The organism is Streptomyces sp. NPDC041784, assembly GCF_055591025.1.
This window is the reverse complement of sequence record NZ_JBVJAB010000013.1, coordinates 56,807-114,477: the sequence shown is the minus strand read 5'-3', so window position 1 is coordinate 114,477 and position 57,671 is coordinate 56,807. Positions and strand designations below refer to the sequence as shown.

At 71.6% G+C, this 57,671-nt stretch carries 41 protein-coding genes, 1 tRNA gene and 2 pseudogenes (2 of these 44 running past the window's edge); 32 read left to right on the top strand and 12 right to left on the bottom strand.

Going from position 1 to position 57,671, the window contains the following annotated elements:
- Positions 1 to 1,223, top strand: the 3' portion of a protein-coding gene (locus ACZ6D7_RS26995) for a PP2C family protein-serine/threonine phosphatase (protein WP_469495776.1). Its footprint begins 34 nt before the window's first position; only the last 1,223 of its 1,257 coding nucleotides appear in the window; the start codon falls outside the window, past its left edge; the stop codon is at positions 1,221 to 1,223.
- Between the two features lie 67 nt (positions 1,224 to 1,290).
- On the opposite strand, the gene ACZ6D7_RS26990 is transcribed toward ACZ6D7_RS26995, so the two are convergent.
- Complete coding sequence (locus tag ACZ6D7_RS26990) at positions 1,291 to 2,031, bottom strand: hypothetical protein (protein ID WP_469495773.1); 741 nt, start codon at positions 2,029 to 2,031, stop codon at positions 1,291 to 1,293.
- 259 nt (positions 2,032 to 2,290) lie between these two features.
- Here ACZ6D7_RS26990 and ACZ6D7_RS26985 point away from each other — a divergent pair, with 259 nt between their 5' ends.
- From ACZ6D7_RS26985 to ACZ6D7_RS26955, 7 genes and pseudogenes are all read left to right on the top strand, one after another.
- On the top strand, positions 2,291 to 2,674 hold the full coding sequence (locus tag ACZ6D7_RS26985; RefSeq protein ID WP_469495770.1) for a CU044_2847 family protein: 384 nt from the start codon (positions 2,291 to 2,293) through the stop codon (positions 2,672 to 2,674).
- Complete coding sequence (locus tag ACZ6D7_RS26980) at positions 2,664 to 7,112, top strand: nSTAND1 domain-containing NTPase (protein ID WP_469495768.1); 4,449 nt, start codon at positions 2,664 to 2,666, stop codon at positions 7,110 to 7,112. Before ACZ6D7_RS26985 ends, ACZ6D7_RS26980 begins: the two co-directional genes overlap by 11 nt.
- 649 nt (positions 7,113 to 7,761) lie before the next feature.
- Positions 7,762 to 7,971 (top strand): hypothetical protein, encoded by a 210-nt coding sequence (locus ACZ6D7_RS26975; protein WP_469495765.1) that lies wholly within the window; start codon positions 7,762 to 7,764, stop codon positions 7,969 to 7,971.
- Positions 7,972 to 8,322: 351 nt separating this feature from the next.
- A pseudogene (locus ACZ6D7_RS26970) lies at positions 8,323 to 8,832 on the top strand (hypothetical protein); the annotation flags it as partial.
- Between the two features lie 116 nt (positions 8,833 to 8,948).
- The gene (locus ACZ6D7_RS26965; protein WP_469495762.1) at positions 8,949 to 9,647 is read left to right on the top strand and encodes a vitamin K epoxide reductase family protein; all 699 of its coding nucleotides are present in this window, start codon (positions 8,949 to 8,951) and stop codon (positions 9,645 to 9,647) included.
- A gap of 226 nt (positions 9,648 to 9,873) precedes the next feature.
- Entirely contained in the window at positions 9,874 to 11,583 is a 1,710-nt protein-coding gene (ctaD, locus tag ACZ6D7_RS26960) for an aa3-type cytochrome oxidase subunit I (protein ID WP_469495758.1), read from the top strand.
- A gap of 3 nt (positions 11,584 to 11,586) precedes the next feature.
- Positions 11,587 to 12,171, top strand: a complete 585-nt coding sequence (locus ACZ6D7_RS26955; RefSeq protein ID WP_469495755.1) for a hypothetical protein — start codon at positions 11,587 to 11,589, stop codon at positions 12,169 to 12,171.
- A gap of 19 nt (positions 12,172 to 12,190) precedes the next feature.
- Here the strand turns inward: ACZ6D7_RS26955 and ACZ6D7_RS26950 are convergent, their stop codons facing one another.
- The 6 genes from ACZ6D7_RS26950 to ACZ6D7_RS26925 all read right to left on the bottom strand — a co-directional run bounded on the left by ACZ6D7_RS26950 (position 12,191) and on the right by ACZ6D7_RS26925 (position 19,333).
- Positions 12,191 to 12,958, bottom strand: coding sequence for a GNAT family N-acetyltransferase (locus ACZ6D7_RS26950; protein ID WP_469496206.1), 768 nt, complete (start codon positions 12,956 to 12,958; stop codon positions 12,191 to 12,193).
- Positions 12,959 to 13,101: 143 nt separating this feature from the next.
- Entirely contained in the window at positions 13,102 to 14,913 is a 1,812-nt protein-coding gene (locus tag ACZ6D7_RS26945; RefSeq protein WP_469495752.1) for a serine/threonine-protein kinase, read from the bottom strand.
- A gap of 250 nt (positions 14,914 to 15,163) precedes the next feature.
- Positions 15,164 to 15,715 carry a hypothetical protein gene (locus ACZ6D7_RS26940; RefSeq protein ID WP_469495749.1) on the bottom strand — a complete coding sequence of 184 codons (552 nt, stop codon included), beginning with the start codon at positions 15,713 to 15,715 and terminating at the stop codon, positions 15,164 to 15,166.
- Between the two features lie 108 nt (positions 15,716 to 15,823).
- On the bottom strand, positions 15,824 to 17,050 hold the full coding sequence (locus ACZ6D7_RS26935) for a glycoside hydrolase family 88 protein (protein ID WP_469495746.1): 1,227 nt from the start codon (positions 17,048 to 17,050) through the stop codon (positions 15,824 to 15,826).
- A gap of 168 nt (positions 17,051 to 17,218) precedes the next feature.
- Positions 17,219 to 18,118 carry an aminoglycoside phosphotransferase family protein gene (locus ACZ6D7_RS26930; RefSeq protein ID WP_469495744.1) on the bottom strand — a complete coding sequence of 300 codons (900 nt, stop codon included), beginning with the start codon at positions 18,116 to 18,118 and terminating at the stop codon, positions 17,219 to 17,221.
- Between the two features lie 198 nt (positions 18,119 to 18,316).
- Entirely contained in the window at positions 18,317 to 19,333 is a 1,017-nt protein-coding gene (locus ACZ6D7_RS26925; protein ID WP_469495741.1) for an NADP-dependent oxidoreductase, read from the bottom strand.
- A gap of 119 nt (positions 19,334 to 19,452) precedes the next feature.
- Between ACZ6D7_RS26925 and ACZ6D7_RS26920 the strand changes: the two genes are divergently transcribed.
- The 3 genes from ACZ6D7_RS26920 (at position 19,453) to ACZ6D7_RS26910 (ending at position 22,567) form a co-directional block, all read left to right on the top strand.
- On the top strand, positions 19,453 to 20,391 hold the full coding sequence (locus ACZ6D7_RS26920; RefSeq protein WP_469495737.1) for a LysR family transcriptional regulator: 939 nt from the start codon (positions 19,453 to 19,455) through the stop codon (positions 20,389 to 20,391).
- 225 nt (positions 20,392 to 20,616) lie between these two features.
- Complete coding sequence (locus tag ACZ6D7_RS26915; RefSeq protein ID WP_469495734.1) at positions 20,617 to 21,318, top strand: TetR/AcrR family transcriptional regulator C-terminal domain-containing protein; 702 nt, start codon at positions 20,617 to 20,619, stop codon at positions 21,316 to 21,318.
- Between the two features lie 256 nt (positions 21,319 to 21,574).
- On the top strand, positions 21,575 to 22,567 hold the full coding sequence (locus ACZ6D7_RS26910; protein ID WP_469495731.1) for an NAD(P)-dependent alcohol dehydrogenase: 993 nt from the start codon (positions 21,575 to 21,577) through the stop codon (positions 22,565 to 22,567).
- 72 nt (positions 22,568 to 22,639) lie between these two features.
- Here ACZ6D7_RS26910 and ACZ6D7_RS26905 read toward each other — a convergent pair whose 3' ends face one another.
- From ACZ6D7_RS26905 to ACZ6D7_RS26895, 3 genes are all read right to left on the bottom strand, one after another.
- Positions 22,640 to 23,578, bottom strand: a complete 939-nt coding sequence (locus tag ACZ6D7_RS26905) for a squalene/phytoene synthase family protein (RefSeq protein ID WP_469495728.1) — start codon at positions 23,576 to 23,578, stop codon at positions 22,640 to 22,642.
- A gap of 143 nt (positions 23,579 to 23,721) precedes the next feature.
- On the bottom strand, positions 23,722 to 25,905 hold the full coding sequence (locus ACZ6D7_RS26900; protein ID WP_469495726.1) for an endonuclease: 2,184 nt from the start codon (positions 25,903 to 25,905) through the stop codon (positions 23,722 to 23,724).
- Positions 25,906 to 26,004: 99 nt separating this feature from the next.
- Positions 26,005 to 26,466, bottom strand: a complete 462-nt coding sequence (locus ACZ6D7_RS26895; RefSeq protein WP_469495722.1) for a carboxypeptidase regulatory-like domain-containing protein — start codon at positions 26,464 to 26,466, stop codon at positions 26,005 to 26,007.
- Positions 26,467 to 27,209: 743 nt separating this feature from the next.
- Here ACZ6D7_RS26895 and ACZ6D7_RS26890 point away from each other — a divergent pair.
- From ACZ6D7_RS26890 to ACZ6D7_RS26795, 20 genes and pseudogenes are all read left to right on the top strand, one after another.
- A complete protein-coding gene (locus ACZ6D7_RS26890; RefSeq protein WP_469495719.1) occupies positions 27,210 to 28,031 on the top strand; it encodes a hypothetical protein in 822 nt (273 codons plus the stop codon).
- An 84-nt stretch (positions 28,032 to 28,115) separates the two neighbouring features.
- Positions 28,116 to 29,426: a hypothetical protein gene (locus ACZ6D7_RS26885; RefSeq protein WP_469495716.1), complete on the top strand. Its 1,311-nt coding sequence runs from the start codon at positions 28,116 to 28,118 to the stop codon at positions 29,424 to 29,426.
- A 37-nt stretch (positions 29,427 to 29,463) separates the two neighbouring features.
- Positions 29,464 to 29,868, top strand: coding sequence for a hypothetical protein (locus tag ACZ6D7_RS26880; protein ID WP_469495714.1), 405 nt, complete (start codon positions 29,464 to 29,466; stop codon positions 29,866 to 29,868).
- Positions 29,869 to 29,892: 24 nt separating this feature from the next.
- A complete protein-coding gene (locus ACZ6D7_RS26875; RefSeq protein ID WP_469495711.1) occupies positions 29,893 to 30,132 on the top strand; it encodes a hypothetical protein in 240 nt (79 codons plus the stop codon).
- 58 nt (positions 30,133 to 30,190) lie between these two features.
- A complete protein-coding gene (locus ACZ6D7_RS26870) occupies positions 30,191 to 31,978 on the top strand; it encodes a hypothetical protein (protein ID WP_469495706.1) in 1,788 nt (595 codons plus the stop codon).
- A complete protein-coding gene (locus tag ACZ6D7_RS26865; protein WP_469495704.1) occupies positions 31,975 to 35,754 on the top strand; it encodes an AHH domain-containing protein in 3,780 nt (1,259 codons plus the stop codon). The genes ACZ6D7_RS26870 and ACZ6D7_RS26865 overlap by 4 nt, the downstream gene beginning before the upstream one ends.
- Positions 35,755 to 35,784: 30 nt before the next feature.
- On the top strand, positions 35,785 to 36,282 hold the full coding sequence (locus ACZ6D7_RS26860; RefSeq protein ID WP_469495702.1) for a hypothetical protein: 498 nt from the start codon (positions 35,785 to 35,787) through the stop codon (positions 36,280 to 36,282).
- Complete coding sequence (locus tag ACZ6D7_RS26855; protein WP_469495698.1) at positions 36,279 to 36,683, top strand: hypothetical protein; 405 nt, start codon at positions 36,279 to 36,281, stop codon at positions 36,681 to 36,683. The genes ACZ6D7_RS26860 and ACZ6D7_RS26855 overlap by 4 nt, the downstream gene beginning before the upstream one ends.
- Positions 36,674 to 38,512, top strand: a complete 1,839-nt coding sequence (locus ACZ6D7_RS26850; protein WP_469495695.1) for a hypothetical protein — start codon at positions 36,674 to 36,676, stop codon at positions 38,510 to 38,512. Before ACZ6D7_RS26855 ends, ACZ6D7_RS26850 begins: the two co-directional genes overlap by 10 nt.
- Positions 38,512 to 38,889 (top strand): hypothetical protein, encoded by a 378-nt coding sequence (locus ACZ6D7_RS26845; RefSeq protein WP_469495692.1) that lies wholly within the window; start codon positions 38,512 to 38,514, stop codon positions 38,887 to 38,889. The genes ACZ6D7_RS26850 and ACZ6D7_RS26845 overlap by 1 nt, the downstream gene beginning before the upstream one ends.
- Complete coding sequence (locus tag ACZ6D7_RS26840) at positions 38,889 to 39,440, top strand: hypothetical protein (RefSeq protein ID WP_469495689.1); 552 nt, start codon at positions 38,889 to 38,891, stop codon at positions 39,438 to 39,440. The genes ACZ6D7_RS26845 and ACZ6D7_RS26840 overlap by 1 nt, the downstream gene beginning before the upstream one ends.
- A complete protein-coding gene (locus ACZ6D7_RS26835) occupies positions 39,433 to 40,797 on the top strand; it encodes a baseplate J/gp47 family protein (protein WP_469495687.1) in 1,365 nt (454 codons plus the stop codon). Before ACZ6D7_RS26840 ends, ACZ6D7_RS26835 begins: the two co-directional genes overlap by 8 nt.
- Positions 40,794 to 44,912 carry a LamG-like jellyroll fold domain-containing protein gene (locus ACZ6D7_RS26830; protein WP_469495684.1) on the top strand — a complete coding sequence of 1,373 codons (4,119 nt, stop codon included), beginning with the start codon at positions 40,794 to 40,796 and terminating at the stop codon, positions 44,910 to 44,912. The genes ACZ6D7_RS26835 and ACZ6D7_RS26830 overlap by 4 nt, the downstream gene beginning before the upstream one ends.
- Entirely contained in the window at positions 44,909 to 45,508 is a 600-nt protein-coding gene (locus ACZ6D7_RS26825) for a hypothetical protein (protein WP_469495681.1), read from the top strand. Before ACZ6D7_RS26830 ends, ACZ6D7_RS26825 begins: the two co-directional genes overlap by 4 nt.
- 27 nt (positions 45,509 to 45,535) lie before the next feature.
- The gene (locus ACZ6D7_RS26820) at positions 45,536 to 47,434 is read left to right on the top strand and encodes an autotransporter outer membrane beta-barrel domain-containing protein (RefSeq protein WP_469495678.1); all 1,899 of its coding nucleotides are present in this window, start codon (positions 45,536 to 45,538) and stop codon (positions 47,432 to 47,434) included.
- Positions 47,435 to 48,173: 739 nt separating this feature from the next.
- The gene (locus tag ACZ6D7_RS26815) at positions 48,174 to 48,947 is read left to right on the top strand and encodes a hypothetical protein (protein WP_469495675.1); all 774 of its coding nucleotides are present in this window, start codon (positions 48,174 to 48,176) and stop codon (positions 48,945 to 48,947) included.
- A 53-nt stretch (positions 48,948 to 49,000) separates the two neighbouring features.
- Positions 49,001 to 49,564 (top strand): annotated as a pseudogene (locus ACZ6D7_RS26810) (thioesterase family protein); the annotation flags it as partial.
- Between the two features lie 408 nt (positions 49,565 to 49,972).
- Positions 49,973 to 50,046 (top strand) — tRNA-Met (locus tag ACZ6D7_RS26805).
- Positions 50,047 to 50,514: 468 nt separating this feature from the next.
- Entirely contained in the window at positions 50,515 to 50,718 is a 204-nt protein-coding gene (locus tag ACZ6D7_RS26800; RefSeq protein WP_469495674.1) for a cold-shock protein, read from the top strand.
- Positions 50,719 to 51,083: 365 nt separating this feature from the next.
- Positions 51,084 to 51,935, top strand: a complete 852-nt coding sequence (locus ACZ6D7_RS26795; RefSeq protein WP_469495671.1) for a phosphotransferase enzyme family protein — start codon at positions 51,084 to 51,086, stop codon at positions 51,933 to 51,935.
- Positions 51,936 to 52,456: 521 nt separating this feature from the next.
- On the opposite strand, the gene ACZ6D7_RS26790 is transcribed toward ACZ6D7_RS26795, so the two are convergent.
- Together ACZ6D7_RS26790 and ACZ6D7_RS26785 are read right to left on the bottom strand one after the other, a co-directional pair.
- Complete coding sequence (locus tag ACZ6D7_RS26790; RefSeq protein WP_469495668.1) at positions 52,457 to 56,497, bottom strand: CHAT domain-containing protein; 4,041 nt, start codon at positions 56,495 to 56,497, stop codon at positions 52,457 to 52,459.
- The gene (locus ACZ6D7_RS26785; RefSeq protein ID WP_469495665.1) at positions 56,494 to 56,946 is read right to left on the bottom strand and encodes a hypothetical protein; all 453 of its coding nucleotides are present in this window, start codon (positions 56,944 to 56,946) and stop codon (positions 56,494 to 56,496) included. The genes ACZ6D7_RS26790 and ACZ6D7_RS26785 overlap by 4 nt, the downstream gene beginning before the upstream one ends.
- Positions 56,947 to 57,310: 364 nt before the next feature.
- Between ACZ6D7_RS26785 and ACZ6D7_RS26780 the strand changes: the two genes are divergently transcribed.
- Positions 57,311 to 57,671, top strand: partial view of a DUF2332 domain-containing protein gene (locus tag ACZ6D7_RS26780; protein ID WP_469495663.1) — the 5' portion only. The gene runs 677 nt beyond the window's last position; only the first 361 of its 1,038 coding nucleotides appear in the window; it begins with the start codon at positions 57,311 to 57,313; its stop codon lies off the right edge, out of view.

Genomic DNA, 57,671 nt, shown 5'->3' with positions numbered 1-57,671 from the left:
CGACGGTCGAGCAGACCGGGTCCGGCGGCGTACCCGCACGGGGTGTCGGCGGGCCGTCCCCGCTGGCCGTGCTGCGCGCGGCTGCGGCCCGCGTCGGTACCACGCTGGACGAGGACACCACGTGCGCGGAGCTGACGCGGGAGGTCGCCGGGCAGGTGGGGGCCGCGGCGGCGGTCCTGCGCGGAAGGGGCGAGGCCGGCTCGACGTACGAGGCCGTCAGCGGGAACCCGGCGGTGCTTCCCGACGTCCGGTGGGCCGCGACAGCGGCGCGGGAGCCGGCGGACCCGAGGGAGAGCGGGGCCGTGCGCCCGGCTTCCGGCGATGCCCGGCCGGCGCTCCGCGTGCCGCTCGCCCTCAACGATCACCGCTACGGCGTGCTGGTGTGTGCCCGGGAAGGGGCACCGTTCACCCGCGAGGAGGCGGAACTCGTGACGTTCCTCGCCGAGCGTGCCTCCTCGAACATCCGGCACGCCCGGGAGCACGACGCGGTGAGCGGCATCGTCGGCAAGCTTCAGCGGGCCCTGCTCGCCGAACCGGGCCGGCCGCACCCGAACCTGGACGTCGCCATCCGCTACCTGCCCGTGGGCCAGCGCGCCCTGGTCGGCGGTGACTGGTGCGAGACGGTCAGGCTGCACTTCGGCCGTACGCTGCTCGTCGTCGGCGACGTCATGGGGCATGGTCTGGAGGCCGCCGTCGACATGGCGGCCTACCGCTCGTCCCTGCGGTACATAGCCTCGGCCGACCTGCCGCCGCACCGCGTGCTGCGCCAGCTCGACGACATCGCCTCCCGGGAGCCGGACCGCCGCCCGGCCACCTGCCTCATCGCGCGCGTGGACCCCGTCCGTGGGCTGGTCACCCTGGCCAGTGCCGGCCACCTGCCGCCGGCCGTGATCGATGGACAGGGCCGGGCCTCCCTGCTTCCGGTGCCGGTCGGTCCGCCGCTGGGCACGGGCTTCAGCGGCTATGAACCGGCGACCTGGCGGCTGGACCCCTCCCAGACGCTGATGCTGTTCACCGACGGGCTCGTCGAGCGCCGCGGTGAGGACATCGACCAGTCCCTGCACCGGCTGGCCAGTCTCGGCTTCTCGGCCTCAGCGGGTGTCGAGGACGTCCTCGACACGGTGCTCGCCCGCCTCGACGCCCGGCACGCCGAGGACGACGTCGCGGTGCTGGCCGCCCGGCTGCAGCACCGCTCCGCGCACGCGCAGGACGCTCAGCGCTGAACGGGGCCGGCCCTGTCCTCCCCGCGCACGGCGGCTGATCCCTCGGAGGTCCCGCACCTTCGCCGCCTCACGGGTGCGGCGGGTAGCCCGGCCAGGCGTAGCCGAGCTGGTCGGCGTACTCCTCCGAGCCGCCCCACACCTCGGCGGTGGCGCGGGGATCGCCCGAGGTCAGACGTGCCTCAAGGCGTTCGGCCTGATCGGCCGGGTCGTCGTCGGAGACCGGGAGGGTCATCCCGAACTGGAGCCAGGGCCGCCCCGCCTCGGTCCGGATACGGGGATGCATCAGGACGACGTGGATCCGATCGGGTTCCGTACGGGCAGCCCAGACGGCTTCCAGCTCGCATTCCCAGGTCGCCAGCCAGTCCGCGCGCCGCCGGAGCCTTTCCTCGAGCAGCCTCGCGACCGCTCCGGCCGGCCATTCCCAACCGCGGTCCTCCGTGGCCCGGCGAACCTCCGCCTCGTACGGGCCGACGTCGAACCGGAGCTCCGGCAGGTCGGCATCCGCAGCGGCCGGGTCGCGCCAGCCCGCCCAGACCACCTGGTCCCCGTCACGCCGGACGGTCACGTGGAGAGCACCGCAGCACTCCTCAACGCACGCGGTCACGGCGAGCTTCACCTCGCGGGGTGTGGCGGTGGCATGCAGCGGCCCCTCCGGGTCCAACAGATACCGCGGGCTCACTCCCAGGCCCTGCGGGAACACGTCGGCCAGAAGGTCCCGACCACTGACGATCGGGCGAACCTCCAGCGCGCCCTCGCCGGGCGGTGGGCAGACGATGCGGAGAAGGAGGAGGTCCGGCTCTGTGGTCACCGACCGATGATCGCGGAGCCGGTTCGCAGCTGTCACGTGGATTTGTCCGCTGCCGACCGCGGAGGGATCGGGATTCCGTGCCATCGGCTCCTGATCGCCGGCCCCGCGTACCCCGTGTGCGGGGACCGGACACGGGACGGGTCGATCGTGAGAAATCGGCTGCTGTCCCTTTCGGACACCGCCGACTCCTCGCCCTCGATGGCTCGTTGGCCCGGGTGACCAAGCAACTCCCCGGGACACGAGGCAGGCTCAGCGCTCCATGGCACCCATCACCACGATCGAACTCGAGGACGGCTCACTGCTGCGAGTGGAGACGGCCGCGGCGGCCGGGCCGTCGGCCGGACCTCGCCCGGCGGCCCCCGACGCCTACGAGCCCATCGGCCGGCCCCGGCCCGCGGAGACCGTGGGAGCCGCCGCGGACACGCTGCGCGACGCGGTCGACCGGGTGCGTCCGGCCGTACAGGACCTGGTCGACTCGCTGCGCGCGATGCCGCGCCGGCCCGACCGGATCTCCCTGGAGTTCGGGGTGAAGGTGACGGCCGAGGCCGGCGTGGTGCTCGCCAGGACCGCCGCCGAGGCGCACTTCAGCGTGGGCGTGGAGTGGGAGAGCACCGGCGGACGGGACGCGTCCGGTGCCTCGTGACGGTCTTCCCCCGCAGGCCCGGTACGAGCGGGGCGCCGCCCGGGTGTTCGGCCCGGACGGCGTGGTCGCGGGCGCGGGGTTCCTCATCGGCGAACAACTCGTGTGCACCTGCGCCCATGTTGTGCAGGGCCTCGACGGCGGCTGTCCCGAACAGCCGGTCGCGGTGGACTTCCCGCTGCTCGCCGGGGCTGACGCCGGCGCGCCCGTTGCGGCCCGGGTCGAGACATGGCGGCCGGAGGACGACATCGCTGTACTGCGCCTGGCGGCGCCGGTGAAGGGCACGGAGCCGCTGCCGTTCGTCGACGGTGCCGACGACGAGTGGGGCGGGGAGATTCGTGCCTTCGGCTTCCCCGTGGACGCGCCGCGCGGGGTGAACGCCACCGGCGTGCTGCGCGGCCGGCAGCGGTCCGACCGGCTCCAGCTCGACCTCGCCGCGCACGGAGTGGCGATCGCCCAGGGGTTCAGCGGGGCCGCCGTCTGGGACGTACGCCAGCACGCCGTGGTTGGGATGCTCGTCACGCGCGGACGGTACGGGCTCAGCGGAACCGCCTATCTGATCCCCGCGGACCGGCTGCTCGGGCCGGAGGCGCGGGTGGCGTGCCCGTTCCGCGGGCTCGGCCGGTTCGAGGAGGCGGACGCCCGCTACTTCCACGGCCGCGGGCCCGAGGTACGGGCGCTGGCGCAGGCCCTGGGATCGCGTCCGGTCACGGTGCTCGCCGGGCCGTCGGGCAGTGGGAAGTCGTCCCTGCTGAGAGCCGGCCTCCTGACCGAACTGCGCCGCCTGGGAACGCCGTCGGCGCTGCGTGTGCCCCAGCCCGCCACCGACCCGGCCGCCACTGACCCGGCTGGCACCGACCCGGCCGCCCACGACCCGGCCGCCCACGATCCGGCAACCGCCGAACCGCCCGCCACCGGTCCGGACCGCGCGAGTCCGGCCTTCGTCGCGCGTGACCACGCCGACGCCTGGGTCGCCGAAGCAGTCGCCGCCGCCTGGCACGCGGCCGCTCCCGACGACGGGGCCCGCCCGGACCGTGTGACGGCGGTGCGCGACGCGTGCGCCGGGCTCGAGAGCGAGCGCATCGCCCTGCGCGGACGGCTCTGCGACGAACTCGGGCCGCGCGGAGCCGTGCTCCTCCTCGACCAGTTCGAGGAGTACGCCGCCGCCGACCCGCAAGGAGCGCTGCGGGCCTTCCGGACGCTGTCGGCGCTCACGGCCACCCCCGACCCGGCACAGGGCGGCGGGCTGCGGGCTGTGCTGACCGCGCGGCCCGCCACCCTGGAGGCGCTCACCGCCGCCGACACCTCGGCGGCGCTGGGCCGCGCGGTCACGTTCCTCGCCCCGATGACGGCCGAGGCGCTCACCCTCGCCGTCGAAGAGCCCGTTCGGGCCGTCCCCGGGCTGCGCCTCCAGGACGGACTGAGCGCACGCCTCGTCCGCGACGCCGTCGACGAACCGGGCTGTCTGCCCCTGCTCCAGTTCACCCTGACCGAGCTGTGGCGCCACAAGAAGGCCCACACGCTCACCCACGCCGCGTACGAGGAGATCGGCGGGGTCGGCGGGGCGCTGACGACGTACGCGGACGAGGCGCTCACCGCATGCCTCGCGGTGGACGGCGTACGGGAGGACACCGCCCGTCGGCTCTTCCAGCGGCTGGCCCGTCCGGACGGCCGGGGCGCCTTCACCCGCCGAGCCGTGCCGACGGACCACCTGCCCGCCGATCAGGCCGCACTGGCCCGTCTGCTGGCCGGGCGCCGTCTCCTCGTCTGGGACGTCGTGGAGGCCACGGCTCCCGGACCCACCGGCGGCACCGTGCATGTCGTGCACGAGGCCCTGCTGCGGGAGTGGGAGCGGCTCGCCGACTGGCTGCGCGACGGCGCGGACTTCCGCGACTGGCAGGAACGCACCGCGCGCGACGCGGGCGAATGGGAGACGCGCGGGCGCCCGGCGGGGCTGCTGCCGCACGGGGTACGGCTGGCCCAGGGGCTCGAGTGGCTGGCACGCCGGCCCGAGGACCTCACGCCCGTGGAGCGGGCCTACCTGCAGGCGGGCCGCCGTCGGCAACGCAGGGGGCTGCGGCGGCTGTGGGCGGTCACCGGACTGGTCACAACGCTCGCGCTGGTGGCCACGGGCCTCGCCGTGTACACCTACCGAGCACTGCAGCGGGACCAGGAGCAACTGCGCACCGCCGCCTCCGCCGAACTGAGCGAACTCGCCGGGGAGACGGCTCAGCGCTCCCCGGACAGCGCGTTCCGCTACGCGGCCGGCGCATGGTCGGCCCGGCACACACCCGAGGCACGCCGTGCCCTGTTCGCCCAGTACGTCCGCGCCCGCGACACGGTGGGGTCACGCACCGGGCTGTGGCCGGGCGCGGCACAGTCGGTGCACGCCACGCCCGACGGCCGCACCCTCGTGGTGGTGTCCCAGCCGAACGGCGGGGCCGACCTGGAGATCACGGCCGTGACCGGTGCCCTCGACGCCACCCCCCGGGCACTGCGGCTGCGCGGCGTCCCCGAGGGCCTCGACGTGGAGAGCTTCGAGGACGCGCTCAGCGACGACGGCCGGCACTACGCACTGGTGACGACGGAGGGCAGAACGATGCTCTGGAACCTGACCGGACGTCATGCCGCACCGCGCACCTTGTCGGATCCGCTCGCCGACCGAGGGGACGTCTACAGCCCCTCGGTGGACTTCTCCGAGGACGGCCGCCGCCTGCTGCACTTCTTCCAGTTCGAGACACCGCGCCCCGAGGACGCCGGGCGGCACGCCCTGGCGCGCCTGTGGGACACGAGGACCGGCGAGAGCCTGCCGCTCTCCCCACGGTCGATGGCCCTGTACACACCGGATACGGCCTGGCTAGTGGGACGCGGAGACCGCCTGGTCGTCGGCGTCAGCCACCAGGTGCGCGCCGGAAAGGATCCGGCCTGGGAGCACTACCTCGACATCCACGACACGGCCTCCGGCGACCGGGTGCGCCGCGTCTTCGGGCCGGTGAGCAAGAACTGGCTGACGGCTCTGGACCGGGGACGGTCCGTCCTGCTGATGGACGAGCGACACACCGCCCGGTGGTACCCCCTCACGCCCGACGCGAGGCGTCCGACCGGAGAGCTGAACGGGACGGAGTTCTCCTCGGACCTGACCGGCACGCACTTCCTGGACGAGCGGAACTCCACCGGCGAGACCCTGCGGACCGTCACGGTCCTCGACGCCCGTGACGGCCGCCGCCACTGGTCCGTCACGCTGCCGGGCGGGGACTCCACTTCGGCGCACGTTGCCGTGACCGGCAGGGGGGACGGTGCGCGCACCGTGCTCGCCGTCATGGGGGACTCCTTGCTCCGTCTGCGGCCTGCGGCGATCCCTCCGCCGCTACAGGAGGTGGCCGCCGGCGCCGCCGGCCGGTTCGCCGTCTCACCGGACGGCTCGCGCACCGCGCGCCTGTCCGGGGGCACACTGGAGGTGCTGGGCGCGGGCCGGCGGATCCGGGCCACCCGGCAGATCCTCTCGGACCGCGCCAGGAAGCAGGACGACTTCTCCCTGCGGGTGCTCTGGGTGACCCGCAAGGGCGGTGACGCGCTCCTCGTGTGGTCCGGCGGCTTCACCGACGCGGCCCTGTTCGACGTGGAGACGCTGCGCAGCCGGACGCGACTCACCTGGGACTGCGGCCGTGGCGACGGCCACCTCTGGAACCGGCCGCAGGACATCGTCCAGACGCCGGGCGGGGACCTCGTCGTGCTGTGCCTGGGGGACACTCTCGTACGGCTCGACCCTCGTACCGGCGTCCGCAGCGGCGGACCCACGGCTCTCGAACGCGTCCCGCAGGGACCGGGCAGCTTCGCCCCCACCGGGCAGCTCGCACCCCGGCCGGGCCACGACGACGAGGTGGCGGTCGTGACGGACGACTGGGCCGGCCACGGCCGCATCGAGGTGTGGGACGTACGACGCGGCACCCGTACGGCCCGGCTGGAGGGCTCGCCGCTGATCTACACCAACGACGCCCTGGAGCGGTGGACCGCGTTCAGCGCAGACGGTGACCGGCTCGCCGCGCTCGTCCGGGACCGTCGTGTGGAGTGGTGGCAGGTCGACGAAGAGCGTCGCACGGGGCAGACCCGTCCCCTCACGGACGCGGGCGGCCTGCTGGGCGTCGCGGCCGACGGCACGCTCGTCACCACCTCCTCGGACGCCGTCGCCCTGTTCTCTCCCACGGACGGTGAACCACGGGGCAACGTCACCTGGCCCGGATTCTCCTCGATCCGCGCCGGGCACCTCACCGGTGACGTCCTGCGCCTGCTGGGCGACGAGGATGAGATGACACTGCGTCTCTCCCCGGCCCACTGGCACGACGTCATCTGCTCGGCCGTGACCGGCGCCTACAGCCCCTCCCAGCGCGCGGCCCCGCGTCTGCGGCAGGCCCGGGAGACGCCGCCGTGTCCGTCCGACTGACAGGACCCTGGCCGGGTTCCTTGTTCAAGGACCGTCGTCCGACCGTCGGCGCCGCTGTCGAGGGCGTGGAGGATCTCGGCGCAGGCGCGTTGCAGGGTCGCGATGGCGTTCCTGGCGGCGAGCCCGGAACCGGTGGAGACGCGGCCCACCGTGCCGACAGCGCCCGATCCGTACCTCCACCACCTGCCGGGCGTTGCCCGGGTTCCCGGCCTCGGTCGCGAAGCGGGTGAGGCCGGCCGCGCCCACGGGTAACCCCTCGGGCCGCTCGCGCGTGATCACCCGCGCCTGCTCGCGTTCGGCGCCGCCGCTGACCGCGTGGTCCATCGCGTCGAGACGCATCAGGTGCCGACCGCTTCCGCCGTCCCAGATCCGGACCTTCTTCTTGTAGCTGCCCGAGGCCAGGGTCCGACCGCCGCTCCGAACCCCGGCCGGCCGTCCACCGTTTCAGGAAGGAGTTCCCCGCGACGAGGTGCGCCGACACCGTCGACGGGAGCGAGCACAGCACGGACTTGGAGGCCGCCGGCGTCAACTCCGCGAATCCGGTCGATCTGTATGCGGATTGCCGCCAAACCCGGACGGTCACGTCCTGCGCGGCGACAGGCGGCCGCTACACGTGGGGGGAGAGTGGCTGGGCGGGGAGGAGATGTTCGTGCTGACGATCAATGTCGCGGTGCTGCTGGCGGTCATCATCTTCGTACGGCTGCGGCGCCGGACCGAGGCCCGCAGCCGCAACGACGAGATGCTGACCGTGTTCATCGTCCTGGTGTTCGGCGTGCTGATCGCCCCGACGGACCTGGGGCGGGGAATATTCGATGCCGTGGGCCAGGCCACCGAGGGCATATCGCGGTCGGGCCGCTGAGCATCGCAGCGGCTGCTGCCCGGACCGGGCACCGGCCGGGCCGCACGGCCCCGAGGAACCTGGCGCAGACGCTCCTCCCTCCGGGAAGGCAAGGCGGCGTCGAACCCTTGACCCGGGTCGCCGAAGGTCGGCCAGGCCGTGCGGACCCCGGCGTACCAGGTCAGGGCCGTTCGGCTCTAGTCACGCGCCCGCGGCGCTGACTTCACTGATCCCGGACTCCCGCGCCCGGCACCGGGGTCCGGATCCCGTGCGTGCCCGACCTGGTGGACTCCGTCCACGGGCGGCCACGGGACCGGCCGTGTGCCAGGACGCGGACGACGGAAGAGCGCCGAACGGCGGAAGGAGTGGCAGATGATCGCGGTGGTGGGCCACGCCGACGTGACCCCGGAGACCTCGCGGCTGGTTGAGGCCGAACTGGCGGCCGTGCTGGAGCGTGAGCCCGACGGGGAGCCGGGCGTGGTACGCGCCGGTGGCGGTGTCCCGGTGGCGTTCGGGCGGGCCGCGCACCGGGCGGGCCGGGATCTGGTCGTGGTGATTCCCACGGCGGGCATGGTGCCGGCGTTGCTGCCGGCCCGCGACCGGGCGCCGATCGGGGAGTTGCTGCTCCTCGCCCGATGGGTGCGGCTGCTGACGTACGACCCGGGCGACCGCGACGCGTGCGTCGGCGCGGACGAGGAGATCGTCGCGGGATGCCGTCGCCTGGTGGCCGTCTGGGACGGTTCGCCCTCCGACGGCCGGGACGCCACCGCGCATCTGGTGGCCTACGCCCGCTCCCGCGGAGTCCCCGTGGAGGTGCTCTGGCCGCTGGGCGCCACCCGCACCGGCCTGCGCGCCGCGCCGCGGCCGTACGACGACCGCCGACCGCCCGCCGGCCCGGACTGTCCGGCCTCCGTGCGTACGGAGGCCACTGGCCCGCACCTTCCGGCCTCCGTGCGCGCCGAGCCCGGCCGCAGCACCAGCGAGGCGGGTACCTCCCGATGAGCGGCACGAGCAACAGCGACACCACCGCCCTCACCGCCCCCACCACGCAGCTGCGCCGGCTGGACAGCGGGCCCCGGGAGTCCGGGCCGGCCCGGGAGATCCCCTCGACGGGTGCGACCGGAGGCTCCCGCGCCCTGGCCTGGCTGCTGATCGTGACCGGGGCCCTGGGCCTCCTCGCCTCCTTCGTCATCACGGTCGACAAGTTCGAGCTCCTCCAGAACCCGGACTTCGCCCCCTCGTGCAACCTGAGCCCCGTGCTGTCGTGCTCGAACGTGATGCGCAGTCAGCAGGCGTCCGTGTTCGGCTTCCCCAACCCGCTGCTGGGCCTGGCCACCTATCCGGTCGTGACGTTCGCCGGGTTCGCGCTGCTGGCCGGAGCGCGCTTCCGCCGCTGGTTCTGGCTCGGGCTGAACCTGGGGACGCTGTTCGGCGCGGGCTTCTGCATGTGGCTGATGACCCAGGCGCTGTACGAGATCGGTGCGCTGTGCCTGTGGTGCTGCCTGGCCTGGGCGGCGACCGTCGCCATGTTCTGGTACACCACGGTGCACAATCTGCGGCACGGCGTCATCCGGGCCTCCCGCGGGGTGGTCGCGGGTGTGCGGGAGTTCCACTGGGTGGTGCCGGTCACCTGGTACCTGTGCATCCTGCTGCTGATCGGGACACGGTTCTGGTCCTACTGGCAGACCCTGCTCTGATCCTCCCTCACCCGGAGGCAGAGCGGGCAGGGTGGGCAGGATGGCACGGCGGCCAAATGGGGCCGTTCGGCCCGCCGACCCGGCCCGACCAGGGACGTTCGACCCTATCGGGCCCTCCCACCCCTGTGGCGATCATGGACCGGCGGCCGGAAGGAGCCGGTCCGAGGTCCCGCACCCACGGCTCTTCCCGCCCCCGTCATGGACACCAAGGGGAGGACAGGAACCCGTGGAAGAGGCACGGACAGAACCGAGGGAGACCGCGCGGCCGACCGCCGCGGTCTCCGTCACCGGCAAGGCGTCCGCAGGAGCCGGGAGGAACGGCGGGGCGACCGCCGGCCCGTCGTGGGTGGAGTGGCTGACGACCACCGACCACAAGAGGATCGGGACGCTGTACCTGGTCAGCGCGTTCGCGTTCTTCGTCGTCGGTGGCGTCCTGGCGCTGCTGATGCGGGCGGAACTCGCCCGGCCGGGACTGCAGATCATGTCCAACGAGCAGTTCAACCAGGCGTTCACGATGCACGGCTCGATCATGCTGCTGATGTTCGCGATGCCCTTGTTCACCGGCTTCGCCAACTGGATCATGCCGCTGCAGATCGGCGCCCCGGACGTGGCCTTCCCCCGCCTGAACATGCTCGCCTTCTGGCTGTTCCTGTTCGGGTCGTCGATCGCGGCGTTCGGTTTCCTCACCCCGGGCGGGGCCGCCGACTTCGGCTGGTTCCTGTACGCGCCGCTGTCGGACTCGGTGCACTCGCCGGGAGTGGGCGCCGACCTGTGGATCATGGGTGTGGCGCTGTCGGGCTTCGGCTCGATCGCCGGCGCGGTCAACTTCATCACCACGATCATCTGTATGCGCGCGCCCGGTATGACCATGTTCCGGATGCCGATCTTCACCTGGAACGTGCTGCTGACCGCGGTGCTGATCCTGCTCGTCTTCCCGGTCCTGGCGGCGGCGCTGTTCGCGTTGGAGTGCGACCGGAAGTTCGGCAGTCACATCTTCGACGCGGCCAACGGAGGGGCGCTGCTGTGGCAGCACCTGTTCTGGTTCTTCGGGCATCCCGAGGTCTACATCCTGGCCCTGCCGTTCTTCGGGATCGTCTCCGAGGTCATCCCGGTCTTCTCCCGGAAGCCGATGTTCGGCTACTTCGGCCTGATCTCCGCGACGATCGCGATCGCCGGTCTGTCCGTCACGGTGTGGGCGCACCACATGTACGTCACCGGTGGCGTCCTGCTCCCGTTCTTCTCCTTCATGACGTTCCTCATCGCCGTCCCGACCGGTGTGAAGTTCTTCAACTGGATCGGCACCATGTGGAAGGGCAGCCTCTCCTTCGAGACGCCGATGCTGTGGACCACCGGCTTCCTCATCACGTTCGTCTTCGGAGGGCTGACCGGCGTGATCCTGGCGTCACCGCCGATGGACTTCCACCTCTCCGACTCGTACTTCGTGGTGGCGCACTTCCACTACACCGTCTTCGGTACGGTCGTGTACGCGATGTTCGCCGGCTTCCACTTCTGGTGGCCGAAGTTCACCGGCAAGATGCTCGACGAGCGCCTCGGCAAGATCACGTTCTGGACGCTCACCATCGGCTTCCACCTCACCTTCCTCGTCCAGCACTGGCTCGGCGCGGAGGGGATGCCCCGCCGGTACGCCGACTACCTGGCGGCCGACGGTTTCACCGCCCTCAACACCCTGTCCTCGATCGGCTCGTTCCTGCTCGGCCTGTCGATCCTGCCGTTCTTCTACAACGTGTGGAAGACCGCCCGGTACGGCGAGCGCGTCACCGTGGACGACCCCTGGGGCTACGGCCGCTCCCTGGAGTGGGCCACCTCCTGCCCGCCGCCCCGGCACAACTTCACCGGCCTGCCCCGGATCCGCAGCGAGTCGCCGGCCTTCGACCTGCATCACCCGCAGGTCGCCGCCCTCGAGGCGGAGCGCTAGGCCGTGATCCAGCCCGTCGCCGCCCTGGGAACCGCGATGCTGACCGTGTCCGGCTGTGTCTGGTACCTGCCGGCCCTCACCGATCTGCGGGCCGGCGCCGACCGCCCCGACTCCCGCCGTACCGTCGCTGCCGCCTGTCTGAGCGGCTGGAGCACGACCGGGATCATCGCCCTGCTGCTCCTGGCGGCCGAGGCGTGGTGGGTGCCCGGCGCCGCGGCCGTCACCGGGGCCGCCGTCACGGTCGGCCTCCTCGGCCGGGCAGTCGTGCAACGCCGGCGTGAGGTGCGGGAGGCCGCGCGGGACTGGGCGAAACTGCGCCCCGGTCCGCACCCGGCCGGCACCGGTCGCGCGCGGAACGTCGTCGCCGTCCTCCTCGCCGTCGGCCTGCTGATGGCGGCGGTCACCGCGGCCCTGGACATGGCCGTGGCCCGGGAGGAACGCCCGGACTGGCTGCCACTCGCCGCCGCTCCCGCCGCGGTCGTCGCGGTGTTCGTGGCCGTCGCGGTCATGTACACGCGAGCGACCCGTCGCCGCGCCGGGGCGGAGCATGCGGGAGCCTGGCACCGGACAGGGAGCGGAGGAGACTGAGGCGGCGGCCGCCGCCCGGCTACCGCAGGCCGAAGAAGTGCAGGGGCGAGTTCGGTTCGAAGCCGATACGCGGGTACACGGGTGCTCCCGCGACGGTCGCGTGCAGGGTGGCGCGCGTCAGCCCGGTCGCCCGGGCGCTTTCGTACAGCGCCTTCCGCGTCACCGTTTCGCCGTAGCCCCTGCGCTCCCACCGCGGGTCCGTGGCGACGAGCACGACGAAGAGGCGGCCCTCGGCTTCGATCGTCGCGGCGCACGTCACCGGGACACCGTTCCGCAGGCCGAGGTAGGCGTGCACGTCCTCCTTCCACAGTCTGGAACCGGAGAGTCCGTCGCGGCCGTGCTCCAGAGGGAAGCCGTACGCGCGTGAGTTGAGGTCCGCGTAGGAGCGAAGATGCTCGTCGGTGCTCACGCGCACGAACGTGAGATCGGGGTGGGCCGGCTCGGGAAGGGGGAGCAGGTCCCCGGCCATCCCGGTGCCGGGGAAGGCGTGGACGAGCCCCGCTCGCTCGGCCGCCGCCGTGAGACCCGCGCGCGCGTCGGCGTCGAGGAGGTCCTCGAAGACCCACAGAAAGCCCGGGAACGTCTTCGCCCGCATGACGCCCGCCGCTTCGGCCAGCCGCCGCTCCAGGAGCGCCGCGTCCGCCCCCACATCGGTCAGCGTGACGCAGTTCCAGAAGGCGAACCGGCAGTCGGCCCAGCGCACGGCGACCCCCGGAAGGTCCCGCACATCGGCACCCGCGTCCCGGTCGAGCACCATGGACCGCCAGACCGTGGCGAGTTGCTCCATCGACTCGACCGAGTCCTCACGTCGTGTCACCGTCACTCCTCCGATGTCGATCGTCGGGCCTCCAGCGAAGCAGTCACCGTGACAACGACCGCGGCCCGTCCGACGGTTCGACCTTTTAGGCCGAGTCGTACGACCGGGCCCACCTATTCGGCCGTGACGAACCGCAGACGGCGGCGGACACGTGCCGGGGCGTTCCTGCGGGCCCGGATCTCCTGGACGACGGCGGCGATGACGACCACGCCCCAGGCGACCGAGAACACCCCCATCTGCTCCTCCGAACCGAAGGCCAGCCAGCCGACTCCCAGGCCGCCCAGGGTCAGGCCGGAGGCCGCCGCGAGGGGCGACGGGCGTCGGCGGCTCAACGCGCGGACGAGGCAGAGCGCGGCGAGGGCGAGCACCGGAGCGGCGAGGATCTCGATGGAGTCGTTCGCGGTGTGGTCGTAGTAGACCTCGGCATCCGCGTAGGAGTACCCGCCGCTGTAGTCGTCCTCGAAGAGCCGGTTGCCGGTGGAGTCGGCCTCCAGCTCGTAGTAGTCGTCGTAGGAGGAGTCGTAGTAGTAGAGGGTGCCGAAGTCGGACTCCGTGACGTACTCGTAGTCGTAGTCGTCGACCGCGCCGCCGACCGCGACGCTCGCGATGACCAGGGCGCCGGCCCCCCACCACAGGAGGGTCGAGGTGAGGGGAAGCCAGCGGAACAGGGCGAGCCCGAGCACGGCGGCGGCCACCCACACGCCGACGAGCGCGTCGGACGAGTCCTCGTACGCGTCCTGGTAGCCGACGCTGACGACGCCGGAGACGACGATGCCCAGCAGGGCGACGATCCTGCCGGTGGTGAGGCCGAACCGCCGCCCACCGGACGAGGGCGACGGCTCGCCGCCCGCCGGCGCCGTGCCGGACGGCGTCCGGGTACCGTCCGCGGCGCCGGGGACGGCCGTGTCGGCCGGCTCACCGGGGGGCGGGACGACGGGCCTGGGCGGCGTCGGCGCGGTGCGGGTCTCCTGCTGCGCCAGTGCCGTGTGCCCGGGACCCGACGTGGACTCGGCGTCCGTGCGCGCGGGCGGCACGGCGGGCGGGGGCGGCGCGCCCGGAGCGGAGGCGGCGGTCCGTGGGGCCGGCGCGGCCACCGGAGCGCTCAGCGCGGTGAGGGTCGCCGCCAGCGCCTCCCGCAGCTCCGCCGCACTGCCCGGCCGCTGCTCACGGTCCTTCGCCAGGGTCCGCAGGACGAGGCCGTCCACCACGGCCGGGATCTGCGGGCGCAGCCGGGACGGTGCGACCGGCTCCTGACTGATGTGCTGGTGCATCACCGCGAAGGGGGAGTCGCCGACGAACGGGGGCCGGCCGGTCAGCAGCTCGTACAGCAGACAGCCCATGGAGTACTGGTCGGAGCGGCCGTCCACCGGCCGGCCCGTGAGCTGCTCGGGGGAGAGGTAGGCGGGAGTGCCCACCGTCATGCCCGTCGCGGTGAGGCGGGTGGTGGTCTCCGCGACGACCTTCGCGATCCCGAAGTCCAGGACCTTGATGCCGCCCTCGGACGTCAGCATGACGTTGGAGGGCTTGATGTCGCGGTGGATGAGGCCCTGGGCGTGGCTGTGGGCGAGCGCGTCGGCGATGTCCCTGCCGACCGCCAGGGCCCGCTCGACCGTGAACGGGCCGTCGGCCAGCACGTCGGTCAGGGTGCGCCCCTCGATGAACTCCATGACCAGGAACGGCGTCGTCTCGCCGTCCGTGGTGTCCTCGCCGACGTCGTGCAGCACGGCGACGTTCCGGTGATTGAGCGAGGCGACGGTGCGGGCCTCCCGGCGGAACCGGACACGGAACTCCTCGTGCCGGGTGAGCTCGGGTGGTAGTACCTTCACCGCGACGGTGCGGCCGAGCTCTCGATCGGTGGCGCGCCAGACCTCTCCCATTCCACCGCGTCCGACCGCCTCGAGCAGTTCGTATCTCTCCGCGAGCACCCGCATGGTTCCGCCCCCTGGTGACATGGGCAGCCGGACCACAGCGCGGCCGCCCGAAGGTTCCGAACAGCGGCAGGCGAAAGGGCGGCACATCCGGAACTCCCCGGTGCCGGTGTGCCTTTCGCGCAGCCGCCCGGCCACCATACTGGCGAAAATCCACTCATGGGATATTCAGCGTCTTTCAGTACAAATGTGCGCCCCTTGCGCGCCGTTCACGCCTCCTGGCTGCCTCGCCGGTCGGGGGCGCCGGTCAGCTCTCGCACCCCACGATGTCGTCCTCGCACTCCTGCACGTCCTCGGGGGCGACGGTGTTGAGGCGCCAGAGCACGAGGCCGTCCGTGTCCCGGTTCGACGGGGTGATCCGAGCGGTGAAGGGGGCGCCGGCGGGGATGTTGAACCGGTCCGCCTCGCGGTCGCCGCACTCCACCTCCCATGCGCTTCTCTCCTCGCCCCGTACCAGGGTCAGGGTGAGTGTGTGCGGCGCGGGGCTCTGGCAGGCGACGTCGAAGGTGTAGGGCCGGTCGCCCCGCGTCGTCAACTTCTTGTTCAGGCCCTGGGCCAGGGTTGTCATGCCCGAGTCCTCGCGGGAGGCGCTCTCGGGTTCGTCCGCGTTGAGGGCGCGCGTGGCGCGCTCCATCGCGTCCTCCTGGTCCGCCTTTCCGCCCCAGGTGGGGGCCTGCGATGTGGGCGGGGGATTTCCGGTCCCGGGCTCTGTCGGCTCCTGCTTCTGCTCCGTGCAGGCTCCCGTCAGGGTCGCGAAGGAGACGAGAAGGGCGAGGGCGAGGGGGTGGCGTGCGCGCATGGGGCTCCAAGTCGAGTGTGCCGGTGCGGCGGCGCCGCCTCCGGAGAGACGGCGCCACACCCTGGCGAGTTCCGCGGCGGTACAGGTGTCGCGCTCGCCGACGCGTGGTCAGAGCGTCGACAGGTCGATGGCCCGGTCGAGATCCTGGGGCTGGAGCACGCGCAGGATGCCTTCCAGCAGGTAGTAGTCGGCGTAGGGGAGCGAGATCTCGATCCCGTCCTCGGCCGGGCGGTTGCGGGTGCAGCGGGCCACCACTGCCTCGGCGCGGGGCGAATTCCTGGTCAGGCAGGTTTCCGACAGTGCCGTGAGGATGCGCACCGCCACCTGCCGGTACTCGGGTCGGCCGGTGGCGGCGGCCAGGTCGAGCAGCCCGCACGCCATGACGGCGCCCGCTGACGCGTCCTTGATGTCGTGGGGTTGCTGAGGCGCACGGTAGTCCCACACGGGCACGTGGTCCGGGCTCAGCGCCCCCACCGCGTAGTCGGCGAGCCGGCGTGCCGTGGCCAGGAACTGACGGTTTCCGGTTCTGCGGTAGATCGTGGTGAACCCGTAGATGCCCCAGGCCTGTCCGCGCGACCAGCAGGAGGTGGGGCTGTAGCCCTGGACCGTGTTCGCGCCGATCGGTGCGCCGCTGTCGGGATCGAAGTCGTAGACGTGGGGGGTCGATCCGTCCGGGCGCGGAAAGACGCGTTGCGCCGACTTGGCGTGCTCCACCGCGACGCCGAGATACTTCTCGTCGCCTGTCTGCCGGCTCGCGAAGGCCAGCAGGTCGAGGTTCATCATCGTGTCGATGATGACCCGGCCGGCGTTGCGCGGGTCGTCGAGTGCTCCCCAGGCCCGGATGAAGCGGCCGCGCGGGTTGTATCGCCGTATCAGCGACTCGGCCGCCTGCACGGCGCCCGCCCGCCAACTCTCGTCGCCTGTCAGGCGCCAGGCGGTGACCCACGACGGACAGAAGAGGAATCCGAGATCGTGGGTGGTGGTGTCGTACTGGCGGGGAGCGAGCTTTCGCGCCGATTCGAGTGCCAGCGTCCGCAACGAGGTGTCGCCGCTGTAGAGGTACCCCATCCACAGCGTCCCAGGCCAGAACCCTCCCACCCAGTCACCGTTCTGGGAGTAGGTCCACTTCTCGAACCTCGTCCCGACGGGAAACGCGCCGACACCCGGAGCGACGGTGCGCAGTTTCTCGACCGCGTAGTCGGCTGCCGCGCGCAGTGCCGGCAGAGCCGCCGCCGGTGCCGGGTCGCTGGACGCTTCCGACGCCCGTGCCGGTGAGGGGACGGCCATGGCGGCACCGGCCGCCACGGTGAGGACGGTACGCCGGGAAATGGTCATGAACGCCTCCAACTGGGCAGCGCAGCAAGGACGTTGAGCGAGTCTGGCACGGCAGGCACCCTGCGGTACACCCACGTACACAGAGTTCACATCCATGAACACACCTGCTGTGCGGCGGCCTCTCCGGACGACGGGTTCGAACAGTTCGGGTGTTCTGGAACCCGTTGCTCAGTCGGTCAACGCCTCGGTGATCTGACGGGTGGTCTGCGCGGCGACCCGCGGGTTGACGGCAGCGTAGGAGGTGTAGGCGTTCAGGCCGGTGGCCAACGCCCAGCCGCGGCCTCGGGTCCAGGTGGCGTCGTCGACGCCGAGCGTGGAGCGGAATACAGCCCGGCTCCTGGCCGACATCAGGGTGAAGGCGATGGTCAGGTCGCAGGCCGGGTCGCCGATGCCGAGCCCGCCGAAGTCGATCACCGCGCTGAGACGGCCGCCGACGGCCAGCAGATTGCCGGTGTGGAGGTCGCCGTGGAACCAGACCGGAGGGCGATCCCAACCCGGGGCGTTCAGCGCCGCGTCCCACAACTCGGTCATGGCCGAGGCGTCGAATGCGCCGCCGACGTCCGCGATGGCGGCCCGCGTCGCGCGGTCCCGGTCGGCCAGCGGCCGGGCGGTGAGGTCCTCGGGAGCGAACCCGACCGGGATGTCCTCGGGCGTGAACTCCTGAAGGGCCGTGAGGAACTCGGCCAGTTGGACGGCGATCCCGGACGAGTCGGCCAGGGCCTCGGTGGCCGCGACTTCGCCGTCCAGCCACCGGGAGACCGCCCAGGGCCACGGATAGTCGAAGTCCGGCTCACCCACCCCCACCGGTACCGGGATGGCCAACGGCAGGTGCGGGGCGAGCCGGGGAAGCCACACGGACTCCTTCCGGGCCTGGCCGATGGCCCCCGCATGGCGGGGCAGCCGGACGGACAGCTCTTCGCCCAGCCGATAGATCACATGGTCCGAACCGGCCGGGTCGAGCAGGTCGAGCGGCAGCTCGGCCCACTGCGGGAACTGCGTAGCGAGAAGCCGCCTGACCAGTGCCGCGTCGATCGAAGGACGGGGGTCCGCAGTTCTCTCGGTCGGCAAGGAACGACTCCTGTGGTCGGCCCACTCTCCTGCGGCGGGCGGTCGAGGCCATCACAGTGCGTGGGCCACTCGTCTGTCGAAGGGTTTTCCCGACCGGCCGTCCCCGCCGTCGATCCGCGCCCTCCACCGGCAGCGGCCGCTCGACGGGACAGCCGAACCGCACGGCGTCGGGGCGGTGAGGCCGAGCGCCCAGGGCGTTCACGGATGGGCCTGTCCGAGGTCTCGCACGATGATCTTGCCGGTGTTCTCGCCGCGCAGCATTCCGAGGAACGCGTCCACGATGTGCTCGAAGCCGTCGACCACCGTCTCGTCCAGAGCCAGCCGCCCGCTCTGGAGATGCGGCACCGAGAACTCGTACAACTCCTCCTGCAGATCGCGGTAGTTGCTGACCAGGAAGCCCTCCATGCGGATGCTCTTCTCCACGATGTCCGCGTAGTCGAAGCGCGGTGACGGCGCGTCCGGGGTGTTGTACTGGCTGATCGTGCCGACACGGACGATCCGCCCGAACTCGCGCAGCGCTCCCACCGCCGCGGCCAGCTGCTCGCCGCCGACGTTGTCGACGAAGACATCGATGCCGTCCGGCGCGGCCTTGCCGAGCAGGTCGGCGGCGGGCCCGTCGTGGTAGTCGAACACGGCGTCATAGCCCACCTCCCGCATGAGGTGGCGGGCCTTCGCCGCCGAACCCGCGCTGCCCACCAGCCGTCCGGCACCGAGCAGTCTGGCGAACCGCCCGGTCGCCGTGCCGACGCCGCCCGCGGCGGCCGACACGAACAGGTCCTCCCCCTCCTGGAGCCGGGCGATCCGGGTCAGGCCCACGTAGGCGGTCAGGCCGGTGCCGCCCAGGGTGCTCAGGTACGCGGTCAGGGGCACCCCGTCGAAGCGGGGCAGTCGCCGGATCTCCTCGGGCGTGACCACCGCGTGGGTGCGCCAGCCCTGCCGGTGGAACACGACCTCGCCCTCGGTCAGCCGGGGCGTGCGCGACATGATCACCCGCCCGATGGTGCGGCCCTCCAGCGGTGCGTCGAGTGCGAAGCCGCCGGGCACGTCGTCCATCATCTCGCGGTGGTAGGGGTCGACGGACCAGTACAGGTTCTCCACGAGCGCGCTCCCGGCCGCGGGCTCGGGAAGCGCGGACTCGACGAAGGCGAAGTGCTCGGCGGTGGGAAAACCGTGGGGGCGGGCGGTCTGGTGCACGGTGAGCGCGGTCTCGTTCATGCCCGGACCGTAGGGCGGGAATGCGCCACCCGGGCAGCCGGTTGGGCTCATGCGACACACCGTTCCATGAGCAGTACTCATACATCTGAGCAGTACTCATACATCGAGGTGAGCGCCCCGTGGCCCGCACGACCGACACCGATCTCGCCCCGCAGGAACTGCGCGTCCTGGTGGCGGTGGCGGACACCGGCGGTTTCTCGGCCGCGGCCGGCGCACTCGGTCTGACCCAGTCCGCGGTCTCCCACTCGGTTCGCGGCAGCGAGCGCAAGATCGGTGCCGTCCTCTTCACGCGCGGCCGCACCGGCGCCAGGGCGACCCCTGCCGGAGAGAAGGCCGTCGCGCACGCCCGCCGCATCCTCCGCCTGCTGGACGTCCTGACCGCCGAGGCGCGCGGCGCGGCCCGGCCCGATGCCCCGGAGGGGCCGCTGCGGATCGCGGCCTTCCGCAGCGCGGCTCTCCACCTGCTGCCGCCCGTACTGCGGCGGCTCCGCGCCCGACACCCCGGGATCGAGCCGCGGGTGCGGATCGTACGCGAGGTGGGGCGCGGCACCGCAGGCGAAGTGGCCGACGGGAAAGCCGACATCGCGATCGCCACCCTGGGCGGCTCCGTGCCCTTCCCGCCGGGCCTGGTCGCCAGGGCACTCCTCGAAGAGCCGTATGCCCTGGTGCACGCGACGGGGCACGCCGCCCCGCGCTCGCTGCCGCTGGTCGACTGGGCCGAGAACTGTGGCTCGTACACCCGCGACTGGTGGGCCGCACAGCCCTGGATCCCGCAGGCGACCGTCGAGGCCGAGGACGACGGCGCGGTGCTCTCCTTGGTCGGCGGAGGTCATGGAATGGCGATCATGCCCGCGCTCTCCCTGGTCGGAGCACCGGACTCGATCGGGATCACCGACCTCGGCCCCGACCGCCCGACACGCCAGGTCGGCTATGTCACCACCTCCGAACTGGCCGGATCCGCTGTCGTGCGCGCCTTGGTGAGGGAACTGCGGGCGACGGTCCCGCAGGGTGTGAGTCTGCTGGGCGGCGAGGCGAGATCGATCGAGCTGGGCGCATGACGTGGGGGTGACCGGCTGTGGTCGCTGGCGGTGGTCACCGGCAGTGGTCGCGGCTGTGGTCGCTTGCTGTGGCCGGAGCCGGGCCGGGCCGGCCGGGCGACTGCTTCGCCCGCTGGGCCTTCGCCGATGCGTCCGCCTACGAGAGGCCGGGAGCTACCATGGCGGACGCTGTACACCTGTCAAGGGGAAGGACGGCCGGCTCCGGGCCTTGCCGCACGAGAGGGGATGGTGGAGATCGTCACGGAGACCGACGCCGACGTGCAGCCCCGCGCACCCTTGAGCAAGAAGCGGGTTCTGGAGGCCGCCGTCACCCTGGCCGACGAAGGCGGGGTCGAGGCGCTGAGCATGCGCAAGATCGCGCAGTCGCTCGGTGTCGTGCCCATGGCGCTGTACAAGCACGTGGCCAACAAGAACGAGCTGCTGGACGGCATGGTCGACGTCCTCGTCGGTGAGATCGACCCGCCGTCCAGGGGCACCGACTGGAAGACCACCATCCGCCGGCGCGTGCTGTCGGCCCGCCGCATGCTGCTGCGCCACCCGTGGGCGCCCGGGGTCATCGAGTCACGGATCAAGGCGCGGACCACCCCCACGCCGGCGGTGCTGGAGTACCTGGACTCGATGATCGGGATCTTCCGGGCCGGGGGCTTCTCGATCGATCTGGTCCATCACGCGATGCACGTCATGGGCAGCCGCCTCCTGGGCTTCTCCCAGGAACTGTTCGACGACACCTCCGACCGCGAGCCGGATCCGGACGCGATGCCGCCCGAGGAGATGGCCGCGCGCTACCCCCACATCACCGAACTGGCCATGGCGGTCGTCCACGACCAGGACTCCGTCGTCGGCTCGGGCTGTGACGACCAGTTCGAGTTCGAGTTCGCTCTGGACCTGACGCTGGACGGCCTCGAGCGGCTCCGGGACGCGCTCTGACCCACCGGTGAAGAGTCCGGCGGCACCCGCCTGAGGTTCTTCGGCCGTCGCCGTCGCCTGCGCGGCCGTCCACCCCGATCACCCCGATCACCTCGACCACCCCGATTACCCCGATCACCTTGATTCCTGCTCGCGCGCTGCGCGCCTCGAACGCGGCCCTCGTCACCCCTTGACGGGTGTACGGCGTACACCTACGGTCCCCATAGAGGTGTACGCCGTACACCTCTGATCGGTCACGAGGTGATGGGGGGACTCGATGAAGGCGATCGTCCAGGAGCGGTTCGGCCCGCCGGACGTCCTGCGGATGGCGGAGACCGACCAGCCCGAGATCGGGGCCGACGAGGTGCTGGTGCGGGTGCGCGCCGCGGCCGTCAACCCCTACGACTGGCACATGATGCGCGGCGACCCGTACGTGGCGCGGCTGATGGGACCCATGGGGCTGACCCGGCCGAAGTCCCGGGTGGCCGGGATCGACGCAGCCGGACAGGTGGCAGCCGTCGGCGCCCGTGTGCGCGGAATCAAACCCGGCGACGAGGTGCTGGGCTTCTGCCCCGGCTCCTTCGCCGAGTACGCGCGCACCACCCCGGACCTCCTGGTCCCCAAGCCCGCGAACCTGACCTTCGAGCAGGCCGCGGCCGTACCGATGGGCGCGGTGACCGCCCTGCGCGGCATCCGGACCGTGGGCCGGGCGCAGGCCGGACAGCGGGTGCTGGTCAACGGAGCCGCCGGTGGCGTGGGCACGTTCGCCGTGCAGATCGCTGCCGCACTGGAAGCGGAGGTCACCGGGGTGTGCAGCGCGGGCAACGCCGAACTGGTGCGCTCACTGGGCGCCGCGCACGTCGTCGACTACATGCGGGAGGACTTCACCGACGGGCGCGTCCACTACGACCTGATCCTGGACAACGTGGGTAACCACCCGCTGCCTCGACTGCGCCGGGCGCTCACCCCGACAGGGACCCTGGTGGCCAACGGTGGCGGCTCACCCGGCCACGTGTTCGGCGCGGTGGGCTCCATGCTGCGGCTGGTCGCGGCCAACGCGTTCGTCCGGCAGCAACTCCGCGTGATCCTCCCGGCGGCCCCGGCCGGACCGACCCACGAGGACCTGCTCGCCGTCACCGCCCTGGTGGAAGCCGGCCGGCTCACGCCCGTGGTCGACCGCACCTACCCCCTGACCGCCGCTGCCGAGGGGATACACCATGTCGAAGGGGGCCACGCGCGCGGCAAGGCCGTGATCACCGTGCCGTGGTGATCACGGCCTTGCCGGGCCAGGAACGCGTCACCGCGCGCATACAGGCGCGCCACGACGAAACCGACCAGTGAGCTACCGCATCCGGCGCTGCTCGATCCGCGCGCGGCGGTACTGACGGCCCAGGACCCGCAATGCGGCCAGCCGTGCCGGCCCCGCCCCGCGGCGCAGGAGCCCTGCCCCCTCGCGCCTCACCGCGCGGAGCCGAAGCGCCTGGACAGCGATCAGGGCGTCGAGGAACGGCCGATGTTCGGCCCCGACGAGAGCGGGAAGCACACGGCATTCCGCCAGCGCGGCCTCGGCACGATCGGCCTGTTCTCGGATCAGGTGCTCCAGCGCGGGCACGCACGCCTCCGACTTGCTCCGCAGGTCCTCGACCTTCACCTCGTGCCGGGCCAACTCCTCCCGCGGAATGCCGATGCGGCCCTGCTCGGCGTCCTCGGCCAGGTCGGCCAGGAAGTCGCTGCGCTGCCACCCTTCGATCAGCGCGCGGCATCCCTTGACGAACGGCTCGTCGGCTCCGGCGTCGGGAACGGGCGCGATCAGTGACGCGGTGAGCATCAGGCCGGGCAGGGAGTAACTGTCCACATACGCCTGGAAGTCGGCCTCCGTGTCGAAGCCGGTCCAACCGGCCTCGACCGGAGCGCCGTCGAGGAAGGCACGGACCCGTGTCGCCAGGTGCGGGTGACGGCGCGTCGTGTCCCAGAGAGCCGCGAGGGTGCCCCGGGCGGGCGGTTCGCTGCTCTCAAGGGCTGCTGTGGTCTCAGCGTCCCAGGAACGGAGCGCCGCCTGGCGGGCGCCTACCTCGCCGGCGTCGATCAACTCGTCGGTCGCGTGCATGTACGCCACCGCGGCGATGACGGGCGGGTGAAGGTGCGCCGGCAGCAACAGCCGGACCGCGACGTACTCGTGAAGGGCGAACCTCCGCACGAACCCGCGCTGGGTGTCGTACGTCTGCCGCAGACGCGGATCAGTGATTCCGGCCGTCGTCAGAGCGGCAGACCAACGGATCACGACTCTCCCTGTCCTCGATCGCTCGGCACCGGTTCTCAGCGACATGGCACCTTGATCGAAGACTAGCGAGTCGACGGCCCACGCCGTGCGGGGCCCTGGCGCTGATCAGGGCCCCGAACCGGCGACGAACAGGGCAGCGTCTGTCACGACCAGGCGTGGGCGAAGTCGATGGCGCGGGCCCATTCCTGGTGGTCGACGAGCGGGTTGCGGTTGCCCTGGATCTCCGCGATGGCGAAGTTGCGGTGCTGCTCGTACAGGCCGACCGGGTCCGATTCATGCCAGTCCAGCAGGGTGGCGAGTTGCTCCGGCTGCAGTTCGGCGTCGGCGTCCCCGACGAGTCCCGGGTAGCGCAGGATGAAGTACAGGGTTGCCCGGGCGACGGGGCCCTTGCCCGCCGACGGCTCGAAGCCCTGGCGCTCACGCCGTCCGCAGGATCCTCGGCTGACCTCTTCCGGGTCGGTGAAGTCGAAGTAGGGGATGTTGCTGCGGAAGCTGTTGCACGTGGTCTCACAGGCGAAGAGGTGGTGCAGGTCTCCCCGCATGGGTTCACGCTTGGCGAACCAGGACTGCGGCACCACATGCTCGCAGTTGAACGCCAGGGCCGCTTCGAGGGCCTCCATCTCCGCGGCGAGTGCTTCCCCGCCCAGGAAGGCCTCACTGAAGGCCAGTTCCTGCCAGCGCTGGATGCGGGCGGTTTCCACGGCGGCGTCGGCCCGTATGAATTCCTCGGGAGCGAACACCTGGCCGGAATATATGCTGCGCAGCTGCTTGTCGGGGTGCAGGTCCACCCACGGATACAGCATGCGCATCGGCTTGTAGGCGGGCTTACGTTCGTGGGTGCGTTCGAGCAGATCGGTGAGGGCGGGGCCCAGCTCGGCTCGGCCGGCACCGTCGAGCCCCGCGTAGTAGGCATCTCGTGCGATCCGGTCGGCGTCGGCGTCGAAGTACAAACGCTCCCGGCCGACGTCCAGGTTGGTCAGCCCCGCCTTCAGGTCCGCTTCGGCGGGAGAGACATGACCGTTCACCGGGATGACGGTCGCCGCCGGCGGAGCGCCGGGAGCGACACCGACGCCCACCGGGGCGGCCGTAGGCGGTGCCGAAGCGGCGGTACGGGGCTGGACGGTGACGACGACATCGACCGGCACCGTCACCCGCGACGCCCCGTCGGCCCCGACGGTCGCGGTGGAGCCGGCCCTTCCGTTGGTGGAAGGCGGCGGAGTGCCGGGGGCGACGCCGACGCCCACGGGGGCGGCCGGGGCAGCGGCGACGCCTTCGAAGAGGCCGGCCCGAAGTTCGCCGGCGGGGCCGGACACGGCGGCCTGCCGCACCGCTTGCAGCACACGGCTGATCCGCACTCCCTCGTTCGCCTTCCACGCCAGCCGGCTCTCACCCATCTCGGGCCGCCACAGGCTGCCGTCCACGGAGAGGAAGCGGCCGTCGGCGTCCTTGAGCGGGACGCCGGCATGGTGCAGGGCCACCACTTCCCACTGGTCGTTGTAGACGGGGGAGCCCGAGGAACCCGGCGCGGTGTCGGTCGAGTAGTGGACGAAGTCCTCCAGGAGGTCCACCACCTCGTTCTCGCGCAGCGCGAGCTGCTTGGGCTCACCGTTGGGGTGCTGGATGATGTTGACCATCTCGCCCAGGATCACCTTGCCCTGGGCCTCGCTCAGCGGCAGCCAGGAGATGTCCTTCAGGCTCTCGCCGCCCCGGCCTCGGTCGGCCACCGCGACCAACGTGAAGTCCAGGTCCCGGTCGGTGACGAAGAACCGGCCGGGTTCCAGGTCGAAGACGATGGGCGTCATCGTGCGCCCGTCGACGCCGGCCTGGTAGTTGAACTCGATGACCCCGCGTTCGGCCTCCTGGGGGTCGGCCAGGACATGGTTGTTGGTCAGCATCAGGGACGGGGACGTCAGGAAACCGGTTCCGACATGCGCCTCGGGGCCGCGGACGACGACCCGGCCCACGGAGCGTGCGGCCAGGTAGCCGCTCTCGAGGAACCTGACATCGATCAGGTCGTTGCGACCCATCAGCCGTTCCAGGCCCAGCATGTCGGTGCCGAAGTTCTCCGGGGCCAGCCCGGAGAGGCTGCTCCCGGTGGTGGGCAGGCGCGGAGTGCCTTCCATGGCGGTGGCCTGTGACCAGTCCGCTCCCAGGCGGGCCAGCCGCGTGGTGACCCGTTCCGGCGAGTCCGCGTACAGCACCCCCTGGCCGTCCAGTACTTGCCGGGTCCGCTCACGGGCCGCGGCGCGTTCCTCGTACCGGGTGCTGGCCCGCTCTATCTGCTCCTGCAGTTGGTCCGTCCGACGTCGATATGCCGTGGTGGTCATGGTGGTTCGCCTCCTTGCCGCGCACACCGTCCGGCGCCTGTTCCGGCAGCCCGTCCTCGGCGCGCGATTCCGTTGTGGCTGAACGCTCAGAGGGGGCGCCTACGCGGACGCCCGGAAGTGCTGGAGGAGCCGCAGCTGTACTTCCTGAAGCACCCGGCTGGTCAGCTTGAGGCCGGCCAGCCGGGAGGCTGCCGTTCGGGCGTATGCGGCATTCCGCTCGGCTTGGGCCCACAGGCCGGCGGCGAAGAAATAACCGCTCAGCGCGTCCACCGCCGAGGCCTCGGTGGCGCCATGGCCGACGGGGAGCAGATACCGGTCCAGGGGAACCTTGTCGCTCGCCACCACGTTCGCCGCCACCGACGGATGCCAGTCCTCGGCGTTGTTCAGCGTTTCATGGGTGTCGAACCGTACGGTCACCGTGTCGCCGGCGGGGACCGCCAGGTCGTACCGCCCCTCGGTGTCCGTGTAGGTGTGTTCGACGACAGTCGCGTCGTGCTGGACACTGACCTCGATCATGGGGACCGGCTGCCGGTCGGTGATGCTTCGCACGTGCCCGTACACGAGAATCTCCTCCGACTGCGCCGCCGGGACGAGGCGTGCCGCGGACGTGTCCGCGTCGCGAGGTGGGGGCGTTCGAGAGTCGTTCCGACGGACGGAACGTCGTTGGACGGCTGTCGGTCCATTTCGGAACACTCGTGGGGGAGAGCCTCCCGCTCGGCCGATGCACCAGGCATGTTCCGCCGCCCGCACCGTCCAGTCTGTGCCAGGCAGCAGCTGACTGCCACTCGGGGAGAGGCGTCTCGATCCGGGTACGCCGAGGGGAGCGGCTCGGGGCCGACCGGTCGGCGAGGGCTGGTCAACTCCCGTGCCGGTGCGTCAGGTCGGTCCACTTGAAGCGTGAACCATTGGTGGTGAGGACGCAATTCGGGGCTCCGCGGCAGCGGGTGCTCTCGAAGGCGATCTCCGCATCCCGCCGAACGCGACCGCCCGTCCCGTGAGTTGAAGTCCGCGATCCGCCCGGCGGCCGAGCGCGCCGGCGTCGTCCCGGACCGGCCGTCTCCGGCGCCGGGCCATGCGTTCGGCGAGTGACCTGCCGTCGAGTCCTGAGATGCCGCGGCGCCCCGATCGGCTTACCGTGGAAACAGATCTCTCCGTCGGAGAGCTCCTGGAACGCGCCCCCTGGAAGTTCTTTCCGGACGGGTCCCGCATGAGCAGTACCCCGCTGCGGGATCCGAGGCGTGTGCTCGCGTCCCCTCCGGGCGGCATGCCGTCGTCCGATTCCGTGCCCTGTGTCTGGAATCGCCATGTCCGGATTCCCCGACAAGATGATGGTCCGCTACCTGGATCCGGTCCAGGTCGGCCAACTCCTGCAACCCGCGGACGACCCGGACGGCACACGGCTGCGAACTCTCCTGGCCGCCGTCTACGAACCGAGCCGACTGGAGGTCCGCTCCGTCGACTCGGTCACCGTCACGGCGAAGGACTTCCAGGTCCCGGTGAGCGCCCCCCTGAAGATGCAAGGGAGCTGGGAGAAGCTGCTGCCGGACGTCGCCCAGTCCCGAGCAGTCGTCGAGATGCCCTCCGTCACCGCGCCCCACTGGATCGACCTCGCACTGGACACGGTCGTCACGGCGCGCGTCGCCCTCACCGAGGGTGCGCTGGAATCCATCGACTCGCAGGACGTGTCGGCTCTGCCGGAGGACGAGTTCGTCGCCCGGTTCGACTTCCTCGACCTTCCGGAGCTGATGCGCCGTGCGAACGTCGCGGATTTCCGGGAACTGCAGGAGCAGTTCCCACGCTTGTACCGCCTGCACTACGCGCAGGCGCCTCCGTTCGATCCGAATGCGCCGGCGCGCAGATACCGGCTGCGGATCGCGGTGCTCTTCTTCGCCGAACTGGACCTCGCGGCGTCCCTGCGCCGACTGGTCCAGTGCCGTGGCGCGCAGGACGACTCACGCCCGCGCCCCGACGAATACGACGGCGGGGCTCTGCTCGCCACCAGCGCATGGCTGGCGGTCTTCCCCGCTGCCGCACTCACCGTCCCCGACCCACCCGGATCAGCGCGGGAGGTGTCCGACCTGCTGGCTGCCGAGGGTTGTGCGACCGCCTTCGTCGACTCCCCGTGAGTGAGACCAGGCAGCCCGCCGAAGAGCGGCGCGGCGAGTCCGATGCGGCGCCGGCACGCAGCAAGGAAACGTAAGGAGCCGTCGATGACGGTCAAGTACATCGATGTCCGGCCCACCAGCGACCTGTTCGCGCCAGCGGTCCGGGCCTTCGGAGACATCGCGATCATCGGCAGGACCAGTGGCTTCCCTGGCGCACGGCCCGAGCCCAAGGACTTCAGCAACCCGGCGGACATCGCCAGGGCCTTCCCACCCGGCAGCACCAAGCTGGCGAGCAACGCGGCCAAGGGGGATCCCGCGATCGTCGTTCCCGTGGACCTGCGCAAGGACACCGTCATCCGCATCGGTACGGACGGCACCGGCGAGGAACACAAGGTGGCGAGTTCCGCGGCGAGTGCCGCGAACTTCACGCTCACCCTGGACTCCCCCCTGAAGGAAGCGCGCCCGGCCGGGGCGGACGTCACCGAGGTGCCCGGTGAGGGGAGCGACCTCGCCCGGGCGGTGCGGATCGCCTTCCGCCAGTCCCCGCCCCCGACCAAGGTCTGGGGTGTCCCGGTGGAGACGGACAGGCCGGCGGCCTGGGACGCGGCTCTGGCCGAGGTGGCCAAACTCAACGTGCAGTTCGTCGTCCTGGCGGACACACCGCTGAACAACGCCAACAGCGCGCTGATCGGCAAACTGGCCGACCACGTCGCCGCCGACCTGGGCGACGGCAAGGAACGGATCGGCGTCGCGATGTTCGACCCCGCCCTCAAGGCGGACGACGCCGTGAAGCTCATCACCGGCGCTGTCAAGAGCGAGCGGATGGTCCTGGTCGCCCACAAGTCGTCGGAGGATGTCGCCGCGGCCACCGCCGGAGTGATCGCGGGGTACCGTCCGCACATCTCCATGCTGCTCAAACCGATCAGCATCGCCATGACCGGGACGTTCTCGGACTCGGACATCGACGTATACGACCGGAACCTCGTCAACTGGATCACCAGCCCCGTCCTGCTCCCCGGCCAGGCGCTCTACCTGGGGGAGGGCTACACGGCGGATGCCAGCCGCAACAAGAAGTACATCGACATCGTCCGCACGCTCGACGACGTCAACTTCCAGATCAAGGCGACGCTGATCGACGCGATCGGCGACCTCCGGATCTCCCGGGTGGGGCTGCGCACCGTCGTCACCCTGGTCCAGTCGGTGCTCTCCCCGCTGGTGGCGCAGCAGGTGATCGAGGACTTCTCGATCGTGGTACCGCTGCTGACACTCTTCGACAAGGAGCCCGCCGATCTCGCTCCGGCCGAGGCGCAGCAGATCAAGCAGGCCCGCGCGCGGCGCTCGGTCGACATGACCGTCCAGGTCGTCTACGCGGGAGCCATCCACCGGCTGAAGATCGACCTCGTCTTCACGGGCTGACCAGGCCTTCAGGCCGCGCCAGAGGAAGTGAAAGACCATGCCCGACGCCCTGAAGTGGGACACCCGGCTCGCCGTGATGCTGGACGGCAAACCGGTCACACCCATCGACTCGTTCAACCCGACGTTCAACGTCCCCGTGCAACCGCTGCACTCGCTGGAGGCCGACAACGTCGCGTACGTCGTCCAGCCCAAGGCGTTCACGTTCACCATGGCGGTGAAGGCGATCGGCCCGGTGGTGGCGAAGCTGACGGCCATGGCGATGGAGCACACCAGCTTCACCGTCGCGGTCCAGCAGGCGAAAGGATCGGACTGGGCGTTCCAGGACATCTCCTTCAACAGGTGCTACATCACGTCCGTCGCCAACACCATGGTGATCGACGGAGTGCCCACGACCACGTTCAACTGCATCTGCCTCGAGACAGTGCCCAAGGCCAAGGGCTGACCTGCGAAAGGGTGGTGCGGACCCATGACCGAACCGGACCAGGAGGGCACGCAGTCCGTCGAACGAGCCGGACTGGTCGAGGTACACGAGGGCGACAAGGTCGTCCCGGCACCCGGCTCGGAGGCGGCCGTGTCGGCCCGCTCCGGCACCGAGGTCCACTACTACTTCCCGATCCACGTGGTGCTGACCGGTGACATCGGGCCGGAGACCAGGAAGGCCATCGAGGACGAGATCTGGGACCAGCTGTACCAGGCGTTCCGCTGAGACCGCCCCGGCCGCGGGCCGGCATCGGCGTGACGACTGGATGATCCGAGGAGCCGGGATGCCGCGGATATCGTGCCACTTCCCCATCACCGTGTCGGTCGTCGGCGAGCCGTCGGCAGCGGACCTGGAGGAGCTCGGGCGGGTCGTCGAGGAGGCGCTCAGCGCGCGGCTGACCCAGGCCCGAAGCCACCTGGCGACCGTCAGCGGCCGGGAACCCGCGCAGCCGGCAGTGGCCCGTGAGCACCTGCACACGGACCGGGTCGACGCCGGCGGCCGGGACTACCGAGTCCCTTCGTACGAGGGCGCAGGCGCGCTGAAGTCCGTGCCGGTGGCCGCTTCTGCGGGACGGGCGGGCGACCCGGCGGTGCTCACGGACAGCGAACTCGACACCGAGTACGCCCACGCACGGGACTGGCTGCTGGGGCATCCCGACACCGACCCGGCCCACACCACGACCCAGGCGTACCTGCGGGCGCTGGAGAGCGAGCTGCACCGCCGGGCCGGACGAGCGGCGTCGGCGCCCGCCGCCGGCGGCCCACCCACCGTCACCCCGAGTGCCCCGCCGGCCAGCCTGCCGCACGCGCTGGTCCCGGGCGTCGGCACACCGCCGCCGGCCGACGTGCCGCTCCGGGTCACCGCGGCGCACGCGGGAGGAGCGTACGGCGAGCACGACCTGCCCTTCCTCCTCGGACAGCGCGGATTCCGCATGGTGATCACGTCGTCCGGTCCGGGAGCGCACCAGCTGACCGGACGCGGTATCGACGCCATCGCCGTGCGTCCGGGCGACGGCGAACTGTGGCTCATCGACAACAAGGCTCACGGAGGCCTCGACCCGGCCAAGGGCAGCTCCGCGACCGCCCTGGGAAGGAACCTGCGCGCGAGCCTGGAGGAGGCCGCGGCCAAGGTGCGTGCGATGCCGGACTTCCCTGAGAAGGCCGATGTCCTGCACAGGCTGGAAGCCTCGCTGACGGCCGTCCGGGCAGGGAAACCGATCCCGCCGGGGCTCGACGTCAAGCTGAAGGTGACCAACGCCGGCGGCTACGCGCCCCGCGCCACGGGGCTGCCGCGCGGGGTGGAGTTCGAGGACCTCGTCGGCCCCGACGTCAGGGCCGCGCGGCGGGCCGACGTCGCGGACGCCAAGGCAGCCGGAGTCGCGGCGGGACGTCCGGCCTCCCATGCCGGGACGGAGGCCGTGCGCCGCCGGGTCGGCGGGGCGATGTCCCGGCAACCGCTGCGGGTGCCGGTCAAGGTCCGGATCGCGAGCGGACTGCGCAGCGGCGGGATCGGCTTGGCCAAGATCGTCGGGGCGGTCGTCTGGGCGGCCGTCGGGGCCCGGATCCGGCAGGAGTACGAGACCCGGAAGATACAGGAGTGGACCGAACCCCGGCTGAGGGCGATGGAACCAGCGATCCAGGCCCGCATCGAGGACCGCCTCGAGGACCTGGTGGACCTTCAACTGGCCCGGCCCGGCAAGCCCCTGTACGCCGTCGTAGGGATTCTCACCACGATCTACCGCAGAGGCGGCGGTGAGAACCTGATGGGCGCGGAGGCCGAACTGACCTCGGTGAGCGTCGGAGCGGAGCCGGTCGAGCGCAGCGAGACCGAGCGGGTCACGGGCGGAAGCCGCTGGTGGACGGGGGTGTGGCAGCACGACCTCATCCGTACGACGTACTCGATCGAACTCGAGCCGCTCGGCAAGGCGGATCTGGCAGCCGTCCTGCGGGCCCGGATCGCGGCCGAGGAGTCCTGGGTGACGGAGACCTCCATGAACCCGGAGGAGCACCTCGCCTCCCAGCGCCGACGGAACGCGCTGCTACGGCAGTTGGCCGAGGTGGACGCGTCATGAGCCGGGGCGGAGACGTTCTCCACATCCGGCCGCACCTGCCGGACGGCGATGCGCTGACCTTGGAGTCGACGGACGGGCGGGAACTGCCGCCGGACCGACGGCGCGCGCTCGAGGACGTGCTGCTGCGCGCCGTGGCACGAGCCGTGGAAGCGCTCCAGCCTCCCGATCTGCAGGCCGTCGGAGCCGCCCCCGCGGCCGGTTCGGCGCAGGTGGCGGTTCCGGGCGCGGCAGAGCGGGCCGACCTGTCCGTGTCCGGGGACGCGGAGGCTGCCCAGAGCCCGGCGGCCGTGCCCCACGGCGGTCTGCAACTGGCCTTCACGGTGCCGGTCGATGTCGCGGACGCCATCGACGCGACCGGCGGGACGGGCATCGGTGACGCCACCGACGCGACCGGCGCCACCGCAGGTGCCGCCGGTGCCACCACGGGTGCCGTCGACGTGTCCGCAGGTGCCGCAGGTGCCGCAGGTGTCACCGAGTCCACGGAGACCACGGAGACCACAGGCGACACGGGCGCTCCCGAGGCCGCAGGCCGGCCGGGCGAACCGAAGCCGTCCGGGCCCGTGGCAGCCGGTCCGGCCGGCTCCGCCCGGGGTCCGGCCCGCCGTGCACCCGCGTCGACCGCGCCCACGAGTGCGGCACGCACTCCCGCACCGCCCCCCGCGGTCCCCGAGCCGCCGGAGAGCGAGGCGGGGGAGCCGGCCGGAGCGGATCAGGTCGTCGAGGGCCCCAGCCCTCTGGACCGCCACATCGTGATGCCCCTGACCGGCGGCCGGGTGGCCACCCTGGGCGGTGACCCGCGCCATGTGCGCGCCCGCAACCTGACCCGGGCGATCCAGCTCGGTCTCGGGGTCTTCGGCACCACGTCCTTCGCCCTGCTGGAGGGCCCGGTGGGAGCGGAGGAGAGCCGGGTGTGGGCGATCGCGACCACGCCCACCGTCTCCAACGAGAACCTCAAGCGTGCCGAGGCCCGCCTGCCCACTGGCCGCGAAATGCAGTCGGTGACGGGCGGCGAGATCTACCGCAGCCTCGTGGACGACGCCGGCGACCGGTACGCCGTCCTGGCCGTGGTGACCAAGGAACGCAACCCGGTGACCCCCGACGCGGCGGCCGGCCGCAGATTCGGCGAGCGGATGGTCTGGGGCGAGCCGAAGCTGTCAGAGGAGGAGACCCGTCAGCTCGTCTTCGGGGACCTCGACCAGCTGGTCGATCAGGTGCTCAAGGGTGACCGCACCCGCCTGGAGGAGGTCGCCGACCGCCTCGCCCGGTTCGACGTGGAGGCGTTCAACCTGGTCGACCGGCCGACGAAGTCGCGGTACCTGCAGGTCCTGATCGACGCCTGGACGCTGGTGGAGCACGAGCGGGCCATCGTCGAGATCATGAAGTCGCTCAGGAGCGTCGCGGAGCTCCAGGCCGTCCGTGAACGGCTGGCCGAGGCCCATGTCGCCGAGAAACTCTTCAGCGACATCGGAGACACCCTGTGGGACCTGCTGGTCGCCGTCGGCACCAGGTTCGGCGGCAAGGAGCCGCTCACCGTCGACAGCGTGACCCAGCTCTTCCGCGAGGCGTTCGCCCTGCCGCCCGAGGTCAGGGAGGCCATCGAGAGGGACGGGCCGACCGCCGTGACCGAACAGGCGGCGCGTTCCCTGCTGCTGGAGGTCGAGACGGCCATCGGCGCGTTGGTGAACCTGCTGTACGGCATGGTCGAGGGACTGGCCATGATGCTGACGCGGCCGGCCCAGGTCCTCGAGGGTCTGGGCCAAGTGGCCCAGCTCGTCCTGAAGTTCGAGCTGGCGCGCCTCGGCTACGCACCCGCCCAGGCCGAATGCGCGTTGCTGGTGAAACAGATCGGCCCCAAGCTCGTGGCCGGCCTGCGCGGTGCCGCGCTCCTCCACGTCGGTGAGCGGGCGTTCGCCAAGGTGCGCTGGGCCGTGGTCGTTGAGGTGGCCTCCTGGTTCGTCGGGATCGGTGAGATCAAGGCCGCGGCGGAGGCCGCCGGGCTCACGGAGAAGCTGGCGGTCGTGGCGCGGTTCCTCGCGCTGATCGGCAAGGTGGCCAGGACCGCCGAGGGCGAGCTGATCTCCACCCGGTTGGTCCGGGTGGCCCGGGCGATGCGCACCGGCAGCGCGATCCTGCGCGATCTCCGCGCCGACGAGGAGATCCTCAAGCTGCTCACCGCGCTGCCCGCCGAGGACGAGCGCCGCCTGGGCCTGCTGCTCAAGCGCGTCGACGTCGCCGAGGCCGCGACCCTGGCGGAGCTGGTCGCCCATCCGGAGCTGGGGCCCGCGGTCCGGGAATCGCTGCGCAAGGCCGAGATCCTCCAGACCCTCGCGGCCAAGTCGGGCGGTCTCAGCGAGGAGCTGGCCCAGGCGTTCCGACGGCTCGCCGGGCCCGAGGGCCTCGGAGAGCGGGAACTGGCGGCACTGGCCGATGTGCTCAAGCCCGGGGACGGCTCCCTGTTGCTGGCGACCATGGAACACATCGGTTACGGCCGGATCGGACCGGGGGCGGAGGTCGGAGCCGAGTTCCTGACCGTGCTGGCCGCGGAGACCATGCGCATGGATGCCGTACGAGAGGTCGGCTATGCGGTGGTGGCACTCGCCTTCGAGCGCACCGCGGGCGACACGGCGGCCTTCGACCGGACCCTGCGGGAACTCGCCCGTCTCCAGTTCGAGGCACGCCGCCAGGGCAAGACGGCCACGTTCGCCACCGTGCTGGAGGCGCTGGAGCGGGGAGACCCGCTGGCCTGGCGACTGGTCGCGGGCGCCGAAAGCGCGGTCACGGTCGAGCGGTCCGCCGTGGTGGCCCGGATCAAGCGCATCCGCGCCCGCTACCGGACCCGGGCGGCGAACCGGCGGGCCATGAAGAACCTGCTCGACCGGCTGCAGCGCCTGTCGAAGACCAATCCGGCGCTCGTGATGGAGATCCTCGAGGAGTTCGAGGCGCGACGCCTCGACCGGGCGGGCAGGCTCGCGGACGACGCGGACCTGGCGGCGGCCTTCGAGGACGTGGCGCGGCACGCCAGCCCCGAGGAGGCCCTGTTGCTCGATGCCGACGAGGTTCCCGCGGACAAGGACTTGAGCCTGATCGACCGGCGGCACCAGCCCCAGCACGGGGACAGCGCCGCGTCCGAACTGGCGGCGGCGATGGGGCCGGGCCCCGCCGGGCACGATCCGCACCACATCGTCGCGGACCGGGACCCACGCGCGGAAGTGCCCCGCCAGATCCTGCGCCAGGTCGGCATCGAACCCCGCAACTCCGCGCTGAACGGCGTGTACCTGCCGCGGACCTCGATCGATCCACGGATCGTCCCCCAGGCGGCCACCAGGCACCAGACCGTGCACACCAACGCGTACTACAAGAAGATCACTCGTGAGTTCCTCGACGCCAGGCGGGAGGGAAACGTCCACGGCCGCCTCGCGGAGATCAAGCGGCAGCTCACCGACAACCCCTCGTTCCAGGGCTGGGCCGGCTTCGACGAGGCCGAGAGCTACGCCGACTGGCTGGCGCGACACCGGGAGGAGGTCGACTGGCTCACCGACGACGAATTCGAGCACGTCGTCGAGAGCGCCCGCCGAGCGGTTCCCGAGCCGTCCGCGCCGGCACCCCCGGCCGCCGGCGGCGTCCGGATCGAAGGGAACCCGGCCGAGCCCCCGGGCGGTACACGGATCGCCGTCGAACCGCCCGCCCCCGAGGCGCCGCACGGCGAGCTCCTGGACGACGTCCCCGAGTCGGAACCCGCGCCCGAGAAGCGGCGCGGACTCCCGGGAACCGATTAGGAAAGGCAGGCGCACGCCATGGTCGCCGGTGTGAACGTTCCCGTCCTGATCGGTGCGGTACCGCTGTTCACGGTCACCACCCTGACCCTCAACGAGGGCTACCAGGTGGCGCGGATCGCCGGGAGCAGACTCGCCCAGCTCGTGTCGCCCACGGCCCGCACGATATCGATCGAGGCGGTGCTGGTGGGACGTAGCCGGCTGATCTACAAGAAGGGCCTGGAGGCCATGGCCCTGACCTCGCGGGTCCTCGCACCGGCCACCGCGCCGCTGATGAACTTCGCCGGGCTCCCCGTGGTCTGCGGCATGACCATCAGCCTCGACATGCAGATCACCAGTCTGCGCTTCACCCAGTCCAACCAGAAGCGCGACGCCATCGACGTCAGCATCACGCTGGAACACGTCCCGCGGTCCAGCGTGACCGCCGCACTCGGCGAGGCCATGGACCTGTTGCTGGCCTCCGGGCTGACAGCGGCCCCCAGTGTGAGCGGCATGGTGCCGGTGGAGCGCCAGTTGGGAGGCTCCCTGTGACCGCACTCGACTTCCGCCTGCTGCCCGTGGAACCGGACGAGGGCCTGCCGCAGGCGTTCCGCTGTCCGATCGGCGGGACGAGCTACGAATTCGGCCTGTACGCCAACATCCACGCCGGCCCCGACGACCCCCCGCAGACCCTCTACGACCTGGCGCCGCCCGCCCGCGCCGAGCAGCCCACCTCTCCACCCGGCTACCTCGTGCTTCGTGTGGTCGGCCCCGGGCCGGACGGGCCGCGGGTGGTGTTCCTGCGCAAGCTCGTCGCCGAGGCCGCACTGGTCCACCACACCGACCGGCTGGCGATCCGCCTGCTGGAGGCGAAACTGGCCCGCGGCAACCTCAACGGGCGCGGTCACTACGGCAGCCGCATCGTGATCGGGGTGGCGCTGCGATGGGAGTGATCCTCTGGTACCAGATCGACTTCCCCCGGCTCGGGCTGAAGGTCTCCAACGACATCGCCTCCCAGGCGGTGCTCACCGACGCCGAGATCAGCGTCAGTTACGGCTTCGGCCAGCCGGGCCACTTCCAGGTCCACCTCGCGGCCATGCCGCTGGCGGCGCAGCGGGCGCTCGGCAAGGCGCTGACAGGGGAACGCGGCGACCGCAAGGGCGGTGTCGAGATCACCATCACCCTCGGCTATCTGGAGTCGTCCGCTTCCCGCAAGCCCGTCCTGAGCGGCCGGGTGGACTCGATGACCGTGTCCAAGCGTTTCCCGCCCCTGGGCGTGCGTCTGAGCGGTTATGAGGAAGCCTCGTTCCGACTGCTCACCACGCGCAAGGTGGACGACGAGGGCGCCAAACCCGAGATGGCGCGGGCCACCAGGAAGAACGTCACACCCGCGGCGATGGCCGAGCACATCCTCAAGGCGGCCGAGGTGGGCCTGGCCGAGAAGGCCACCCCGGTCACACCGAAGATCTCCGAGATCAACGCCGACGCACAGAACGCCTTCGGGCTGCTGGAGGAGATCGCACGCCGGCACGGGGCCGAACTCCTCGTCCAGAACGGCGAAGCGCAGTTCGGCACCGCCGTCACCTTTCCGCCGTCGAGGGGCCTGCCCGTCCTGCCCGACGTGGGGGCCGTCCTGGCCTTCGTCGGCGGCGAGGAGAGCCTGCTCGCGCCGAAGGACATGGCCAGCGCCCGACTGGCCGAGTTCCAGCCGATCCAGGTCGGCGCCACCGGTAAACAGCGGGTCGTGACCGACCTGCCGGGCCAGTCGTCCGTGTCGGCCTTCGACTTCACCGTGCTCGGCCTGCCCGAGCTACGGGCCGGGCAACGGGTGGCCGCCAGCGTCGAGGGGTACGACAACCCGCTGGAAGGCTTCCGCATCCTTCAGCTCACCCACTCCTTCTCACCCAGCACCGGCTATGTGTGCAAAGGGCGGGCGGCCGCCTTCAAGGCCGGCGACAGCAACCGCAGCACCACGGAGGCCGCCCGCAAAGCCGACCCGACGGCGATCGCCGACGTCATCGCCGGCCGGATCCGGGACGAGCGCAAGCTGGCGCCCTCGGTCGACGTCGGCCAGGTGACCGAAGCCGTGTCCGATGAGCGGGTGGCGAGCCTGACCTACGGGCACGCGGCGTCCGAAGCCCTGGTCTCGTCGGCCGTCGACGTGCCGGTCGACACCGGCGGGCCGGTGCTCGGCGGCAAGCCGCTCGCCTCACCGTTCGCCTGGCACGACGTGGGACTGTCCGTTCCGGTCTACGAGGGCATGCGCGCCCTGCTCAACCAGGTCCGCGACTCCCGCGACGACGCGGTGGTCGCCGGGTTCCTCTGGGCCAACCATCCGAAGATGAACCGTCCGAAGGCGAAGGCCGGCGACTGGTGGCTCTGCCTGCCGACGGAGTTGTCCCCCGGCACCGAGCCACGCCCGACGGGCAAGGGGGCCAACGACCTCACCGGTGCCGACGGCCGCCGCGTGGTGGAGGCGATCGGACTGAAGCTGTCCGTCGGGAAGACCAACTGCTCCGGCGTCGGTGAACGCCCCACCGAGGGCGAAGCGGAGGAGTTCCTGCTGAGCCACGCCTCTGGGGCCGAACTGCGGATCGACGGCGGCGGGAACGTCACCGTGTCGGCGGCCACCGGCAAGACCCTGACCCTGAGCGACGGCCGGGCGACCGTCACGGTCGCCGACGGGAAGGTCAGCGTCTCGGCGGGCACCGGCCAGACCGTGACCCTGAGCGACGGTCAGGTGAGTCTGACCGTCGGGAACGGAAAGGTGGCGATCACCTGATGCCGCTCGTACTCGTGGCGGGTGCCGTCCTGCAGTGTTCGCACGGCGGCCAGACGAAACTGACGACCGGTGATCCGCGCGTCACCGTCCAGGGGCAGGGTGTGGTCGGCAGCGGCATGGAAGTCGGCTTCCAGTTCGGGGCGGCCGAGAAACCCGTCCCGGGCATGGTCACACCGTGCGCCGGGAGATCACCCGACGGTTCGGCACCGATGCCCTGTGTCATCGCCGCCCCCGCGCCACCGGCCGGTCTGGCCGTCAAGCTCGCCGTCGGCGGCAAGCCCGTCCTGCTCGCCACGGCGAACGGGATCACCGTGAGCGGCGTCCCGGGCACCTGGAAGGTCGCCGACGCCGGGCAGGTCGTCCTGGAGGCGAGCTGATGACTCTCTTCGATGCGGACCTGCCCCTCGGCGCCGGACTGCCCGGTGTTCCCGACTTCCGTCTGTCCGACGGGACGGGTGCCCCCGACCCGGGCGCGCCCAGCCTCGGCAGCAGCCTCAAGGTCGAGGCCGGCGATCTCGTCATCGACGAACTGACCGGCGGCCCGGCGCAGGTGCGGGGCCTGGACGCGCTCGTCCAGGCACTGGTGCTGGCCGTGGAGACGCAGTCGGGCAGCGACCGGCTGAACACCGAGTTCGGCTTCGACCGACTGGCCGTCGGCCGGTACGCACTCGGTGTCCCCGCACGCAAGGAGTACATCCGGATGCAGCTCGTGCGCTGTCTGAGTGCCGACCGCAGGGTCCGGGACGTACGTGAGGTCTTCTTCGAGGACGACCCGCGCTTCCTCGAACTGCGCCCCGGACTCGACGAGGCGGCGCATGAACGGATCGTCGAAGCGGCCCGGTCCCGCCGCAGCTACACCGCCTACGCGGTCGTCGAGACGGCGGCCGGCTCCACGCTGACGCTCGAGTCGGGAGGACGCCTTGACTGACGACGCATCGGCCCTGCGGCCACCGACCGGTCCCGTCCCGCGCCACGACCCGGTGGGCGTGACCGCGGACGGCTTCACGCTCAAGGGCATCGACAGCGTCATCGCCGACCAGCACGCCCGGGCCCGGGCCATGTTCGGCAGCGATGTCGACCTCACCTCCGGCAGCGCTCTGAGAAAGGTGCTGGACGCCGCCGCCGTGCAGGTGCACGAGCTCTGGCGCAGCCTGGAGGACCAGTACTACGCCAACTTCGCCACCACCGCGCAGGGCGCCAGCCTGGACCTCCTCGGTACCGACCTCGGACTGGAACGGCGTCGGCTGCAGGCCACGGGGGAGGTCTCCCTGACCCTCACCGGCATCGATCCCGACCGTCGGATCGTGCTGCCGCAGGGCACCGTCATCGAAACCGTGGAGCCGCCCCGAACGAGCCTGCGGACCGCCACGGCGGTGCGGCTGTCCGCCGACACGCCTCCGGTCACCGTCCGCGTCCGGTCCGTCGTGCGGGGGAGGGAGGGCAACGTCCCGGCGGGCATGGCCCTGCGCCTGGAGCCCACCTGGGCCCGCGTCCACCTCAACCTCGGACCCGCGAAGGTCACCGTCACCGCTCCCGAGGGCGTCGCCGGCGGCGAGTTCGTCGAACCGGACGACGCCTACCGGGCACGCCTGCTCGGCGTCCCGCGCACCCTGTGGACCCAGGAGGCGCTGCTCGTGCGGCTCCTGGAGGTCCCCGGCGTGCGGGACGCGGCGATCTTCGATCCGCTCGGCGGAGTCGACGCCTCACGCAGCCGGTTCGGCACCTACCGCTTCGACCAGAGGGCGTTCTCCGCCGAACGGCAGACCGGATCGCCGTACTACTTCGACGTCGTCGTCGCCGTCGAACCGGGCTGGCCCTGGCGACGGGAGGACGGCGACGTGCACATCGCGCCCGTCCACGACGCCGTGGCGGAGGCCGTCCGCCAGTGGCGGCCGGTGTCCGTCTTCCCGAACATCAAACGGGCCAACCAGGTCGACGTCGGCATCCGGGCCACCCTCGTGGTCCAGGCCGGACACGACCCCGACGCCATCCGGGGCGAGATCCTCACGGCCGTCACCGCCGGAGTCGACCGGCTCCGCATGGGCCGGGGCGTCCTGCACTCGGACGTCGTGCTGACCGTGCGCTCCGTCGCCGGAGTGGTGGACGTGCAGAGCCTGCGACTGCGCCGGTGCGCGCCCGTCTTCGGCGACATCGGCTTCGGCGGTGGCGTGCACGGCAGCGCCGAGGAACTGTCCGTCGGCGAGAACCTGCAGCTCGCACCCGACGAGATCGCCCGATTCGCCCTCGACAGCCCGCTCATCGACATCCAGGTGGCCGTCCAATGAGCGCCGACTTCCTGGACATCATGCGCGGTGGGCTCACCCCTGCCTACGACCGGGGCATGGAACGCCTCGGCGTAGGCCTCGAACGCGCCGAGAAGAACACGCTGCGCTGCGTCTACGACGTCGGCTTCGAGGCCTACCGGGCCCGTTACGGACGGCTGCCGGACTCCCCGCGCTACCTGCTCGCGCCTCGACGCCGGATCGCCGAGCCGTGCACCGTCGAGGTCCGCTTCATCCGCGAGCCGGGCCAGGACGAGGAGCGCGCACCCGTCCAGTTCCCCGCCGGGTGGCCGGCGGGCCGGGACAAGGCAGTGGAGTTCCCCGGCCCCGCCGCCACACTGACCGGCCGGACCCGTCTGACCGGCATCGCCCCCCTCGCGCACGCCCCGCAGTCGCCGACGGACTGGGAGGTCACCGCGCTCCTCGGCAATCTCGCCAAACTGCTGTGGGCGGTCGGCTGGGACTACGAGGACCTGTCCGGGCAGGTCGCCGATGTGTCCGCCCAGCGCTACGCACACAGCGCCCGCGGCTTCAGCCTCGACCTGATCGGCCGGGACCTGGGCGCGCCACGGTTCCCGCCCAGGCCGTACGCCTGGGACGACCTGACGGTGGCCCTCTACCACCTGGACGACCGGGCCTTGCCGGGCACGGAGGTCGTGGACGTCGCCGACGCCGCCGCGGGCTTCGGTGTCACCCCCCACCACGCGAAGAACGCGGGCGCGTCGAGCGGACGGATCGGGCGCTTCTCCGCGGCCTTCGAGTTCACCGGCACGAGCACCGTCACCGTCCGGCACGACCCGGTCTTCGACGTCGGGCCGCAGACCCCGCTCACGGTCGAGGCCGTCATCCGGGCGTCCCGCGATGGTCCGCAGCCCGGCGCCGTGCTGTCCAAGCGGTCGCTGCTGAACTCCGCCTCCGCGCCCGGCTGGTCGCTGACCGTCGGACCGTACCGCGAAGTCGAGAGGAACCTGCGGTTCGCGGTCGCCGACGAGGCCGGCACACCGGTCGAGGTCTTCGCGGACCGGGATGTGGGCGACGGCAGGTTCCACCATGTCGCCGGGATCGTCGAACGGCTGCCGCCCGATCCGGACGCGCCCGAGGCACCGCGACCGGCAGTCGTCCGGCTCCACATCGACGGTGTCGAGGTCGCCAGGCACCACGTGGACCGACTGGGCGCACTGTCCAGTCCCGAGCGGATCGCCCTCGGACTGGGCCGGGAACAGACGCCCACCGGGACCGTCGACGCGGGCTTCGTCGGATTGATGGAGGAGGTCCGGATCTCGCGCACCGCCCGCACCGACTTCGAACCGGTCACCGGGGAGAGCGACGACCACTACCGGATGCGGCTGGCCCTCTTCCAGAGCTGGCTGGTGCCCACTCCCGACGCACTGCGCACAGCACTCAACCGCCCCGGCCCGGACGGCACCCCGCAGGCACCGATCGAGATCGTGGAGGGGACGGAGCGGCCCGCGACCGGCTCCGCACTGCTGCGGATCCTCCCGGGCCCGCTCATCCAGGGACAGAGCATCACGGCCGACGGCGACCAGCGCGCCGGCCAGGCCGAGGCGGTGGGCACCCCGGACGACGAGCCCGACTTCGACCCCGGCTGGCTGTGCCTGCACCAAGGCGGCCCCGGTCTGAGCGAGGCCAGTGCCGGCACACAGATGCAATACGGCGTCAAACAGGCCCTGGACGCGCTGCTCGCCCGGCTCCCCCACGGAAGCGGCGAGGAACTGCACATCCTCAAGGCCTACGACCCGGCCGCCACCGATGTGCACCGGGTCGGGCGTGCACTGCTCCTGAGGCATTCCACCCTCGGCTCCGACGAACTCGCGGTGCACGCCCACGCGGTCGGGTTCGGCTGGGTCCATCACACCGCCGAGGGAGCGGTGCGGGTCGCCCAGCCGCCCGGCCCGGCATTTCACATCGCCATCGACCAGGTACGCGTGGGCGGGCCGCCCGTCGCACTCGCACTGGAGCCGTCACCGGACCGCCTGGCCGGCGCCAAGGTCCGATGGTCGGTCATCCGGTGCGGGCCCGGCGCCGCCACCGTCCGCCAGGGCACTCCGGCCCTGCTGACCGCCGAGGCCCCCGGGGAGGTGACGCTCCAGGTGGAGGTCGTGCGCGCAGGCCATGTCCAGGGAGGCAGTCGCGTGGTGCGCATCAGCCCGGCCGCCGGAAGCCTCGCCGTGGGAGAGTCGATCAGCGGCTCGGGCCGGCGCGCGGTCTCCGAGACGGAGGCAGCCGGAGGGCGCACCGAGGACTTCGACCCGGACGACCTGCTGGTGCGTACCGACGACCTGCTCGGCGAGCGCCCGCCGGTCGACTACGGCGACGCACCCGCCGACCGCCGGATGCAGCGGACCGCCTCCCGGTGCCTGGACCGACTCCTCGACCTGATGCCGACCGACGGCACCCTGTCCGTCCTGGGCTCCTTCGACCCGGAGGCGGCAGGGCTGCGCGGCCAGGGCCGGGCACTGGTCCTGCGGCACTCCGCGCTGGACGCCGGCGAGCTGGCCGTGGCGGCCTTCGACGCCGGATTCGCCTTCGTCGAGGTCGCGCGGCCGGACCCCCTCGCCGAGCCCGTCGTCCACGTCGCCGTGCCGCCGGGCGAGCCGATCGAGGTGCACGGCCCGGCCGAACTCGCGGTCCACCAGCAGGCGACGGTCACCGCCGATCCGCATGCCGAGGCCGTCGACGCCTGTTTCAGCCGGGACGGCGGGCACGTCCACCTGTCCGACGCCGGCAGCCATCGCGTCACCACGTTCACCGTCGCGGCCGCCCCACCCGACGGCTTCCCCACGCTCACCTTCGCCCGATCCGCACCGGTGACGCCCTTCCCCGGCCCGCTGACCCTGGCGAGCGGCCGGCTCTACGTGGCGCACGAACTGCCGGGACGCGTCTCGGCGCTCGACCCCGCCACCCTGGAACCCGCCGCACCCGCCGCACCCGCCATCAGAGGGCCACGTCCCGTCGCCCTCGCCACCGACGGCAGCCGCCTCTTCGTCGCCTTCGCCGGCGACCGGACGCTGCGCGCCTATGACCCGCTGACACAGCAAGAGACCGGAAGCCTGACCCTGCCCGGTGTCCCTCACGCGCTCGCCACCGGCACCGACGCCGCGCCCCTCGCCGTGCTGCTCGACGACGGCCGCTACTGCCTGGTCACACGATCCACCCTGCAACTCCAGGGGAGCGCCATCGACACCGGACCCGGCACGCAGGTGCTGGACGTCGCCCTCACACCCGACGGGACGAAGCTGTACGTGGGCTGCCTCACCCAGGGCCCGGGCGGCGAAGCCGCGGCCTCCGTGCGGGTCTTCTCCACCGGCGCCGCGCAGCCGACGGCCGAGGTCCGCGGCTTCCCCGGCCTGACGGTCCCGGTGGCGCTGCGCGCGGCTCCGGACGGCCGGCACGTGTACGTGGCCACGGCGGGCACACCGAGCGCCGCCGGGCGGGTGCACGTGATCGACACGACCACCGACACCCTGCTGCCAGGTGTCTTCTCCCCGGGCGGCGACTGCCACGTCCTCGCCCCCAGTCCCGCCGCGGCGCCGTACGGGCCGTGCCTGCTCGCCGCCCCTCGGGGGTCGGCGACCGCGCTGCTCGCCGACGCCCTGCCACTGGGCGAGTCCCCGCCCGGGCCGCCCCGCCTGAGGTCCCGCCAGGTGCTGGGCCCCGGAGCCGTCCGGGAGCTCGTCTGGTCGACGACGCCCACCGCGCAGGGACGGGTGGAGCTCGACACCCTCGGCCATCCGGTGAACGGGATCAGGGGCCGTACGCCGGGGCTGGTCCTGGCGCGGGTGGGCTACTTCCCCGCCGGAGGCCTGCGGCCCTATCAGTGCGAGGTCCGCCTCGGCGGGGACCTGGACGGACGGCGTGACTTCTTCATCAGCAAGGACCGCTACGACCTGGTGCTGAACGTCCTCAACTGGTTCCACCCCATCGGCGTCGAGTTCCGTACCGAGCGGCTGCGCGCCCACGTCAGGGAGCTGGCCGGTGGTGAAGCCGACACCGACGTCCTGCCCGCCTACACCTTCCCGACCTACCACAGGTCGGAAGTGCTGCCGTTCCGGCCTCCCGCCCGCTCCCTCCGACCGGACAAGGACGAAGAGACATGAAGATTCCCCCGAAGTACGTGCCCAAGTTCTCCCACAAGGACTGGATCGACAACGAGGACCGCGTCCAGGCGGGCGGCGACGCGGGCATCAACATCAGGTTCCACAAACTGGAGGACGAGTTCCGGACCCTGGCGGACGAGCATCTCAATCCGCTGATCCGGTTCGTCGCCCCGGAGGAGTCGTTCCTCTCGCTGGTGCCGGTCCTCACCCCGACGAAGACGGACAACAACCAGACACAGGCCGCGATGCCCTGGTTGATCTCCACCGACGTGGCGCAGAAGGCCTCGGGGCAGAAGGAGGCCCACGGCCTGATGAACGTGGTCCTGCCGGACGACGCGGAGATCACGTCCCTCAAGGTGATCGGCACCAAATCGGGCGAGGGCACCTTCACGGTGAGCCTGCGACGCAGGGACTTCGAGGGTTCCCTGGCGCAGCCCCTCGTCAGTGTCACCGCATTGAACACGCCGACGCCGCTGGACCCGCCGGCGAAGGTCACCAACGCGACGCACCGCTACTTCCTCGTCGCGGACCTGACGGGCGCGCCGACCGATTCGGACACGGTGAAGCTGTCCTGTTTCCAGATCGCCTACCGATGACACACCGTTCTCGAAAGGAGCACCGAGATGGCTCTCGGACCCCCTCAGACTCAGGGAAGCCCCAGTACGTTCGACCCGGGGCAGGAATCGCCGCCGCTCAGCTTCGGCGTGCACGGGGACAACGGCGGCGGACCGGGCATCATCGGCAGCAGCAGTACGCCGGCCGCGTCCGACGGCTCGTCCGACAGCGCGATCGAGAGCGGTGCCGGTGTCCTCGGGGTCAGCATCGCCGCCCACGGCATCGGGGTGCACGGTCACTCCGGCCGCGGTACGGGGGTCTCGGGCAAGGGGGGTGGAACCGATCCGGGAGTCCTGGGCACGGCGACGGCCGGACCGGGACTGGCGGGCCGCAGTACCCAGGGCCCGGGCGTGCTCGGGGCCAGCACGGAGGCGGAGGGCGTCAAGGGGGAGGGAGCGGGCTCCGCGCCAGGAGTCTTCGGGAACGGAGCGAACGGTCCCGGAGTGCGGGGCGCGAGCCGAGGCGGCCCCGGGGTGACCGGGCAGTCGGCCGACGGCGATGAAGCCGGCGTACTCGGTGCGCACACGGTCGGGTCCGGCGTACGAGGCGTCAGCGACAGCGGCCTGGGCGTGGAGGGCGAGAGCCTCGGCCCCGGGGCGGGGGTGTCCGGCCGGAGCGAGAGCGGCCCCGGACTGCTCGGCACGAGTCACCTCGGCGTAGGCGTCGCCGGTCTGGGCGGCGGCTCCGGCGCCGGGGTGACGGGGACGGGGACCACGGGGCCCGGCGTGCTCGGCACCAGCGACACCGGTGCGGGCCTGACCGGCACGTCCGCCGGCGGGCCGGGTGTGGCGGCGTCCAGTACGGCTGGAGCGGGGGTGGAGGCGCAGAGCAGCAGTGGGCCGGGGGTGACGGCGTCCAGTACCGACGGGCCGGGTCTGGCGGCGCAGAGCAGCAGTGGGTCGGGTATGACCGCCTCCAGTACCGAGGGGCCGGGCGTGGAGGCCGAGAGCACCAGCGGGCCCGGTGTCAGGGCCTTCAGCGCGGAGGCTCCGGGGGTGGCGGCCGGCAGTTCCACCGGGCCCGGTGTGCTGGCCTCCAGTGAGGAGGCGGCCGGTGTGGAGGCCGGCAGCTTGAACGGGCCGGGCGTGACGGCGTCGAGCACCAGTGGGCCGGCCGTCAATGCCAGCAGCGCGAATGGAAACGCCGTGGTCGCGGACTGCCCGGCCGGCGGAACCGCGGTCGACGCCTCCAGCTTCGACGGCATCGGCATCAGAGGTCATGCGGGCCACTCCGATTCCGGCGGTTTCGGTTTCGGCTTCGGTCCCAACACCGGCCCAGGGGTCTTGGGCACGAGCTTCTTCGGCCCCGGTGTCGAGGGCTTCAGCCACGCCAGCGTCGGTGTCAGGGCCGTGGGCGAGACAGGGTTGATCGTGTCCGGCGATTCCCTCGGAGCGCGCATCGACGGCAATGTCGTCGTCAACGGCGTGGTGACCCAGGGCGGCGCCATGTTCCGTACCGACCACCCACTGGACCCGGAGAACCGCTTCCTCTCCCACTCCGCCGTGGAGTCGCCGGAGATGAAGAACGTCTACGACGGCACCGTGAACCTGGACGCCGAGGGGAAGGCGACCGTGACGCTCCCGGAGTGGTTCGACGCGTTCAACGAGTCGTTCCGGTACCAGTTGACGCCGGTGGGTGCGGCGGCGCCCAGCCTGCACGTGAGCCGGAAACTCTCCGGCAACAGCTTCGCCGTCGCGGGCGGCGACCCCGGCCTCGAGGTCTCCTGGCAGGTGACGGGCGTCCGGTGCGATGCCTGGGCGCGGGCCAACCGGGTCGCCGAGGAGGACGACAAGGCGCCGGAGGAACGCGGGCTGTACCTCTACCCGGAGGCACACGGGAAGCCCATGGAGATGGGGATCACCGCGGCGCGCGACGAGGGACTACGCGAGACGCGTGCTGCCGAGTGAATGAAGGACCGAGAGGGTGAGGACCATGGTGATCAAACCGCCCGAATCCCAGGATCTGCCGAGCGGTTTCGATCCGGGACAGGAGTCCCCTCCCATCAGATTCGGCGTGTTCGGCGACAACGAGGCCGGCCCGGGTGTGCTGGGCTGCAGTGGCAAGTCGGCCGACAGCGGCGAATCGCAGAGCGGCGCGGGCGTGCTCGGGGTGAACGTCGCGGCGCACGGCGTGGGCGTCCACGGCATGTGCCGTCGTGGCACGGGGGTCTCGGGGCAGGGCGGCGGCGAAGGGGCGGGCGTCCTCGGGTCGGCGGAGAAGGGCCCGGGCGTGTCGGGAACGAGTGCCGAGGGGCCCGGCGTGTCGGGGACCAGCGCCGGTGGGCCGGGGGTGAGCGGGGCGGGCAGCGGCACGGCAGCCGGCGTGGCCGGCTCGGCGGACCGGGGTCCGGGGGTGTCGGGGACGAGCAGCGAGGGGCCAGGGGTGTCGGGGACGGCGTCGCAGGCGCCCGGCGTGACGGGGGTGAGCGGGAAGTCGTCCGGTGTCGCGGGGACCAGCACCGAGGGGTCCGGGGTCCTGGGCACGAGCATGCGGGGACCTGGTGTGGTGGGTACGAGTTCCCAGGGCCCGGGAATGCGGGGGGAAGGGCAGGGGGCAGGGGAGGACGGGACGCCGTTCCCGGGGGTCTCGGGCACGGCGTCGGGCGGTGCCGGAGTGGCGGGGGAGAGCATTCAGGGACCTGGGCTCATGGGCAGCAGCAGGTTCGGGGCCGGGGTGCACGGGACCGGTGGACAAGGCACCCCGGGCGTGTTCGCGACCTGTGATGAGGGTCCCGATGCCGATGGGGTCGTCTTCGTCGGTGCGGGAGTCTTCGGCACGGTCGTCGAGGGCGACGGCGTGCAGGGCAGTTCCCGCAACGGCAACGGGGTGAGGGCATGGAGCACCAACGGGGTGGGGGTGTCCGCGAACAGCGAATCGGGAGTCTCGGTGTTCGCCGACACCGGCGGACTGGCGCTGGACCTCATGGGCGACCTCTCGGGGGCCGGCGTCGGAGTCGCCACGGTGGGCCGCATCGGCCTGCTGGCCGCCGGTTCCGAAAAGGCGGCACGGTTCGAAGGCGATGTCGAGGTCACCGGCGCCATCAACAAGTCGGCCTGCGAATTCCGTATCGACCATCCGCTCGACCCGGCGAACCGTGTCCTCACCCACTGCTCCGTGGAATCGTCGGAGCGCAAGAACATGTACGACGGCACGGTGACCCTGGACGCTCACGGCGAGGCCACGGTCACCCTGCCCGACTGGTTCACCGCCCTCAACGGCCGACTCTGCTACCAACTGACCCCGCTGGACGGCCCTGCCCCCCAACTGCACGTGGTGCGCCATGACGAAGACGGCCACTTCGACATCCGCGGCGGTCCCCCGCAGGCGGCGGTGTGCTGGCAGGTCACCGGCGTCCGCCAGGACCCTTGGGCGCTGGCCCATCCGCTGAACACGGAGGAGGACAAGCCACGTGACGGCTGATCCACGAGTGGTGAAGTCCGACATCGACCGCTGAGACGATCACCGCGCACATCGTGGAGACCATACGGCCCGGCCGGACCATCGAGCTCCTCGAAGCCGTCGTACGGATCGCCGGCCGCCCGGGCGTCCGGGCCCGCGCCTGGTTCCTGGCCACACTCGACACCGCCGCGGTCGCGAGCGGCCCCGACGACCGCCTCACCCCGCCCGAGTCACTCGACCCGTGGCCGATGTCCGACGTCTGGCCCGGCGGCTACGTCGCCTCCCTGGACGTCCGCCCGATCGCACCGCCCCGGCCGGGCCGTACCACCGCATGGCTCTCCACGCCGCTCGATCTGGTCGCCGATGTTCCCGTCAGCCCGCTCGCCTCGTATCTCGCCCTCGTCGACACCGCGAACGGCATCGCCGTCCGGCAGCCGCCCACCGCGTGGATGTTCCCCAACGTCGACCTGACCGTCCACCTGCACCGCCAGCCGCGCGGCACGTGGAAGGGTCTGGACACCACCGTCACCTTCGGCCCCTCCGGCCAGGGCCTGACCAGCACGGTCCTGCACGACATCGACGGCCCGGTCGGACAAGCCCAGCAGATGCTCACCGTCCGCCCCCTGCCGGGGGCATGACGAGCCCGCAGGCCCCGGCATCGCGGGCCCGGCCCCGTTCGTGCCCCGCCGACTGACTGTCTACCCCCCCGGCACTCGTACTCTGCCTCCGTCCGGCCCCTGGCGCGCCAAGCCCGGCACCGAGCCCACCGACGATGTCCCCACCAGCTACTGCACGGCCATGCGCGGCTCGGCGCGCGGTGGCACAGCGCATCGTCCGGGACTGGCCCGGTGAGTAGCCGCCGTACACCTGCGAACGCCTGCCGTACCGGGGGGAGGGGAGGGGAGGGGACGACGCAGGCGTCGCGTACCTCCTTGCGCTCGCCCCTGGGCGAGGCGGACGAGGAGGCCGTAAGCCCCTGGCCTCCTGAACGGGCCCCTGCCCGATGCGATAAGTCGCTCTGGCCCCGTGTAGAGTGGCGGTACCGACGCGGGGTGGAGCAGCTCGGTAGCTCGCTGGGCTCATAACCCAGAGGTCGCAGGTTCAAATCCTGTCCCCGCTACGAGAGGAAGGGCCCGGTCATCCGGGCCCTTCCGCATGTCGGCGTAGCCCCGGCGGGCCTGTCGGCTGTCGGCTGTCGCCTGCGGCAGTGCAGCATGGAACTGCTCCTGCTCCTTCCCCTCGGTGGCTGACAGCCGGTCAGGGATATTGCGCGCTGCCAGGTGGTCAAGTTCGGCAGCGACGGCACCGCTGCCGGTGGGGTGCCCTGTGAGGTTCTTTCCGTTCCGGCACCGGCATGTGATCGCGGCTGCGGCCGGGCTTGTGCCGGGGTTTCCCGGGTTTCGGTGCGGCTTGCGGTTGTTACTCACTGGTGAGAGCCGGTCTGGCCGTGTAGCGTCGCTGTCAGCTGTCGTGGTTCGCCGTACCTGCCCGCGCTTTGGCGCGGGCGCTTTGCTGTGCAGTGCCGGACCAGGGCGATCACCTCCAGGGCCGCGTGGTGCGGTCCTGACGTCAACTGAGAGGCACCAGCATGGCCAGCGGAATCGTCAAGTGGTTCAACGCCGAGAAGGGCTTCGGCTTCATCGCCCAGGACGGCGGGGGACCGGACGTCTTCGCGCACTACTCCAACATCAACGCCTCCGGCTTCCGTGAGCTGCAGGAAGGCCAGGCGGTCACCTTCGACATCACCCAGGGCCAGAAGGGCCCGCAGGCGGAGAACATCACGCCTGCCTGACCTGAGGGCCTCACCGAGGCCCTGAGGCCTCACCGAGGCCGGGACAGGGCCGAGGCGGGGTAAAGCGCCTGCCAGTCGCCGCGTCGTTTAGCACGGCGCGGCGACGGCAGGGCTGCCGGTGCACGGCGTGGAGCTCACCTGTGTGTATCTCTGCGTTCACATGCGCATCATGACTGCCGTGCCGTGCCGGCCCACGCCCGTCACGGGCGGACTGCTGGACGGCGTATGCGGAGGTCGCCGCCCGAGCGGGAAGGACGGCTCGGTGAAGTGGTGGGCCTGAAAGGCAGCATCGAGCTTGGTGCGGTGCGCAGGTTGCACCGCTTGGAGAGCTACGGCAGCGCTCAAGGGAGAGGGGCCAGGCGACGATGCAGGCGTCGGAGGTCCCGCGTGCGGTGGCCGCGGCCATGTCGACCGCCTCAACACTTGGCCTGAGGGTCGACGACGCGATCGTTCTTCATGACTCGAACAAGCTCACTCTGCGGCTGCTGCCTTGTGACGTCCTGGCCCGGGTGGCACCTGTGGCGCAGCAGGTCGCACAGTTCGAAGTCGAGCTTGCTCAGCGGCTCACCGAATCCGGGTGCCCTGTGGCCGCTCTCGATCCTCGAGTGGAGCCACGCGTCTATGAGCGTGATGGCTTCGTCGTCACGCTATGGACCTACTACGAACCCGTGACACCTCGGGAGGTCTCACCAGCCGACTACGCAGGCGCGCTCGAACGGCTGCATGCCGGCATGCGCAAGCTCGATGTCCCGACGCCGCATTTCACGGATCGAGTCGAGCAGGCTCAACAACTCGTGGCGAACCGACACCGCACTCCGGCGCTCGCCGACGCGGACCGGGAACTGCTCGGCGACACGTTACGAAGCCTGAGACGAGTGATCGGCGAGCGCGGCGGCGCCGAGCAGCTGCTGCACGGCGAGCCGCACCCGGGCAACGTGCTCACCACGAAGAACGGGCTGCTGTTCATAGACCTTGAGACGTGTTGCCGTGGGCCCGTCGAATTCGACCTCGCCCATGCGCCCGAAGAGGTCGGCGAGCACTATTCCGGTGTCGATCAGGACCTGCTGCGTGAGTGCCGGATCCTCGTGCTGGCGATGATCACAACGTGGCGCTGGGATCGAGGCGACCAACTCCCGAACGGGCGCCAGTTGGGCACAGAGTGGCTCAGTCAGATCCGAGCAGCACTCGATCGCAACGGCCCAGATACCCATGGCTGATCGCGGACCTTCGAGGTCGTAGCCGGCTGGCTGTTGATGCCACGACCTCGACCTCGACCACGGCGTCGCGTTCGGTGGGTGACGGCGTGCAGGAGTCGTCGGTCCCCGTGAGCGCACGCCCGGCCTGGGGACCAGGCGCGGGGCGTTGACGGAGGTGAGTGCGGTGGTCAGCCGGTGGGACAGGGCCACGTATCCGTCGGGGAGCCGTGCAGCGAGCGCCTCCGGGTGCCGGGCGGGTCCGGTGACCCGACCACGGCCGCGTCGACCGTCCGCGTGCCTGAGCTTCGGCCTTGACTGCACCAAGTGTCGCGGGGCGCCCCTCGGAGGGGCGCGAGAAGGCAGACACTGTGCCCGTGTCGGCGTTCGATGCGACCACGCGTGGCGAGGACGGCCAACGCGAGCAGGGCGAGCAGGGCGGGAAGGGCGGGAACTCGGCGCGACCGGCCATCTCCGAGCCGGAGACCGTGATCAGCAGGGCGGTGACCGCCATGGTCGTGGTCGCCCCACCTGTCCCTGGCGCGTCAGGCTCCGTAATGGACGTACGACGACCAGACGTCGGGGCGGTCGGGGATGCGGGTGCGGGCCTGCTGGACCGCCTGGTGGAGGGCGCGGGCGGGGCGGGTCGTCGGGGTGAGCGCGCGGTAGAAGTCCCAGGTGGTGTGCGGGGCTTCGGTGTCGTAGATGGGCCACAGGGTGCCGACCACGTTGCGGAATCCGGCCAGGAGGAACGCGGAGGCGAGGGTGATGGCCTCGTCGGGCAGCTCGTATCCGCCCTGGGCGGTACTGCACGCCGACAGGAACGCCAGATCGGCGTCCAGGAGGAGTCGGCTGACCTCCGTGACCCGCAGCTCGGAGCCGTCGTGCAGGATGAGGCTGCTGGACGACGGGCTGTACGGGGAGCTGAGTCCGTGGCAGGCGAAGTGGGCCCGGCTCGCGTCGGGCAGCCGGGCGAGCACCTCCTGTGCGGTCGCGTGCGTGCCGGAGAGGAAGACTCCGTCGGGGAAGCGGTCGCGCAGGAAGGCCGTCTCCGTCGCCACACCCGGCAGAAGCGGCCAGCCGTTCGCCTCGGGCACGGCCACGCCCAGGAAGGAGCCGGTGTCGGACGGCCTGGGGCGTCGGGCATGGGTCAGGGCGCGGATCGTCGGGGTGAACGAGGAGACCGCGCGGTCGAGGACGGTGTCGGTGCCGGAGCCGTGATACCCCGCGGCCGCCAGGGGCAGGAAGGTGAAGAGTCCGGTCGGGCACCACCACAGGCGTGGGGCCCGGTCAGGCGGGCACGCGGTCTCCCAGCCCAGCGCGTTCAGGACAGGTTGGGCCACCTTGTCCCACATCCATTCCAGGATCTCGGACATCCGCGGTGCGCCGCTCTGCGCGTCGGCCTCCGGACGGCTGCGCAGCAGTGCGCTCACCGCCCGCCCGGCGTCGTCCTCGGAGAACCGGAGTCGGACGATCGCGATGTCGCCGGCGTGGATGATGATCGCGTCGGCGCGGGAGTGATGGGCGTTGACGATGACGACAGGGCCCTCGGCAGCAGCGTCAGAGAGTGCCTCGCGGGACAGCGGCGCCACCAGGTCGGCCACGCCCGGCAGGGCGCCGAGTTGTCTGCGCAGCCCGTCCCATCGGGCGGCGCGCCGATGGCGCTGGGTGAGGGTCTCCTGGCCGGGGACCGACGATTCCTGGCGCAACTCCTGCCATTGGGCGGCGAGATGAGGTGCCTGCTCATGCACGGCCGTCAGCGGTCCGCGCAGGTCGATCGCCTGGGTGATCAGTGTCGCCCGACCCGCTTCGAGCAGCCGTACGGCCCGGAAGGGGTCGGCCAGTTCCAGCGCGCAGGATGCCGCGGCGATCGCAAGGCCCGTGGTGTCCGGCAGCATGGCCTCCTGGGCCTCACGGGTCAGGCGGGGCCCGATCGCGAAGGGCAGCTGCTCGACCGCCAGGGTGTAGGCGTGCGCCGCGGCCTCCCAGTCGCCGCGCTCGGCGTTGAGCCGTGCGCTGCCGCCGGCGGCGCTGAGCCGTTGCAGCGGCGAGGCGTCCGGCAGCTCGGCGGCCCGGGTGAAGGCTGTGATCGCGGCTTTCAGGTCGCGCGCTCGGCCCGTGGCGTCGTATCGGTCGAGGTGCAGATGTGCAAGGTGGAACAGGCGCCGGGAACGTCTGACGTCGCCGACCGTTTCGTCGGCCGCGAGGGTCCGGAAGATGCGGATGGCTTCGTCGAGATGCCTGGGGTCGCCGTCGAGCGCGGCAAGGGTTTTGAGACCGAGAGCGAGGTCGAACCGGTAGCGGTCCCGCTCCGCCGAACTCCGCGGCGTCTCCTTGACGAGTTCCCGGGAGAGAGTGAGCGCCTCGTCGAGGTGGCGCCTGTTCCGGGACCGGCTCGCGTGATCCTGCAGTGCGCTGCTCAGCGTGGTCCGGGCCGAACGGTGCCCGTGGCTGCCGGGCGGAAACAGCGCGACGGCCTCCCTCGCGAACCTGATGGCTTCCGTGAGCGCGGTCGGGCCCCGGAAGCCGGCGCCGACCATCAGCAGTTCGCTCAGCCGCTTGGCCACGTCCGCGCGTTTGCGGTCGAGGCCGGCCAGGAGAGCGTGCGCGCGCTTCAGCACCCGTATCGCCTCGTCCAGCGCGACGGGGTCGCTACAGCTTTCGAACAGCCGAAGGAAGGGCTCCGACTGGGCGACCAGATACTCGGGCAGGTGGACATGGTGTTCCGCGGCGGTCAGCTCGGAGGCCGCGGCGACGGCCTCGTCCAGCAAGTCGGGGCGCGGGTCGAGCTGGTGGAGGAAGGCCAGCGCGTCGGTCAGGGCGACGAGGAGTTCGCAGCGTTCGGCCGATGCGGGCTCGGTTTCTCCCACGAGGTCACGGATCACGGGAAGCAGCCGCGCGAGGTCGTGATCGGACGCCACTCCCGCCGCCACCGCCTCCTCCCACGAACCGACGAGCGCACGCAGGATCCGCGCCTTCCCGAAGCGGTTCAGGGTGACGGCCTCGCCCGCCTCCCGCAGCGTCCGAACGGACTCCTCCACATAGCCCCGCCTACCGGTGCGCCGGTAGTGGTGGTGCAGCACGAACGCGTGACTGGCCAGGATGCCCGGGTAATCGGGGTGCGAGGGACCGGCGGCCGAGATGCCTCGGCGCGACAGGTCGAGGCACTCGTCGAGAGCGTCGGCGTCACCGGTGCGTCGGTAGTGCTCGATGAGCGAGGCGATCAACGTGCCCAGACGGCTGAGGAAGTCGGCGTGCCCTGACGGCGTCGCGTCCATCGAGGTCCGGGCCATCCGCAGGGCCTCGTCGACGACGTCGGGATCATCGGTCAGCGTCATGAGAGTGTGCAGGGCCGCGGACAGATTCCCGCAGTATAGTGCGTAGTTGGCGTGCTCGGGCGGCGTGAGGGCGACCGCGCGCCGCCCGGCCTCCACCGCTCGCCTCAGCCCGGCCACGTCCGTCGTCGGCAGGAAGCGCAGCCTCAGCACCTCGCAGAGGTTCCCGTGGCCCATCCCGGGGTCGGGACCACCGGGCAGCGGGTGGGCCTCGGTGGCACGGGTGAGCCACTCGACGGCTTCGTCGATGTCCTCGCTACGGGCGGTCAGCCGGAAGCGCAGCGTGAGGGAAGCCGCGTGATTCCCTGCCCTGATCGGCCAGTTGGGATCATCGGCGGGTGTCTGCTCCATCGCTCGGCGGCCGTAGTCGACGGCCTCGTCGATGCGGTCGAGGGTCGGCGCCAGCCCGTACGCGATCCGCAGCGCCACCGCGAGCCGGGACAGGAAGCGTGGACTGACGTCACCGAGCGCCGCGGCCGACTCGATCGCGCGCCGGCTGAGCGCCACGGCCTCCTCCACGGCGGCCGCGTCACCGTACGCCTCCGCCTTCACCCGCAGACAGTCCGACAGTTGGTCGGCGAGCGGTGGCCACGCCGCGGCGGGGCTGTGGGCGAGCGCCACACGCGCGATGTCGATGGCCCGGTCCAGTTGCTCGGCCGCCCCGCTGCGCAGGAACAGGACGAGGTGATGGTGCGACAGGGCGGAGTAGCCGGCGACCAGTTGATCGAACCACTCGTCCGCGTCCGGCCTGTCGGGGTCGAGGTCGGCTGTCGCACCTTCCAGCAGTTCTACGGCCAGGAAGAGGGTCCCGGCATCGAGGGAGCCTCGGTATTCGTCGAGTTTGCGGGAGCCGAGCGACAGAGCGTGTTCGGGGGATGCCGCGATGAAGGTCGGCAGGCTCTCCTCGGGCACGCTCGCGGGGTCGTACTGGTAGGCGAGGAACAGGACGTACATCGCCTGTCTCTTGGCGGCGGCGTTACGGCCATCGGGTAGAACCTGGGCCCGCAGGAACTGCACCCACCCGTAGGCGATGATGGCTTCACCGTCCAGGCTGTCCATGTCGACCTCACGATCGACGGCGAGACGTTCCAGCGCCATCGCCTCGGCCAGCACGGCGAGGGCGTGATCGGTCTCCGTCGAGAGGAGGGCCGTGACGAATTCCAGCGCCGCCGTGTCCTCGGGCTCCTCGCGCAACTGCCAGTAGCACTCTATGAGTTGGGTTGCCCGCGCCAGGGCGTCGAGACGTCTCACGCTTCGAGGCCCGCCGGGGGCGGCTCCTCGGCCGCCGTAGTCTCGATGCCCTCCTCCGGCGGTGCGTCCGTCGGCTCGATCAGCCACATCCGCCGCGCGTAGTCCTTTCTGATCAGCAACCAGGTGTCAGCGGCCGTGGGCAGCCTGAGGCTGAGGATGGCCGCCGCCTCACGGTCCGTCAGATCTGCGGGGAGCTCGAAGATCACGCGGCGTACGGGGTCGACGAGGGAGATCTGACCGTCGTTCATCAGCCGCTCCTCGGCGGCTTCCGCCTTCTTGCCGGGGAACAGCCCCCGCACCCAGGCGTAGAGGTCCTCTCCCGCCCGGCTCGTCATACCCTGGAAGACGGGCAGGAGCACGGAGCCTGCCAGGAACGTGAGCAGAAGCTCCCCGACCGAGCGGGTCGCCCCCGCCTCCCCCGCCGGCTGCCCGGTGGACTGCTGTGTCATCTTCCCATGGTGCCCGGCCGCGGACTCGACGCGGAAGACCCGCGCGAAGGGCCTCGGTAGCCGGCCGGGGCGGACACCGGTGAGGTTGGTCCGGACAGACTCCGCCGCCCGAGGCGCGGCCTCGCCGGTTCGCGGCGTTGCTTTGACACTGGAAGAGGAAGAGGAAGAGGAAGGGCAGCGGTTCGCTGCGTTCGCTGTTGGTTGAGGGAGGGGCAGCGGCCGGCGAGTCGGTCGGGGGATCTCCTGGGCGCTCTTGTGCCAGGTAGAGGGGCGGGGTCTTCGTTCCATTGGCTAGAGTCGTCGTATGCCAGGGCCGACCGCTGGAAGCGCCGTACCCGCGGGTAGGGCCCGCACTCTCGCTCAGGTGTACCGGCGCTTCGGTGAGGTCGACGCCGCCGGAACATCGCCGCTGTACGAGCGCGTCGCCGTCGCCCTGAGTGAGTCCGGCGAGGCGCTGCGCGCCATCGGGGCGGCGCCGGCGCGCAAGCGGCACCCGACGGTGATCCTCGCCGCGCTGCACGACCTCGCCCTCGCAGGACGGGCCCCGGAACTTGCCGCGGCCTATGCCGCCGCGGACGGCGACGCTGCCGCCGGCGCGGCGATCGACACGCTGGTGCGGATGACGGACTCGGTCGTGGCCGTCGCCGTGCGTCGGCGGACGCGGACCGACGAGACCGGACGTGGCGCCGTGCTGTATCCGGCCATTGCCGAAGCGGCGCGCCGGG

Coding starts and splice junctions, on each gene's coding strand:
- ACZ6D7_RS26830 (WP_469495684.1), top strand. CDS start 40,794: ATGAGCGCCGACTTCCTGGACATCATGCGCGGTGGGCTCACCCCTGCC.
- ACZ6D7_RS26815 (WP_469495675.1), top strand. CDS start 48,174: ATGGGCAGCAGCAGGTTCGGGGCCGGGGTGCACGGGACCGGTGGACAA.
- ACZ6D7_RS26820 (WP_469495678.1), top strand. CDS start 45,536: ATGGCTCTCGGACCCCCTCAGACTCAGGGAAGCCCCAGTACGTTCGAC.
- ACZ6D7_RS26825 (WP_469495681.1), top strand. CDS start 44,909: ATGAAGATTCCCCCGAAGTACGTGCCCAAGTTCTCCCACAAGGACTGG.
- ACZ6D7_RS26910 (WP_469495731.1), top strand. CDS start 21,575: ATGAAGGCGATCGTCCAGGAGCGGTTCGGCCCGCCGGACGTCCTGCGG.
- ACZ6D7_RS26900 (WP_469495726.1), bottom strand. CDS start 25,905: ATGACCACCACGGCATATCGACGTCGGACGGACCAACTGCAGGAGCAG.
- ACZ6D7_RS26875 (WP_469495711.1), top strand. CDS start 29,893: ATGACCGAACCGGACCAGGAGGGCACGCAGTCCGTCGAACGAGCCGGA.
- ACZ6D7_RS26800 (WP_469495674.1), top strand. CDS start 50,515: ATGGCCAGCGGAATCGTCAAGTGGTTCAACGCCGAGAAGGGCTTCGGC.
- ACZ6D7_RS26850 (WP_469495695.1), top strand. CDS start 36,674: ATGGGAGTGATCCTCTGGTACCAGATCGACTTCCCCCGGCTCGGGCTG.
- ACZ6D7_RS26925 (WP_469495741.1), bottom strand. CDS start 19,333: ATGAACGAGACCGCGCTCACCGTGCACCAGACCGCCCGCCCCCACGGT.
- ACZ6D7_RS26965 (WP_469495762.1), top strand. CDS start 8,949: ATGAGCGGCACGAGCAACAGCGACACCACCGCCCTCACCGCCCCCACC.
- ACZ6D7_RS26880 (WP_469495714.1), top strand. CDS start 29,464: ATGCCCGACGCCCTGAAGTGGGACACCCGGCTCGCCGTGATGCTGGAC.
- ACZ6D7_RS26985 (WP_469495770.1), top strand. CDS start 2,291: ATGGCACCCATCACCACGATCGAACTCGAGGACGGCTCACTGCTGCGA.
- ACZ6D7_RS26865 (WP_469495704.1), top strand. CDS start 31,975: ATGAGCCGGGGCGGAGACGTTCTCCACATCCGGCCGCACCTGCCGGAC.
- ACZ6D7_RS26950 (WP_469496206.1), bottom strand. CDS start 12,958: ATGGAGCAACTCGCCACGGTCTGGCGGTCCATGGTGCTCGACCGGGAC.
- ACZ6D7_RS26870 (WP_469495706.1), top strand. CDS start 30,191: ATGCCGCGGATATCGTGCCACTTCCCCATCACCGTGTCGGTCGTCGGC.
- ACZ6D7_RS26940 (WP_469495749.1), bottom strand. CDS start 15,715: ATGCGCGCACGCCACCCCCTCGCCCTCGCCCTTCTCGTCTCCTTCGCG.
- ACZ6D7_RS26915 (WP_469495734.1), top strand. CDS start 20,617: ATGGTGGAGATCGTCACGGAGACCGACGCCGACGTGCAGCCCCGCGCA.
- ACZ6D7_RS26890 (WP_469495719.1), top strand. CDS start 27,210: ATGTCCGGATTCCCCGACAAGATGATGGTCCGCTACCTGGATCCGGTC.
- ACZ6D7_RS26795 (WP_469495671.1), top strand. CDS start 51,084: ATGCAGGCGTCGGAGGTCCCGCGTGCGGTGGCCGCGGCCATGTCGACC.
- ACZ6D7_RS26885 (WP_469495716.1), top strand. CDS start 28,116: ATGACGGTCAAGTACATCGATGTCCGGCCCACCAGCGACCTGTTCGCG.
- ACZ6D7_RS26845 (WP_469495692.1), top strand. CDS start 38,512: ATGCCGCTCGTACTCGTGGCGGGTGCCGTCCTGCAGTGTTCGCACGGC.
- ACZ6D7_RS26840 (WP_469495689.1), top strand. CDS start 38,889: ATGACTCTCTTCGATGCGGACCTGCCCCTCGGCGCCGGACTGCCCGGT.
- ACZ6D7_RS26935 (WP_469495746.1), bottom strand. CDS start 17,050: ATGACCATTTCCCGGCGTACCGTCCTCACCGTGGCGGCCGGTGCCGCC.
- ACZ6D7_RS26785 (WP_469495665.1), bottom strand. CDS start 56,946: ATGACACAGCAGTCCACCGGGCAGCCGGCGGGGGAGGCGGGGGCGACC.